The organism is Pseudoalteromonas sp. SG43-5, assembly GCF_014164345.1.
GTDB classification, from domain to species: Bacteria; Pseudomonadota; Gammaproteobacteria; order Enterobacterales; family Alteromonadaceae; genus Pseudoalteromonas; species Pseudoalteromonas distincta.
On record NZ_JACJFA010000006.1, the window covers coordinates 26,606 to 84,276 of the forward strand.

Annotated in this window: 47 protein-coding genes and 21 tRNA genes (1 of these 68 cut by a window edge); 32 read left to right on the plus strand and 36 right to left on the minus strand. The window is 39.2% G+C overall.

Annotation, left to right across the window (positions count from 1 at the left end):
- Positions 1-3: 3 nt before the first annotated feature.
- From H5161_RS08195 to H5161_RS08210, 4 genes are all read right to left on the minus strand, one after another.
- Positions 4-79: transfer RNA gene (locus H5161_RS08195), tRNA-Glu, on the minus strand.
- A 93-nt stretch (positions 80-172) separates the two neighbouring features.
- Positions 173-248: transfer RNA gene (locus H5161_RS08200), tRNA-Glu, on the minus strand.
- Positions 249-392: 144 nt separating this feature from the next.
- A tRNA-Glu gene (locus H5161_RS08205) sits at positions 393-468 on the minus strand.
- Positions 469-505: 37 nt separating this feature from the next.
- Positions 506-581, minus strand: a tRNA-Ala gene (locus tag H5161_RS08210).
- A 1,127-nt stretch (positions 582-1,708) separates the two neighbouring features.
- Here H5161_RS08210 and H5161_RS08215 point away from each other — a divergent pair.
- The 8 genes from H5161_RS08215 (at position 1,709) to H5161_RS08250 (ending at position 4,700) form a co-directional block, all read left to right on the plus strand.
- Positions 1,709-1,784: transfer RNA gene (locus tag H5161_RS08215), tRNA-Val, on the plus strand.
- Between the two features lie 152 nt (positions 1,785-1,936).
- Positions 1,937-2,012 (plus strand) — tRNA-Val (locus H5161_RS08220).
- A gap of 50 nt (positions 2,013-2,062) precedes the next feature.
- A tRNA-Val gene (locus H5161_RS08225) sits at positions 2,063-2,138 on the plus strand.
- Positions 2,139-2,291: 153 nt separating this feature from the next.
- Positions 2,292-2,367 (plus strand) — tRNA-Val (locus H5161_RS08230).
- 48 nt (positions 2,368-2,415) lie between these two features.
- Positions 2,416-2,491 (plus strand) — tRNA-Val (locus H5161_RS08235).
- 32 nt (positions 2,492-2,523) lie between these two features.
- A tRNA-Val gene (locus H5161_RS08240) sits at positions 2,524-2,599 on the plus strand.
- Positions 2,600-2,660: 61 nt separating this feature from the next.
- Positions 2,661-2,736 (plus strand) — tRNA-Val (locus H5161_RS08245).
- A 317-nt stretch (positions 2,737-3,053) separates the two neighbouring features.
- Positions 3,054-4,700 carry a tetratricopeptide repeat-containing response regulator gene (locus tag H5161_RS08250; protein WP_033020645.1) on the plus strand — a complete coding sequence of 549 codons (1,647 nt, stop codon included), beginning with the start codon at positions 3,054-3,056 and terminating at the stop codon, positions 4,698-4,700.
- 4 nt (positions 4,701-4,704) lie between these two features.
- Here H5161_RS08250 and msrB read toward each other — a convergent pair whose 3' ends face one another.
- The 10 genes from msrB to H5161_RS08300 all read right to left on the minus strand — a co-directional run bounded on the left by msrB (position 4,705) and on the right by H5161_RS08300 (position 16,762).
- Positions 4,705-5,145 carry a peptide-methionine (R)-S-oxide reductase MsrB gene (gene msrB / locus H5161_RS08255; protein ID WP_002958586.1) on the minus strand — a complete coding sequence of 147 codons (441 nt, stop codon included), beginning with the start codon at positions 5,143-5,145 and terminating at the stop codon, positions 4,705-4,707.
- Between the two features lie 147 nt (positions 5,146-5,292).
- A complete protein-coding gene (locus H5161_RS08260; protein WP_024605440.1) occupies positions 5,293-5,733 on the minus strand; it encodes a hypothetical protein in 441 nt (146 codons plus the stop codon).
- A gap of 2 nt (positions 5,734-5,735) precedes the next feature.
- Positions 5,736-6,254 carry a DUF2919 domain-containing protein gene (locus H5161_RS08265; RefSeq protein WP_182712209.1) on the minus strand — a complete coding sequence of 173 codons (519 nt, stop codon included), beginning with the start codon at positions 6,252-6,254 and terminating at the stop codon, positions 5,736-5,738.
- Positions 6,255-6,264: 10 nt separating this feature from the next.
- Positions 6,265-8,283, minus strand: coding sequence for an NAD-dependent DNA ligase LigA (gene ligA, locus H5161_RS08270; protein WP_182769080.1), 2,019 nt, complete (start codon positions 8,281-8,283; stop codon positions 6,265-6,267).
- Positions 8,284-8,363: 80 nt separating this feature from the next.
- Positions 8,364-9,131, minus strand: coding sequence for a cell division protein ZipA (gene zipA / locus H5161_RS08275; protein ID WP_024596342.1), 768 nt, complete (start codon positions 9,129-9,131; stop codon positions 8,364-8,366).
- A 74-nt stretch (positions 9,132-9,205) separates the two neighbouring features.
- Positions 9,206-12,607 (minus strand): chromosome segregation SMC family protein, encoded by a 3,402-nt coding sequence (locus tag H5161_RS08280; protein ID WP_182769081.1) that lies wholly within the window; start codon positions 12,605-12,607, stop codon positions 9,206-9,208.
- A 67-nt stretch (positions 12,608-12,674) separates the two neighbouring features.
- Complete coding sequence (locus H5161_RS08285) at positions 12,675-13,406, minus strand: RNA methyltransferase (RefSeq protein WP_182724598.1); 732 nt, start codon at positions 13,404-13,406, stop codon at positions 12,675-12,677.
- Between the two features lie 76 nt (positions 13,407-13,482).
- Positions 13,483-15,519: an FUSC family protein gene (locus H5161_RS08290; RefSeq protein ID WP_182692630.1), complete on the minus strand. Its 2,037-nt coding sequence runs from the start codon at positions 15,517-15,519 to the stop codon at positions 13,483-13,485.
- 10 nt (positions 15,520-15,529) lie between these two features.
- Positions 15,530-16,390, minus strand: coding sequence for an HlyD family secretion protein (locus H5161_RS08295; RefSeq protein WP_138489375.1), 861 nt, complete (start codon positions 16,388-16,390; stop codon positions 15,530-15,532).
- A gap of 168 nt (positions 16,391-16,558) precedes the next feature.
- On the minus strand, positions 16,559-16,762 hold the full coding sequence (locus H5161_RS08300) for a DUF1656 domain-containing protein (RefSeq protein WP_024605434.1): 204 nt from the start codon (positions 16,760-16,762) through the stop codon (positions 16,559-16,561).
- A 392-nt stretch (positions 16,763-17,154) separates the two neighbouring features.
- Here H5161_RS08300 and H5161_RS08305 point away from each other — a divergent pair, with 392 nt between their 5' ends.
- The 3 genes from H5161_RS08305 to H5161_RS08315 are packed head-to-tail and all read left to right on the plus strand — an operon-like array spanning position 17,155 to position 19,681.
- Positions 17,155-18,264, plus strand: coding sequence for a YjgN family protein (locus tag H5161_RS08305; protein WP_002958576.1), 1,110 nt, complete (start codon positions 17,155-17,157; stop codon positions 18,262-18,264).
- 9 nt (positions 18,265-18,273) lie between these two features.
- Positions 18,274-19,296, plus strand: a complete 1,023-nt coding sequence (locus tag H5161_RS08310; protein WP_182695307.1) for a M48 family metallopeptidase — start codon at positions 18,274-18,276, stop codon at positions 19,294-19,296.
- Complete coding sequence (locus H5161_RS08315) at positions 19,283-19,681, plus strand: DoxX-like family protein (RefSeq protein ID WP_182748455.1); 399 nt, start codon at positions 19,283-19,285, stop codon at positions 19,679-19,681. Before H5161_RS08310 ends, H5161_RS08315 begins: the two co-directional genes overlap by 14 nt.
- A gap of 54 nt (positions 19,682-19,735) precedes the next feature.
- On the opposite strand, the gene speB is transcribed toward H5161_RS08315, so the two are convergent.
- The 6 genes from speB to H5161_RS08345 form a co-directional block, all read right to left on the minus strand.
- Positions 19,736-20,659, minus strand: coding sequence for an agmatinase (gene speB / locus H5161_RS08320; protein ID WP_024597470.1), 924 nt, complete (start codon positions 20,657-20,659; stop codon positions 19,736-19,738).
- 3 nt (positions 20,660-20,662) lie between these two features.
- Positions 20,663-22,576, minus strand: coding sequence for a biosynthetic arginine decarboxylase (gene speA / locus H5161_RS08325; protein WP_182724593.1), 1,914 nt, complete (start codon positions 22,574-22,576; stop codon positions 20,663-20,665).
- Between the two features lie 548 nt (positions 22,577-23,124).
- Positions 23,125-23,457, minus strand: a complete 333-nt coding sequence (locus H5161_RS08330) for a YnfA family protein (protein WP_002958571.1) — start codon at positions 23,455-23,457, stop codon at positions 23,125-23,127.
- 77 nt (positions 23,458-23,534) lie between these two features.
- Positions 23,535-24,404 (minus strand): MYG1 family protein, encoded by an 870-nt coding sequence (locus H5161_RS08335; protein ID WP_154903389.1) that lies wholly within the window; start codon positions 24,402-24,404, stop codon positions 23,535-23,537.
- A 232-nt stretch (positions 24,405-24,636) separates the two neighbouring features.
- A complete protein-coding gene (locus tag H5161_RS08340; RefSeq protein WP_002958569.1) occupies positions 24,637-25,098 on the minus strand; it encodes a GNAT family N-acetyltransferase in 462 nt (153 codons plus the stop codon).
- Between the two features lie 207 nt (positions 25,099-25,305).
- Complete coding sequence (locus H5161_RS08345) at positions 25,306-27,558, minus strand: EAL domain-containing protein (RefSeq protein ID WP_182769082.1); 2,253 nt, start codon at positions 27,556-27,558, stop codon at positions 25,306-25,308.
- Between the two features lie 310 nt (positions 27,559-27,868).
- On the opposite strand from H5161_RS08345, the gene cysZ reads away from it, so the two are divergent.
- Entirely contained in the window at positions 27,869-28,579 is a 711-nt protein-coding gene (cysZ, locus tag H5161_RS08350) for a sulfate transporter CysZ (protein WP_182671383.1), read from the plus strand.
- Positions 28,580-28,652: 73 nt separating this feature from the next.
- On the opposite strand, the gene H5161_RS08355 is transcribed toward cysZ, so the two are convergent.
- From H5161_RS08355 to hemA, 14 genes are all read right to left on the minus strand, one after another.
- Positions 28,653-29,174: a hypothetical protein gene (locus H5161_RS08355; protein WP_024605426.1), complete on the minus strand. Its 522-nt coding sequence runs from the start codon at positions 29,172-29,174 to the stop codon at positions 28,653-28,655.
- 1 nt (position 29,175) lies between these two features.
- Complete coding sequence (locus tag H5161_RS08360; protein ID WP_182769083.1) at positions 29,176-32,484, minus strand: PKD domain-containing protein; 3,309 nt, start codon at positions 32,482-32,484, stop codon at positions 29,176-29,178.
- 16 nt (positions 32,485-32,500) lie between these two features.
- On the minus strand, positions 32,501-33,586 hold the full coding sequence (gene rlmM, locus H5161_RS08365) for a 23S rRNA (cytidine(2498)-2'-O)-methyltransferase RlmM (RefSeq protein WP_182769084.1): 1,086 nt from the start codon (positions 33,584-33,586) through the stop codon (positions 32,501-32,503).
- A gap of 17 nt (positions 33,587-33,603) precedes the next feature.
- Positions 33,604-33,972, minus strand: coding sequence for a DUF423 domain-containing protein (locus H5161_RS08370; protein WP_024595287.1), 369 nt, complete (start codon positions 33,970-33,972; stop codon positions 33,604-33,606).
- 19 nt (positions 33,973-33,991) lie between these two features.
- Positions 33,992-34,627: an alpha/beta family hydrolase gene (locus H5161_RS08375; protein ID WP_182769085.1), complete on the minus strand. Its 636-nt coding sequence runs from the start codon at positions 34,625-34,627 to the stop codon at positions 33,992-33,994.
- A 2-nt stretch (positions 34,628-34,629) separates the two neighbouring features.
- Positions 34,630-35,532, minus strand: coding sequence for a transcriptional regulator GcvA (locus H5161_RS08380; RefSeq protein WP_002958561.1), 903 nt, complete (start codon positions 35,530-35,532; stop codon positions 34,630-34,632).
- Positions 35,533-35,653: 121 nt separating this feature from the next.
- A complete protein-coding gene (gene kdsA, locus H5161_RS08385; RefSeq protein WP_002958560.1) occupies positions 35,654-36,508 on the minus strand; it encodes a 3-deoxy-8-phosphooctulonate synthase in 855 nt (284 codons plus the stop codon).
- A 9-nt stretch (positions 36,509-36,517) separates the two neighbouring features.
- On the minus strand, positions 36,518-37,771 hold the full coding sequence (locus H5161_RS08390) for a DUF819 domain-containing protein (RefSeq protein ID WP_154903384.1): 1,254 nt from the start codon (positions 37,769-37,771) through the stop codon (positions 36,518-36,520).
- A 14-nt stretch (positions 37,772-37,785) separates the two neighbouring features.
- Positions 37,786-38,613, minus strand: a complete 828-nt coding sequence (locus tag H5161_RS08395) for a tetratricopeptide repeat protein (RefSeq protein ID WP_002958558.1) — start codon at positions 38,611-38,613, stop codon at positions 37,786-37,788.
- Between the two features lie 149 nt (positions 38,614-38,762).
- Complete coding sequence (locus H5161_RS08400; RefSeq protein ID WP_024605422.1) at positions 38,763-39,137, minus strand: SirB2 family protein; 375 nt, start codon at positions 39,135-39,137, stop codon at positions 38,763-38,765.
- Positions 39,138-39,166: 29 nt separating this feature from the next.
- A complete protein-coding gene (locus H5161_RS08405; protein ID WP_024595292.1) occupies positions 39,167-40,711 on the minus strand; it encodes a response regulator in 1,545 nt (514 codons plus the stop codon).
- Positions 40,712-40,765: 54 nt separating this feature from the next.
- Complete coding sequence (gene prmC, locus H5161_RS08410; protein ID WP_154903383.1) at positions 40,766-41,605, minus strand: peptide chain release factor N(5)-glutamine methyltransferase; 840 nt, start codon at positions 41,603-41,605, stop codon at positions 40,766-40,768.
- Positions 41,606-41,607: 2 nt separating this feature from the next.
- A complete protein-coding gene (gene prfA, locus H5161_RS08415; protein WP_002958554.1) occupies positions 41,608-42,693 on the minus strand; it encodes a peptide chain release factor 1 in 1,086 nt (361 codons plus the stop codon).
- A gap of 7 nt (positions 42,694-42,700) precedes the next feature.
- Positions 42,701-43,957, minus strand: a complete 1,257-nt coding sequence (hemA, locus tag H5161_RS08420) for a glutamyl-tRNA reductase (RefSeq protein ID WP_182769086.1) — start codon at positions 43,955-43,957, stop codon at positions 42,701-42,703.
- Positions 43,958-44,040: 83 nt separating this feature from the next.
- On the opposite strand from hemA, the gene lolB reads away from it, so the two are divergent.
- The 16 genes from lolB to H5161_RS08500 all read left to right on the plus strand — a co-directional run bounded on the left by lolB (position 44,041) and on the right by H5161_RS08500 (position 50,722).
- Complete coding sequence (gene lolB / locus H5161_RS08425) at positions 44,041-44,628, plus strand: lipoprotein insertase outer membrane protein LolB (RefSeq protein ID WP_182769087.1); 588 nt, start codon at positions 44,041-44,043, stop codon at positions 44,626-44,628.
- A gap of 2 nt (positions 44,629-44,630) precedes the next feature.
- Entirely contained in the window at positions 44,631-45,488 is an 858-nt protein-coding gene (gene ispE, locus H5161_RS08430) for a 4-(cytidine 5'-diphospho)-2-C-methyl-D-erythritol kinase (RefSeq protein ID WP_154903382.1), read from the plus strand.
- A gap of 88 nt (positions 45,489-45,576) precedes the next feature.
- Positions 45,577-46,524, plus strand: a complete 948-nt coding sequence (locus H5161_RS08435) for a ribose-phosphate pyrophosphokinase (RefSeq protein ID WP_002958550.1) — start codon at positions 45,577-45,579, stop codon at positions 46,522-46,524.
- Between the two features lie 149 nt (positions 46,525-46,673).
- Complete coding sequence (locus H5161_RS08440; protein ID WP_002958549.1) at positions 46,674-47,285, plus strand: 50S ribosomal protein L25/general stress protein Ctc; 612 nt, start codon at positions 46,674-46,676, stop codon at positions 47,283-47,285.
- Between the two features lie 19 nt (positions 47,286-47,304).
- Positions 47,305-47,889, plus strand: a complete 585-nt coding sequence (pth, locus tag H5161_RS08445) for an aminoacyl-tRNA hydrolase (RefSeq protein WP_002958548.1) — start codon at positions 47,305-47,307, stop codon at positions 47,887-47,889.
- A 53-nt stretch (positions 47,890-47,942) separates the two neighbouring features.
- Positions 47,943-49,034: a redox-regulated ATPase YchF gene (gene ychF, locus H5161_RS08450; protein ID WP_002958547.1), complete on the plus strand. Its 1,092-nt coding sequence runs from the start codon at positions 47,943-47,945 to the stop codon at positions 49,032-49,034.
- A 455-nt stretch (positions 49,035-49,489) separates the two neighbouring features.
- Positions 49,490-49,566: transfer RNA gene (locus tag H5161_RS08455), tRNA-Met, on the plus strand.
- Positions 49,567-49,611: 45 nt separating this feature from the next.
- A tRNA-Leu gene (locus H5161_RS08460) sits at positions 49,612-49,696 on the plus strand.
- A gap of 39 nt (positions 49,697-49,735) precedes the next feature.
- Positions 49,736-49,810: transfer RNA gene (locus H5161_RS08465), tRNA-Gln, on the plus strand.
- Positions 49,811-49,815: 5 nt separating this feature from the next.
- A tRNA-Met gene (locus H5161_RS08470) sits at positions 49,816-49,892 on the plus strand.
- Positions 49,893-49,981: 89 nt separating this feature from the next.
- Positions 49,982-50,066, plus strand: a tRNA-Leu gene (locus H5161_RS08475).
- Positions 50,067-50,106: 40 nt separating this feature from the next.
- Positions 50,107-50,181 (plus strand) — tRNA-Gln (locus tag H5161_RS08480).
- Positions 50,182-50,252: 71 nt separating this feature from the next.
- Positions 50,253-50,337, plus strand: a tRNA-Leu gene (locus H5161_RS08485).
- A 39-nt stretch (positions 50,338-50,376) separates the two neighbouring features.
- Positions 50,377-50,451: transfer RNA gene (locus H5161_RS08490), tRNA-Gln, on the plus strand.
- A 71-nt stretch (positions 50,452-50,522) separates the two neighbouring features.
- Positions 50,523-50,607: transfer RNA gene (locus H5161_RS08495), tRNA-Leu, on the plus strand.
- Positions 50,608-50,647: 40 nt separating this feature from the next.
- Positions 50,648-50,722, plus strand: a tRNA-Gln gene (locus tag H5161_RS08500).
- A 41-nt stretch (positions 50,723-50,763) separates the two neighbouring features.
- Here the strand turns inward: H5161_RS08500 and H5161_RS08505 are convergent.
- Both H5161_RS08505 and H5161_RS08510 read right to left on the minus strand, forming a co-directional pair.
- Positions 50,764-52,347 carry a bifunctional diguanylate cyclase/phosphodiesterase gene (locus H5161_RS08505; protein ID WP_002958546.1) on the minus strand — a complete coding sequence of 528 codons (1,584 nt, stop codon included), beginning with the start codon at positions 52,345-52,347 and terminating at the stop codon, positions 50,764-50,766.
- A 154-nt stretch (positions 52,348-52,501) separates the two neighbouring features.
- Positions 52,502-53,683 (minus strand): FAD-dependent monooxygenase, encoded by a 1,182-nt coding sequence (locus H5161_RS08510; RefSeq protein WP_182712218.1) that lies wholly within the window; start codon positions 53,681-53,683, stop codon positions 52,502-52,504.
- Between the two features lie 244 nt (positions 53,684-53,927).
- Between H5161_RS08510 and miaB the strand changes: the two genes are divergently transcribed.
- The 4 genes in view from miaB to corC are tightly spaced (at most 50 nt apart) and all read left to right on the plus strand, a layout consistent with a single transcriptional unit that may run on beyond the window.
- Entirely contained in the window at positions 53,928-55,376 is a 1,449-nt protein-coding gene (gene miaB / locus H5161_RS08515; RefSeq protein ID WP_002958544.1) for a tRNA (N6-isopentenyl adenosine(37)-C2)-methylthiotransferase MiaB, read from the plus strand.
- Between the two features lie 50 nt (positions 55,377-55,426).
- Entirely contained in the window at positions 55,427-56,485 is a 1,059-nt protein-coding gene (locus tag H5161_RS08520; protein WP_002958543.1) for a PhoH family protein, read from the plus strand.
- A gap of 4 nt (positions 56,486-56,489) precedes the next feature.
- Complete coding sequence (gene ybeY / locus H5161_RS08525; RefSeq protein ID WP_182671337.1) at positions 56,490-56,948, plus strand: rRNA maturation RNase YbeY; 459 nt, start codon at positions 56,490-56,492, stop codon at positions 56,946-56,948.
- Positions 56,949-56,970: 22 nt separating this feature from the next.
- A protein-coding gene (gene corC / locus H5161_RS08530) for a CNNM family magnesium/cobalt transport protein CorC (RefSeq protein ID WP_002958541.1) crosses the window boundary here: on the plus strand, positions 56,971-57,671 show its 5' portion. Its footprint extends 184 nt past the window's final position; only the first 701 of its 885 coding nucleotides appear in the window; its start codon is at positions 56,971-56,973; the stop codon falls past the right edge of the window.

Here is a 57,671-nt window from a genome sequence, read left to right on the forward strand (position 1 = left end):
AAGTGGCGTCCCCAAGGGGATTCGAACCCCTGTTACCGCCGTGAAAGGGCGGTGTCCTAGGCCTCTAGACGATGGGGACACATAAATGTGTCACTAGGACAACTGAATTTTTAGACTCGTTTCAGACGAGCTTTCTTAATAACACTACACTTCCCTATTAAAAATAAGTAAGTGGCGTCCCCAAGGGGATTCGAACCCCTGTTACCGCCGTGAAAGGGCGGTGTCCTAGGCCTCTAGACGATGGGGACACATAAATGTGTCACTAGGACAGTTGATAAGTTTAACTCACATCATGAGCTTTAAGGTAATTGCGTTTAATACAAGTAAAGACTCGAGCTTTAATTGTGACGCTATTTTCTCGGTAAAACCGCCTTTAACTAATAAAAGTTAAGTGGCGTCCCCAAGGGGATTCGAACCCCTGTTACCGCCGTGAAAGGGCGGTGTCCTAGGCCTCTAGACGATGGGGACACAGAAAACTGCTACCCTAGGACAAAACACTAATTTTTGGTGGAGCCATGCGGGATCGAACCGCAGACCTCTTCACTGCCAGCGAAGCGCTCTCCCAGCTGAGCTATGGCCCCAACTTAATCAATACCCACCGTGATAAACACATCGTGTATCGCTTAGTGCGGGGCGCATTCTATGCACCACCCAAAATAAAGTCAACAGTTTTTTACCTAGCTTTATTTAAATGGTTTAATTTTCAACAAACTGGCTATCAAGCGTGCTAAAAAATACAATTTGAATAAGATTCAAGCCCTACTGCTTATAATAACATCACTATATTGCAGCGAATACTCAATAGCCCCCACTCCCCCATTTAATGAAACAAAATTGCATCAAAGCAAAGGTATACATTTATATGCAAATTAAACTTATCTATAAACTACCAATTAAGGCCCCGCCAATCGCCTTAATCTTTTAAAAGTTACAATTGCTTATAATAACCAAAACTTAAATGTGGGTTTGAGAGTACCCGCAGCCTTTACTTGCTTAATAACCAGCGTAACTCGTACTAAAAAATTCGATTATTGTTTGAAGAGCATTTTTAAAAGAGCACTGTTGCTTCGTAATTCTATGTATAAAACTTCAAGGCGCGCTGATCTTTGGTGGGTGAAGCGGAAGCTTTGCTCGGCTTTTACTTGGCCCACTAGGTTACAAACCTCGCGCCGCGATTTAATCGTCCCTAGATTGAACAAATTTGAATCCACAAAGGTCAACACGCCCTAGTTATATGTGATCTATTTAGTCTTAACCCGAAGCTAGTAGCGAGGAATACGTATTTACGAGATGGCTAGGTTGGCTTAATAAAAATAAAGTAAGTACAAAAATAGAGTTTAGAATGCTGAAATAGCATTTATTTTGGGAAGTTTAGATTAAATTCATTTTTAAAGGACCGCTCTATTCACTAAATAACTCGCCCTAATATTAATCGATCTTGCTCATAATCATAAAAACGACTCCAGTAAAAAAACAATGAGTATCGTAAAACTAAATTTAAGGTTAATAAAATACAATTCCCTACTCACTTTTAGGTGCTTAATTGAACTGCAATATCAAATTTGATGATAAAATAGACTTCAACCATATCCTATTGTTTATAAAACCTTCATTCAGCACATTTTTATCATTCAAGTGTTGACACATTTCCAACTCTATCTATAATAGCGCCCCACAACAACGCAGCAATGCAATGTTGTTTAGATGTGGGTGATTAGCTCAGTTGGGAGAGCATCGCCCTTACAAGGCGAGGGTCACTGGTTCAAGTCCAGTATCACCCACCACTTTTTAGTTAAAGTGTTCACATCTAAATTCTATATGGGTCATAAGCTCAGTTAGAAAATAGAGAGCATTACCGCTACTAACAAGTAACGGCAAAGTTCACTGGTTAAAGTACAGTACTATTTATTTAATAGTAGCGTTTTAAATTATATGTGGGTGATTAGCTCAGTTGGGAGAGCATCGCCCTTACAAGGCGAGGGTCACTGGTTCAAGTCCAGTATCACCCACCACATATAAAACCTATTATTATATTAATAGTCGTGTTTTAAAATTGTAATATGGGTCGTTAGCTCAGTTGGGAGAGCATCGCCCTTACAAGGCGAGGGTCACTGGTTCAAGTCCAGTACGACCCACCATTTTTTAAATGGTGCATATTACAAAAAAATCTAAATGGGTCGTTAGCTCAGTTAGAAAAAAGAGAGCATCACCGCTATTTACAAGTAACGGCGAGGTTCACTGGTTAAAGTCCAGTACTATTTATTTTAATAGTAGCGTTTTAATTTATATGTGGGTGATTAGCTCAGTTGGGAGAGCATCGCCCTTACAAGGCGAGGGTCACTGGTTCAAGTCCAGTATCACCCACCACATATAAACCTATTATTATATCAATAGTCGCGTTTTAAAATTTAGTATGGGTCGTTAGCTCAGTTGGGAGAGCATCGCCCTTACAAGGCGAGGGTCACTGGTTCAAGTCCAGTACGACCCACCATTCCTAGAATGGTGCATATTAAAATGTAATTTGGGTGATTAGCTCAGTTGGGAGAGCATCGCCCTTACAAGGCGAGGGTCACTGGTTCAAGTCCAGTATCACCCACCAAATAACATCAAGCGGTTAATTGATAATAAAGAATTAAATGACAGGCATACCTATTATATGTGGGTGATTAGCTCAGTTGGGAGAGCATCGCCCTTACAAGGCGAGGGTCACTGGTTCAAGTCCAGTATCACCCACCACATATAAATACCATTAAACAACTTCTCTAGTAATAACTTTTTCCCATATTAAATACGTTTACCTCCTCTTTTTACCTTAAATACATTTCATATTTTTATTAAAATCTAAATTACCATATCAAAGCACTCATCAAATATAACGTTTCCATTTTACTTATTTAGTTTTTAATTATGCTATTCGGCTCAGTACTTTCGAAGTTAGATAAACGTATTAGACAAAGTTAAGTACCTAATAAATACAGCTATCATTTAAATTCCCTTGTAAGGAGTTAAACTGTTGATTATAGTCTGTGTTAAATACAATTACGCTTAAGCCAATGCCAACTAAGATCTATTCAAAAGCCAAAATACTTATAGTAGAGGAGCAGCCACTTGCTCAAAGCTATATGAAACAATCGTTAGAAAGGCTTGGCTTTCGGCAGTTGCGCTTTGCTGATCATGCAAACTCTGCAAAAGAGCAGTGTTTAAGTGAAGAATTTGATCTAATAGTTTGCTCATTCAACTTAAACAAACACCAAGATGGCTACCAGCTTTATGAAGAGCTACGTGTAAAGCAGCTCATAAAAAGTTCGACTGGCTTTATTTTTATCTCAGCAGAAACAAGTGGCTCACTCGTTCATAGTGTTCTTGAGCTGCAGCCAGATGACTTTTTAGTTAAGCCTTTTACAGTACAAGAGCTTAAAACACGCATTGAACGAATCTTAAAGCGTAAACACGACTTACAAACAGTGTATTCATTAATTGATGATGGTAACGATTCAAAAGCTATTAAATTTATTGATACCGCTCTGGATAAAAAAAATAATAATTACAGTCCTATCCTACTTCGCTTAAAAGGCGATGCCCTACTTCGCTTAAAGCGTGCTCAAGATGCAAAAGACTTTTTTAAGTCTGTTCTCGATATTCAAAAATTTGCTTGGGCAAAAGTAGGTTTAGTAGAGGCACTTATAGCGAATAACGAACATATTTTGGCGCAGCGAATGCTCAAGACAATGTTAGAGCGCCAAGAAACTCGTTTAGTAGCCCTTGATTTGTTGGGCAGATTAGAAATAAAGCTAAATCAGTTTGAACTAGCACAAAGCTTTTTAAGTCAAGCAGCAGACATTGCACCGCGAAACATCACACGCCAAAAATCATTAAGTAATGTGTCGCTAATTAATCACGACTACGAAAAAAGCTATTTAACTCAAAAAGATATAGCCACCTTTGCAAAGCACTCAATACACGACCACCCCGATGTTTATTTGAATGCAGCACGTGCTGGTATCGACTTTGCGTTAACGACTGATCAAACTGATCAAATTCAACGAATTTCTAGACAAACAAATCAGTACATTAATGATTTAAAAAAACAGTTTCCTAATAATGCAAATCAAGCTCAAATTGATGTACTTAATGCACGACTTCATTACTTAAAAGACGAGCATCAAAAAGCGAAAAAGCTAATTGAGCAGCTTGATGACGACGATACTCATATCCGATCGGTTGATGGAGCACTTGATAAAGCAAAAGCATTTCATGAACTGGGGTTTCATCAGAAGGCGCAAACCTTATTCACACAAATAATTAGCCACTGTGAAAGACACCCTGCAGTTAGCGACACAACTTACTTGCGTTATATTCAGCAGCAACAAAGTGAGCGACGCGATATTAAAATGGGTCCAAAAGAGCTTAATAACCATGCCGTTAATCAATTTAATAAAGGGCAGTTAAATACTGCGCTGGAAGCTTTTACACAAGCGTTTAGAGTCATGCCTCGCAATCAGAGTATTGCACTTAATTTATTACAGTGCCTATTTGATTCAACCAAGCAATCTGGCAGCTCATTTAATATGGATCTTGCTAGAAGATGCTACGCCCTTCTTGATAAAACTAAATTACAAGCAGATCAGACGCAGCGTTTAGATAAGATTTTACATATAGCAAAAGAAATGAATTTAGATATTCAAAGCGCTAGTAAATAAAATATTAGAGCTTTTTCATTGCTGCGGCATTAACGCAATAACGTAAACCTGTTGGTAATGGGCCATCTGGAAAAATATGGCCTAAGTGCGAATCGCACACATTACAAACCACCTCTATGCGCTCCATACCATGACTTGTATCGTTTACATAACCAATCGCTTCAATTGTCGCAGGTTGCGTAAATGACGGCCAACCAGTGCCACTATCAAACTTTTCATCGGCATCAAACAATAGGTTATCACAGCAAATACACACATACTTGCCAGGTTCGAGTAATGTACAACTACCCGAGCTATCTGGGCGCTCTGTTCCTTTCTTACGTGTTACGTAATATTCATCTTCTGATAGTTGCATCCGCCACTGCTCGTCAGTTTTGACTACTTTTTTACTTGGGGTAGGATTGCCGTTGGTGGCAAAGTTAATAACATCATTCCACTTCAACATAATAGCCTCATTGAATAGTTGATTAACCGTACTTAATAAATTTATAAGAAGTACGGTCAATTATTACGTTATTTAATACACTAGAGATCAGCTAAAGAGTGTTGACCGTTTAAAACTAAAACTCGTTCAATTTTAAAGGTAATCTCCTCAGCTAAAGGTAATATTTTGTTTTTCTGAGTCGGTAAGTATTCGTTTAATAAAACTATCTAGCTCTGCTTTTTTTACAGGTAAACTAACACTCATTTGGCGCTCGTTATTACTGTAAATAATTAGCTCATCATCCTTTGTTGTTATGCGTTCAATACTCTCAATAACTAACCAATTTGGACCATGCTTTTTATCAAAAAATCCCATCAAACTAAAAAGTAGTAAATGTTGGGCATCTCGCTGAATAAAATCCTCTAGCCTATTTCTTGATTTAAATAAGGGCGTTAGCCTATAAACGCTTGAGCAAAAAACAAATACCCACAACCCAAATAGCGCTTTAAACCACATAGACTCTAAAAGCTCAGTGCTAATCATTAAAATAACAAGCACTAAGCCTATTAACGATATAGCTATCGCTATTTTTTTATTTACAGCGTCCACAACTAATCCCTTTTAAGTCGCTTTTTTTCTTCTGATGCTTTTTCTGTCGGCTCAGGCCAATCATTAAAAAAAACGGTTAAATAACGGCTTTTCACCAAATACCACAATACCCATAAAACAATCATCATTTGTACTGCTAAAAATGATGAAAATCGATAATGGCTATGCGCTGCCTGAATACTTAACCATGTTAAATCAACAACAGCACATAAAATAAGAGGCCAGCGCATATGCCGCCATATTTTTGCTAACTTATCGCTCGCACTGTGTGAATCTCGTGGTCTGCGTAAACAAAATAAAATAGTCGGTATTATTGCAATACTTCCAATTGCTATTGCGATAAAAAAATCATTTTTATTTTTAAAAAATAACGACATTAAATCCAGTTCAGGCCTGCGGCTTAAAGCCGCAATCACCCAAATAAAATAGCCACGTAAAAGCACCAGCAAACTTAAATGAAATGCTATAGGTGTACGGTAACTTCCGTACTTATCCCAGTATTCTGGCCCATATCGGCTCATTGTCGCTTTCCTAGCCATTATGCTTTTTAAGCAGCTCAATTAATTCATCTTCCGTGAGTATGTCGATACCTAAATCTTGCGCTTTAGTTAGTTTTGAACCTGCTTTTTCACCTGCGACTAACGCATCAGTTTTCGCTGATACGCTACCAGATACTTTAGCACCTAATTGCTGCAAGCGAGCTTTAGCATCATTGCGGTTAAGTGTATTAAGCGTGCCGGTAAGTACATATGTAAGTCCTGCGAGTGGTTGCTCTTGCTCAGAAGGCGCACTCAACGCTGGCCAGTTTACGCCTTGCTCTATAAGCGCATTAACAACTGCTAAATTATGCTCTTCATCAAAAAAGCCACGAACATGCGTTGCAACTATTTCGCCTACATCACTTACCTGCGTTAAACTATCAATGCTGGCATTTATTATATTTTCAAGGGTAAGGAAGTGATTAGCTAAATTTTGTGCTGTTGCCTCACCTGCTTCGCGAATACCTAATGAATATAAAAACTTAGCAAGCGTAGTGCCTTTCGCCTCTTCAAGGGCTGTTACTAAATTTTTCGCTGACTTAGGTCCCATTCGTTCAAGTGACTCAAAATGTCCTTGTTTTAAAACAAACAAATCAGCGGGTGTTTTTATAAGCTCTCTGTCTACCAGCTGATCAACAATTTTATCGCCAAGGCCGTCTATATCCAGCGCTTTGCGTGACGCAAAGTGTTTAATTGCTTGTTTGCGTTGTGCAGGACATACAAGCCCACCCGTACAACGAGCGACAGCTTCGCCTTCAACCTTTTCAACATGAGAGTCACAAATAGGACAAGTTACTGGAAATTCGATATCGCTGGCATCATCAGGGCGGCGCTCAAGTACAACTTGCGTTATTTGTGGGATTACATCTCCTGCGCGGCGAATAATAACTGTATCGCCTACTTTTACGCCTAAACGTGCAACTTCATCACTGTTATGAAGCGTTGCATTTGATACGGTAACGCCACCCACAAAAACAGGCTTCAAACGTGCAACAGGTGTAATGGCGCCAGTACGACCGACTTGAAAATCAACATCAAGTAGTTGGGTTATTTCCTCTTGCGCCGGAAACTTATACGCAATAGCCCAACGAGGAGCACGTGCCACAAAGCCTAAACGCTCTTGTAAGGCCTTTTGGTTTATTTTTATTACTACGCCATCAATTTCATATTTAAGCTCACCACGGCGCGTTAAAATATCGCTGTAGTAATCGAGCGCGGCTTTTGGACCTTCAACTAATTTTGTTTCTGGGCACAAAGGTAGCCCCCAATCAGTCAGCTTTTCTAATTGCTGATAGTGATCCTCAGGAATGCTGCCATCAGCAACAAGCCCGGTGCTGTACGCATAAAACATGAGTGGGCGTTTAGCGGTAATTTTAGAGTCGAGTTGACGCAAACTCCCCGCGGCTGCATTACGCGGGTTAACAAATACTTTTTCACCGCGTTTTTGCGCTTCAGTATTTAATTTATCAAAGCCAGCGCTGTCCATAAATACTTCGCCGCGCACTTCAAGCTCTTTTGGGTAATCACCACGTAACTTAAGCGGTACATTACGAATGGTTTTAACATTTTGAGTAATGTTTTCACCGGTAAAGCCATCACCCCGCGTAGCCGCTTGTACAAGCACACCATCACGATAAATAATTGATACGGCTAATCCATCAAGTTTTGGCTCACAACAAAAAGTAAGCTCATCAGTACTCATTAAGCGCTCTTTTATACGACGATTAAACGCAGTGAATTCTTCTTCACTAAACGCGTTATCAAGCGATAACATGGGTACTTGGTGCGCTACTTGCTCAAATTTACTCAGTGCGGCACCGCCTACTTTTTGTGTCGGAGAGTCGGCGGTTAAAAATTCAGGGTGCTGCATCTCTAGTGCGCTTAATTCGCGTAATAACCTATCGTATTCAGAATCAGGAATACTGGGGGTGTCGAGCACATAATAGTTATAGTTGTGTTGCTCTAATGTAGTACGAAGATGATTAATTTGCTCACTAATGCTGCTAGACATTTAAACCTCAATAAACATAAAAAAAGCCACTTTGACGATTCACCGTCCAGTGGCTTATAAAAATATAATGTATGCGTTATTTACGCTGAAAAAGAACGAACCTGTTCAACATATTGCCTGATGCGCTCTACTGTCATTTCATTTCGCTCAGCATCTAAAATTTGTGCACCAAATTCATCCGCTAACTTTTTAGCTGCGCTGTGCAACATATTAAATGCCGCTAGACCATCGCCGTCGCACGGTAACGTCATAAATAAGCTTACCCCAGCGGTACTAAATTGTTCCATATTATCAATATCAAACGTACCTGGGTTATACATATTTACTAATCTAAATAAAACAGGGCCTTGGCCAGCCGGATCTAAGTGGCGATTAAAAAAACCTTCCTCTGAATATTTAAAACCTAAAGTATTAACTGCTGGTAATAATTTACTGCCCTGCATACTAAGCTCTTCTGGCATTTGAATATGCACAATAACAAAGTCAGACATTTGAGCAGGCGCTTCTTCAGCACTTTGATCTTTTGTTTCAAGATCATCAACTATCTCTAGGTCGTCTTCAATCGGTGTTTCTGGCACGCTTGTATCAATTTGCGGCTCATTTGCATCAAAGTTAAGCTCGCCAAATTGTGGCTCATCACGTTCGTCTTGCATTGGCTCTTTTGGCTCAGCCTCAGTACGAAACGGTTTAGATGAAGCTGGTGCGCTTTGTTGTAATGGCTCAACCCGTTCATTATCCGATACTTCTGGGCGGTCTTTTTTTCTAACTGACCACAATCCATGTATTAATAAACCACCAATGACAATTACACTGATAACGATTAAAACCCATCTTAATTGTTCGGCCATCCCCTCACCTTTTATTATTTGATATGCCTAAAACCTGTATATTAATGAAAAACTAATACACTTGTTATAAAAATTTATGCGTGTGCAAGTTGCACAGCTTGCTCTATATCTACAGCAACCATACGCGATACGCCAGGTTCTGCCATAGTAACACCTGTTAATCTACCTGCCATTTCCATCGCAATTTTATTATGACTAATATAAATAAACTGCACTGATTGTGACATTTCTTCAACCAAACGGCAAAAACGCACAACGTTGGCATCATCTAGTGGTGCATCTACTTCGTCCAGCATACAGAAAGGAGCTGGATTGAGCCTGAATATAGAAAACACTAATGATAATGCGGTCAGCGCTTTTTCTCCACCACTTAACAAATGAATTGTTGAATTTTTCTTACCCGGTGGTCGTGCCATTATACTAACACCACTTTCGAGTAAATCGTCACTGGTTAATTCTAAATACGCGCTCCCACCACCAAAAACTTTAGGAAATAGCTCAGCAAAGTCTTCGTTAACTTGATCGAACGTCGCTTTAAAGCGTGTTTTGGTCTCACTATCAATTTTACGAATTGCACCTTCAAGGGTACTTAACGCTTTTGTTAAATCATCTAATTGATTATCAAGATAATCACTACGTGCCTTGGCTAAATCAAACTCTTCTATTGCCGCTAAGTTTACTGCACCTAATTTATCTAACTGATTAGTAAATCCGGTTAACTGATTTTGTGCTGCACTGAAATTTAATGAATCTGGTAATTCATCAAGTATTGCTTTTAAGCTTTGTTTCAACTCTTCTAATGGCTCAAGCGCAACTTGCGCTTTTATTACTAAGCTTTGCTCTTCAATTGTTAGCTTTTGATGCTGCTCTTGCAAGCCAACCAGCTCCCCTTGTGAATTTTTAAGGCTTATTTGCTTAGTATTTAAACTTGCTTTGGCCTGAGCTAATTCTTTTTGTAGCAATACTAATGCCTGCTCACCTTTTTGATGCTGTGCTAAGAGCTGCGTAATTTTATCGCTAAGTTCTTGCTCTGGTATCAGCAGCTCTTCTATTTCACTAAGTAGTTCTTGCGCACCTTCTGATGCACTAACGTGCTCTTGCTCTGCATGGCTCAATTTGGTTTGGCTTAACTGCCATTCACTGCGTGCCTTTTGCTCTGAGAGCGTTGCCTTATGTGCTTGTGTTTTATATTGCTCAAGCATGCTTAATGCTTCGCTATAACTTTTATCACTTTGTGAGCGCAAGCTATTTGCAGCGTCTACTCCATCCGCTAAGTTGAGTTGCTGCTCATTTAACACTTCAAATTGCGCTACTTGCTCATCAAGCACGGTATTTAATTGTAAAAGCGCAGTAGTTAATTGCTGTTTTTGTTGCTGTAGCTTTTCTAGTTGTAACTTAAAGTGCGCTACTTGCTGTTTGAGCATATCGCTGCGCGTACTGGCTACTGCTATATTTTGCGCAAGCTCATGTATGGCTTCTTTTAGCTCGCTTTGTTCGTTAATTAATTTTATTTGCTCAGCTGTATGTTCGTCACGAGTGTGTGTTACTTGTTGTAACTCGTCCTCGGCATTGATTAACTGCTGCGCTTTATCTTGCAATTGCTTATGCTTTAAAAGTAATGAGTTTTCTGCATTACATTCGGCACTTACATGCCAGTTACGACCATATAAAGCACCGTTTTTATCCATAATGGCTGTATAAAAACTATCTTTTAGTATTTCTAAATCACCGCTTTCACTATAAGCAATACGTGCTAAATGCTCTGGATAAACACCGCTTGTTATATATGTAGCTAAGCTATTTGTTGGCATGCTTTTATCACTATTTGGCCACACACTGTTATCAGCTTGCTGCTCACTTACATTTAAATGCTCTAAAGATTTAAGTGCTTGCTCTATTAGAAGCTCAAAGCCTTCTTTAACACTTAGCTGATTAAACAAACCATTAGTACGTTCACTTTTCTCATCAAGCCCTAATGTACTTTTAAGCCCCGTTATACTGGCTTTTAACTCGTTTATTGTTTGAGTGAGTGTCGAATATTGTTTTTGTGAGTTATTAACAAGCTCATTTTGCACTTCAAGCTTAGCAGTGCACTTCGTATGTGCTGTTTGTTTAGCGGCAAGTTCTTGAGTTAAGGTTTGTGTTTGCTGTGTTTGCTGTATTAACTGCTGCTCTACATCACTACTTTGTAGCTCACTAAGCTGAACAGTTAACTGATCAATTTGCTCGTTAACGTGGCTTATTTGCTGCTGAGTTTGTTTAATGTGACTACTATGTAGTTGCACGTTATTATTAAGCTGTTGCTGTTGCTCACACAAAGCTTGCCAATGAGTATGATGGCGCTGCTTAAGTGCTAATAATTCCTCAAGTTCATGCGTTAACCCACTAACTTGCTCTTCACATATTAAGGCATTTTCACTTGCCTCTTGCAGGGCTTCGTTGAGCTGCTCGCACACAATTTGCTGCTGCGATTTTACCTCAGCACTTTGAATTTGGCGTTGCTGTAATTTAATTAAACTTTGTTTAAGCGTTTGGGTTTGCTGCTTTACATTGATTTGTTGTTGCTCAGCGCGAGTAAGCTCGGTGTGTATTACATGTTGCTGATGCTGTGCATCGCTTAGTTTATCTTGCTGGGCTTGTACTTGCCCCTCTAGGCTTGCAAGTACATCGTCATGCCCTGAGTTAGCTGTTTTAAAAAAAGAAATTTGATCATTAAGTTTTTTAATTTGGGCACTTTTTTCAAGTTGCTGCTGATGTAACTTTTGCCATTTTAAAACGGCAATTTGGCCTTTTAGCGTACGTTCTTGTGCTTTTAATTCGCGGTATTTTTTTGCATCAACCGACTGCACAGCCAATTTATCGAGCTGACTTTGCAGCTCTTTACGCACATCTAACAAACGTTCAAGATTTTCGCGAGTGCTCTTTATACGAGTTTGAGTTTCGCGGCGGCGCTCTTTGTATTTAGAAACGCCAGCGGCTTCTTCTAAAAATACGCGCAGCTCTTGTGGTTTACTTTCTATTAAGCGCGAGATCATCCCTTGCTCAATAATTGCGTAACTACGTGGACCAAGACCGGTGCCTAAAAATATATCGGTAATATCACGCTTACGGCATTTACTGCCATTTAAAAAATACAGTGACTGTCCGTCGCGCGTTACTAAACGCTTAATAGCAATTTGGTTTCGATCGGCAAATGTGTTTGAAGGACTTCCTTTATCGTTATCAAAAACAAGCTCTACAGAGGCTTGTGATATGGCTTTTCGATTAGTTGAGCCATTAAAAATAACGTCGGTCATGGCGTCGCCACGCAGGTTTTTAGCAGAGCTTTCACCTAGCACCCATCGTACTGCATCAATAACGTTAGATTTGCCACAGCCATTGGGGCCAACAACACACGTCATTTGATCAGGAAATGGAATTTTAGTGGGCTCTACAAACGATTTAAAGCCCGCTAATTTAATAGTGCTTAAGCGCATCTTATTGTTATTACCGATTATTATTGTTATTGATTACAAACAATTTAACTCATTAACAGTTAAATTGTTAAGCTTGTCGTTTAAAATTATCTAAAATAATACCGGTCGCCATTGCAACATTAAGCGATTCTGCACCACCAAAAGCGGGGATGGTGATTTTATTAGTTACTAACTTTGCACATGTCTCGCGTATTCCATGCGACTCACTGCCCATTAGTAAAACGCCTGAGCCCGTAAATTGGGTTTTATGCACGCTTTGCCCATCTAAAAAAGCACCGTAAACAGGTAAATTTAAAGACTGTAGGTAATCAGGTAAATCTACTTGGCTTACCGATACCCTTACAAATGAGCCCATCGTGGCGCTAATTGTTTTTGGGTTGTAAGCGTCTGCGCTGTCGGTGCTAGTTACTATATGTTTAATACCGTACCAGTCTGCCACTCTTATTATTGTGCCTAAATTACCAGGGTCTGATACGCCATCAAGTGCGAGTATTAAGCCACTTGCTTGTGGTAAAGCTGCCTTTGGCATATCAACAATAGCAATGGCTGCATTATTGCTAACTAGCGTGCTGGCTTTGGTGAGGACTTCTTCATCAGCTTCAATAAAATTAGCGTGCTGATACTTACCTTGGTACGCATTTATAAATTCGTTTGTAGCAAAAATATTAACCACATTTAATGGGCTGTTTAATAACTCAAGTACGTTTTTCTCACCCTGTACAAGGTATTGATTATATTGCTTTCGGTACTTTTTTTGGCCAAGTTGGCGAATAAGTTTGAGTTGGTTTTTTGAAATCATAACAGCCCCATAAAATTATCCAGCAAGTATAACAGATTTCGTTATAACATCTGAACTCGAAAAGCAGCGAATGGGGCTAATTTATCTTACTCGCACTTCTTTCAAAGGTCAGATTAATGCGAATAAACATGCCTTTTATTGCCTCTAATTGATTTGAATCGTCCACCGTCTGAGCCAATTCCCCATAAAGATTATCTGACGCTTGCTTAAACTTATTATTAAATTTGCCCTTGGTTGCCAACATAAATGCATCGGCTAATGTACGCTGCCACTCATTTAAATACTTTAGCTTTGTATTACCAGCCAAATTTTCACAAATTGAGTTTAATCGAACCGACGCATGCCCTAAATTTAGAGCGGTTAGTGCAAGATCAGTAATTACGCGTGAGTGTGAACCTTGATCGTAATTAGTTAGGCGAATTAACCTATCGGCCATGCGGCGGTTATACCAAATACTTGGGGTTGGATGGTTATTTATTTCGAGTAAATCTTTATAAGTGGCCTTAAAAACACGATGAACAAGTAATTGTACACTCGGGCCTGTGAATAACTGAAAAATCCAAAATAAAATACTCACCCCCGCAAAAATTGCCATTGCAGAGCTAAGTGTGTAATCGATTGAAAACGCAAGGCTCATATCGGTACTGGGTCTTACCAAAATCGTAAATGGGATACAAAACCCCAAGCCATATGGCAATGTTTGTTGATCAGCTAGCAGCAGTAAACCCAGAAAATAAGGCCCTGCTAATACAAGTAGCAATATTTCTAATTGCCCACCACTTTGTGATAATAAATTGAGTGCGTAAAAAATAGTTACAATAGCAGCAACCACCACGCCTACCAATAAACGCTTTATTACCACCTGTAAAATAGCTAACGGTATTCTCGCCAACATTATCGAAAATATGACCGGTAAAATCATAATTAATAATGCAGCAGAAGAGCCTGTATTAATCCAAATAAATGCGCCGATAGAAAACACCAAAGCAGTTCTAAATCCAACAATTATGCCAGCTAATGGGTCGCGATATGTAAGCATACTGGGTGCATTTAATAATGTTTTATCACGCTCTTCTAACGCTCTGTATGCGCGTAGTAAAATTGTTAAGTCGGCTGCTACTTCTAAGCTCACATTGAGCATGTGAGATTCAAATGGCGAATCACACACCGTATTTGCTCTATAGTCGGTTAGCTCTTTACGCAGCGTTTTAACTTGTTCAGCGCAGTAATCAAAATCGTCAGACTCTTTAATTTGCGCAAATACGTGCTTAAGTTTACTTATTAATTTATCTAAAGTAGGTGTAATAAGGTCTTCGTGGTTTCGCTGTAGGCGGCCAATTATTTGAATTAAGGCCAATAAAGAAAGTACTTTTTGCGACAACTGATTTGCAGCACGCGAGCGCCCTGGACCTTTTGGTCCTTCGTACCTTACTGCGCTGGAATCTTCGTTTATCGATCCCAATGTTGCCATAATGCCATCTATTTGCTGGTGACGGTTTTCGTGCGAGCCCTTAGAATCAAGCTCAATAACTAAATAATGTAACGTTTGATTTATAACCGACCGCGCTTGTGTTTGCAGTAAATGTTTAACCTTTACAGGCCAAAATAGATGACTCACAAGCCCAGCACATACAGAGCCTATTATTATTTCGCTTACTCGCGCTTGTGCAATATCAAATATACTCTGGCTGCTCACCATTGCCGGAGTAACCATGACTAAAAGTACAATAATAGCGGCTGTTACACCTGCCATAGCAAACGCATAAACAAAGTTTGCTTGGCGTACCATTGCCGATAACGCAGAGTTTACCCCCAACCATAATGCCAGTGCACCGAGCGCTAAATAAGGGTAAAGAATTAGCTGAGTTAAAAGCAATATGCCAAATAAACCACCCACTATGGTGCCTATTATTTGGCAAATTGCTTTTTCAATAACTAATCCGCTTTGCGGGCGTAATTGCAAAAATATAGCCGAGACTAACGCCCAATAAGGCCTTTCAAGATTAAGCGACATAGCAATAGTCAGCGCCATCACCATGGCTATAACACCCTTAGTCGCAAAAATAATTGCCTGTTTTTTAGGAAAAAACAAATTTTGGAATACTACGCCCACTGTATTCCCCTTAGCGCGTAGCGAGATGTATAGTGGCGGTCATTCCTGCGCTAAGCTGTGTATTTTCGGGCAATGAATCTAACTTAATATCAACAGGAATACGTTGCGATAAACGTACCCAATTAAATGTTTGTTGCACTTGCGGTAAAAGTTGTCCGTTACTTTGTGTATTCGTATTTGCAATGGCTTTACCTACACTCACTACATGCCCTGTTAATTGCTTACCACCACTTAAAAGGGCTATTTTAGCTTTTTGATCAGGATAAATAAGCGGTATTTTACTCTCTTCAAAGTAACCCGTTACATAAAATGAATCTGACTGAACAATAGCAAAGACAGGCGTGCCTTGAGCTACATAGTTGCCTTGGCGTAAATTCAAATTAATTATTTGCCCTGATGCAGGCGCAACAATTTTAGTTCTATCAACATTTAACTGCGCAATTGTTTGCTCTGTCTTGGCTAGGTTATAATTTGCCTCAGCAATTTTAGTATTGATACGTGTTGATTCTAAAGTTTCTTCACTTATTGCCTGTTGAGTGTTTAGCTCAACACGTCTTTCGTATTTATGTTTAGCAAGTTCCCATGTATACAATGCGTTTTCTGTGTTTGCTTTACTTTTATCAAGCGCTGCTTGATAACGCTTTTTATCAACATTAAAAAGTACTTCGCCTTTTTGTACGTTTTGACCATCTTTAATATTTAAAGCAGTTACCCAACCCGACACGTCTGGAGCAACCGTGACAATATCGGCTCGAATACGCCCATCACGCGTCCAAGGAGTATGCATGTAGTCAGTCCATACCCAACGCCCAGCAAAAACCGCAGCTATAACAACCAAGATAGTAAAAGTAATACGCAGATATTTAATCATTCAATTTATCTTCCACTTAGTAATACCAACCCGCAATAATACTTGAGTAATTTGAGGGCTTAAACCTGACGCTAACTGTGTTAAAAATTTCTGATATAGAACAACTAAATAACGAAATTTTTGCCTTGTTATCGACACGGTTTTCTTGCCTCAAAATAGCTCAATTAATTAAACAGATTGGTATAAATAGACGGCGAGTGCCAAGTAACAAACAAATAGTGACACCTCAAACCAAGCCACTTTCCAAATACGGTCATGCCAATCTAGTCGATGCAAAGCAAAACGAGTCAACGCCGTTAAAATAAATGCTATTGGGAAGTAAACAATCAGCGGGCTAAACTCTAACCCCCCTAACACGACTGCTTGGAACATAATAAATATCCTAATGTTATTTAAAGCGGTGATAAAAGCTGTAAAACCTAAATAAATTTACATCCGCACTACTCTTACAATCTATTATTTTGGCATATAAATCAATTAGCTTAATTGTACGTAGGTGTGCTTAATACATAATTAATGCCATTACATTTAAGCAGCACTAAGTATGTATAGTAGCTAAATCGCATATTAATAAGCTAAAGACCCCAGTTACCAGCCAAATAAATAAACCAGCGAGGTTTATTTATAAAAAAGTATTAGAGTATTTAACTCAATATTTAAAACGCCTATTTATAGCTGTTTGCAGAAGGGTTGGATAATTATAAACATTGAATTTTGCACTAAAAATGGGTAAATTAACAAAAAAACAACATGGATATAATTTAATGGAATCAATACACCCTACCCCATCTGAAACAACCCCACCAATAAATGAACCTGCTGAACCAATTTTTAGCGGAAAAGTGCAATTTAGTGGTAAAGGTGGTGAGTTTTTTGGAATTTGGATTGTAAATATATTACTTAGCGTTATTACGCTTGGCATATATTCGGCGTGGGCTAAAGTACGTACGCATCGCTATTTTTACGGCCACACCCGTATAGATGGCCATAGTTTTGACTACCTAGCAACACCAATACAAATTTTAAAAGGTCGGATTTTAGCGGTTGTTGTATTTTTTATTTACACATTCTCAATTAGCTTTATGCCTATTTTAGGCCTATTTATTGCTCTTGGTTTTATCTTTTTAATGCCATGGATTATTAACCAAGGTTTACGTTTTAATCTGCGTATGACCCGCCATCGTAATGTTCGCTTTGCTTTTAAAGGCAGTTATGGCGAAGCCTTTGTTAACTTTATACTTTTACCTATTGCAAGCATATTTACGCTTTATTTATTAATGCCTTACGTTATAAAACGTATTGATAGTTATATCCATAGCAATATTAGTTATGGCGATAAACCACTTACTGTAAATCTTAAAGGCGAAACCTATTACCTAACAGCGCTTATTTGCTTTGTAGTGAGCTCTATCACCATGGTGGTATTTATGGGGATTTTAGGATTATTTGGCCTCAACTTAGTAGATATTGAAAACCAACAAAATTTAGAAAACTCTGCAGCGATGGTTATGCTTCCTATCTTTATGATGATTGCCTATGTGCTAATGATTGCCATTGTTTCTGCTGTATGGCACGCCGCTATTAGAAATCACATTTTTGATAACAGCCATTTTGAAGGCGTTGCTACATTTAAATCAGAGCTAAAACCAATTCCTTTCGCTGTTTTACTATTAACTAATATGTTGGCTATTGTATTTTCTTTAGGGCTTGCATACCCATGGACAAAAGTACGTACATCAAAAATGCTCGCTGATGTAACTAACGTCACTATTTATCCTGGTGCATTAAACCTAATCGATACCGCGCAAGAACAGCAATCATCATTTGCTGAAGAAGCTGCAAACGTATTTGATATTGACCTTTCGCTGACTTAAGAGCTCACCATGCATGTAAAGGGACATTTTTTCCCCATCGCATCGAGTAACTATCAAGTGTGTGTTGCCACTATTAGCGACACACACATTGAGGTTATCAACGATGAACACGTTATCGCTCGCCACGTAATCTCAAGTCTAACATTAAGTTCAGGGATGGCAGGACTTGCCGACGAATTAAACTTTGAAGATGGCAGTCGTTTTATCCCTCAAGATGTAAGTTACAGATGGCCATTTAAAGAAAATAACCATCACATAATGGAGCGCCTTGAAAAAAGTAAATGGGTAATTTTAGCCGCAGTCATATTTACACCACTTTTTATGTGGTTAGTACTTTATAAAGCGGTACCGGCCATTGCTGTTTATAGTGTTGATACCCTGCCACGTAATGTTGTGGAACAGATGGGGGAGCAAAGTTTTACACTAATTAAAAAGATTGCGCTTGACCCAAGTGAGCTGCCCGCAGAGCAGCAAACTAAAGTACAAGCACATTTTACAAGTATGCTTAATGCGTTATCGCTTGATCAATCGGTTTATAGGTTATCGTTTTATAAATCAGACAGCTTTGGTGCTAACGCGTTTGCACTACCCCATGGCCGTATCGTGGTAACCGATGATTTAGCAAATTTACTTGCCGATAAACCCAATGCACTAAAAGCGGTATTGCTACACGAAATGGGCCATGTAGTCCACCAGCATAGCGTACGTATTACAGCACAATCTGCCGCAAGTACGATTGTACTAGCAGTTGTATTTGGTGATTTAGAGGGAGTTGCAGAGGTTGCATTAGGTACGGGTGCATCGTTTGCTCAGCAAGGGTTTTCACGAGATATGGAACGCGAGGCAGATAGCTTTGCACTCACCCAATTAGAATCGCTTGGGTATTCGAGTAATGACTTTGCTGATGCAATAGAAGCGCTGCAAGAAAGCCATACCAGCGAAAACGAACACCTAGAAAAAGTAAATGACTTATTAGAGTACTTATCTAGCCACCCAAGTGCACAAGAGCGTATTGACAATGCTAGGAAATAATCGCGGTTATATTCAACTTGCTCGCTACATAGTGAGTTTAAGTTGGATATATCACGGCTTTTTCCCAAAGCTTTATCACGTAGCACCACTTGAAAAATTAATGACTGGCAGTGCTGGTTTTTCAGCCGAAGTGTCTGATTTAATTACACGTTCGGCGGGTGTTGGCGAAATTATATTTGGCTTGTGTTTATTTGTGTTTTATAAACATAAGCATTTGGTAGCTTTAAATATATTGGCACTTATGGGGCTTTTACTTGCTGTAGTTGTAATGCAGCCACAATTGCTTATTGAAGCATTTAACCCTGTAACTACTAACCTGCCGCTTATTGGGCTAAGCGTTATTTGGTTAAAAGAAATTGAGCAGTTGAATAATCGATACCTCTAAATAAAAAAGGGTATGCAAATGCATACCCTTTTTTGTAGTACAAAATTTATAAAATTAGTACTTATTTTTATGCGTCCACAAATGCAGTAATTCGCTCGCAATGGTTGCTGCAGCAATTGCGGTAAGCTCACTTTGGTCGTACGAAGGTGATACTTCTACCACATCCATACCCACCATGTTTATGCCTTTTAGCGCACGCAGTACTTTAAGTACTTTATCTGACGTTAAACCACCACACACAGGAGTGCCTGTACCAGGCGCAAACGCAGGGTCTAAACAATCTATATCAAACGTTAAGTAAACAGGTAGGTCACCTACTCGCTCAAGTATTTGCGCTGCAATATCATTAGCATGTAAATCGTTGGCTTGCATTGCATCAATCACAGCAAACTCATGTTTACTTTGATCAAAGTCGGTACGAATACCTATTTGTATACTGTGCTCAACATCAATCAGCCCTTCCATTGGTGCATGATAAAACATAGTGCCGTGATCAAAACGCGAGCCATTGCTATAGGTATCGGTGTGCGCATCAAAATGTACTAACGCCATTTTGCCATGTATTTTTGCGTGAGCACGTAATAGCGGAAGCGTTACAAAGTGATCGCCCCCTAAACCTAATAGTGTTTTACCTTGGCGAAGTATTTGATCAGCAGCCATTTCTAGTTGCGCAGTAAAATACTCAGGATCGCCAACAGGGTAAGTAAAGTCCCCTGCGTCTGCCACTTTTAAGCGCTCAAACAGCGGGAAAGTCCACGGGTATTTAGTGTCTTCCCATGCTAAATGAACCGATGCACGACGAATTGCATCAGGGCCTAAGCGCGCACCAGGGCGGCCCGAGGTCGCTAAATCAAATGGTAAGCCTAAAACCACTACGTCTGCATCAATTGCATTAATGTTTTGCACCATAGGACGACGTAAAAACGTCATCCCATTTGAGTACAATGAGTGATCTGCGTGACCAAACAAAGTTGACATTGCTTATAACTCTTCTAAATAAGTGTAGCCATCAAGGCCGCTTTGCAACTCGTCTAAAACGCTTTGCTGTTCGTGTTTTTCAATTTTAGTGCTTACTAACTGCTCGTATGATTGCTGAAAACTTTCAACATCTAAATGTACATAGCGCATCATATCGGCAACAGTGTCACCTTGGTTTATCTCGGTAATACTTGCAACGCCTTGCTCATCCATATTAACAATTGCGCTGTGCGTATCGCCAAACAGGTTATGCATATCACCTAAAATTTCTTGATAAGCGCCCACCAAGAAAAAGCCCATTAAATAAGGTTTATCGGCACTAAATTCTGGTACAGGTAATGTGCTTTCAATACCTTGTCCATCTACGTAATGCTCAAGTGCGCCATCTGAATCACAGGTTATATCAAGTAATACAGCACGTTTTTTTGGTGCTTCAGTTAAGCCACTTAATGGCAATACCGGAAACACTTGATCAATGCCCCATGCATCTGGAAGCGATTGAAATAACGAAAAGTTTACAAAAAACTTATCGGCTAAACGTACGTTTAACTCGTCAATAATAGGACGATGAAAACGGTTTTTGTTATCCATGTGCTTGTTAAGTTCATAACAAATACGAATATTAATTTGTTCAGCCCACGCACGCTGCGCTAAGTCTAATAAACCGAGTGCAAATTGGTTATGCGCTTCAGCTAAATCACCTTGGCTGTCGTGATAAATTTCAATTAATGCACGGTCATCCGTTAAATCAGTTAATTGTACAAACGATGCCCACATGTTTTTTAATAAAAGTGGTGCATCTGCCGCTGGCGCTACTAACTCTTCTGGCGTGTAACTTTCAGTACCAATAACATTAGAAATAAGCACAGCATGATGCGCCGTAAGCGCACGACCCGACTCAGAAATAATAGTCGGCATTGGTTGCTCATATTGCTTACATGTATCGCCAATGGTGTACACAATGTTATTCGCATATTCAGCTAAGCTGTAATTCATAGAGTTATGCGATTGGCTACGCGTGCCGTCGTAATCAACAGCTAAACCACCGCCTACATCAAGACAATCAATTTCTGCGCCTAGTTTACGTAGCTCACAGTAAAAACGCGCAGCTTCGCTTACACCTAAACGTACGTCACGAATGTTCGCCATTTGTGACCCTAAGTGAAAATGCACAAGCTGCAATAAATCAAGCTGGTTTGCGCCTTTTAAACGATTAACTACATGTAAAACTTGCGATGCGGATAAACCAAATTTTGATTTTTCGCCACCACTCGCTTGCCACTTACCTTTACCTTGCGACGCTAAACGTACACGAATACCAATGCGTGGTTTTACGTTAAGCTCTTTTGCTTGGCTAAGGACCATGTCTAGCTCAGAAAGCTTTTCAAGTACGATATACACTTTATGACCTAGCTTTTCGCCAATAAGTGCTAAACGTACGTATTCTTTATCTTTGTAGCCATTACATACAATAACAGCGCTGGTTTTTTCAGCTAATGCTAATACTGTGAGTAGTTCTGGCTTGCTGCCTGCCTCTAAACCAAGTTGCTTTTTTTCTACTTGTGCTTGGCTTGCTACTATTTCTTCAACCACTTCACGTTGTTGGTTTACTTTTATCGGGTAAACTAATAGATAGTCTTTAGGGTAACCATAGTTTTCAATCGCAGTATTAAATGCGCCGCATAAGCTGTGTACACGATGGTGTAAAATTTGCGGAAAACGAACTAAAGCAGGTAAGCTTAAACCTTTATCTTGTAGTTGCTTTGCGATATCTGTTAATGCAATGGTTTGCTCTGGTGCATGAGCCTTGGGCGCAACATACACATCACCTTGATCATTAATACCAAAAAAACCTTGGCTCCAATGACGAACATTGTAGCTCGTACGAGCTTGTTCTAGTGATGTTGTCTCTTTCATTTATCTTTCTCTTTTGTTTAATTAATGCCGGCTCGGCTAGTGCCGCGCATTAAAAGAAAAATAGAGATTCAAGTCCAACAAGTATTTTTGCTCGTAACGAGTGATTTTTGATGGTAAAAAAAATAACCAAACAACTATTGCCCGCTAGCATATATAAAACAGGACTTTGATGATTTTTAAAGATAAGAAAAGTTGTAAAAAATGGCTGTTTTTAAATGACTCATTATAAATTTTATTAGCAAAAATGAGTTAGCTCATTCAATAAAATTCATCTTGAGTTACTTTGTTTATAAAATTTACTTTTGATGGATTAGAGTAAGGTGTTCTCAACACCTCAAATTACTGCTATTTAGCCAACGTGTTGTGACCAAGTATTACCTATGTATTCTGCAAAGTGAATAAAAACTGCACGTCAAAAACGCTTAGCATACATCCACCAGTTTCAATCATTACTTGGCGCATATGTAGCGTTAGGTATTGCCTGTGGTATTGAAAGTGGGAAGTTGCAGTAGTGTATAGGCGAATTCGATTAATTGAGTATAAGCTAGTTATGCACTTTTTGGGGCGAACATAATTATTGCCATACCTAGCAGTGCAACTAGACCACCGATAATATCCCACATAGTAAGCTTTACGCCATCTACAACCCATAACCATAATAGCGCAACGCAAATATATACGCCGCCATAAGCTGCATATACACGTCCGGCAGCAGTAGGGTGTAAAGATAGCAACCATGCAAATAGTGCCAAACTTAAAGCCGCAGGAATTAAAAGTAAAATGCTTTTATCTTGTTTTAGCCAAAGGTAGGGCAAATAGCACCCCACTATTTCAGCTAAGGCTGTAATAATAAAAAGTGCGATTGTTTTTAATTCAAACATAATGCTCCGCGCAAAAATAACAAGCATAACAATCAATACAAATTGTTATGCTTAGTATTCGTTATGAATCTGCGTTTTTATTCGCTAAGCGCCATGGTGGCAAGTTTCATTGTGCTTTCAAACGACTTAGTGCCCGCTATAAATAAGCCATTATGGCAAAACACTGCGTCATCAATACCTGTTTCATCTACGAACGCTTGATCAGATAAACCAGACCATGCTTTAGGAAGCGGTTTTCTATCTTCAAACGAGCCAGGCTCAACGGGTACTGTTTGTAATATCCATTGCCCAGAATGTGATGGGTAAACCATGTATAGCGCCTCACTTGATAAAATATGCACTGTTTTTTTCCACGGTGTGTACTTTTCAAGCACGATTACTCTGGCATCGTCTGCATTTTCAATTGCTCTGGCGACAATCTCTTTTGCATTAACACTACCGTGAGCTGAGGCGATAAAACGAATAAGCATGCGAGCTGCAAATTCAACGGCTTCATCAAAACAGGTATCAAAGTTACTTTCTTCTTCCCATGTAGGGTTAAACATTGAAATTGTTTGGCTCAAGCTTATCCCTTTTGATACACCTTCAACATGACCACAATCAATGGCGTCAATAGTTGAAACTAAGCCTGAATCCACTCTATCAGCAACGGCCTGGTTATCATCACACAGTGCTAAGCCGTATTTTTTCCACACTAAACCAAATGATGAAAAAGGAATGCCATTTTCTCGCTCGCCTGCACCACCACGTTGATGATGATCAAAGCGATTAGTTTCAGGATCGTATTCCCCACCTACATCTATTACGTAGTCGGCACTTTCTATAAGTGCTTTATCGCGTGTGCGTACCAATTTAAACGTTGGCAAAACATGTTTAAGTACCGCAATACTAAAAACGTCATCTGCATGAAAATTACCATTGTGGGTTACTACTGTTATTTCGCTCATTTGTTTATTGCTACTTTTAGAAAAGATAAAAATTCTCGCTTTGTAAGTTAGTCACTAATTATCGAGGCAGATTTTATACGAAGACAGGTGTTAAAAACAGTGAAGTATTTTTGCATCACTATAAAAGCTGCTTTTATAGTTACTAGTTTGAGTATGACTTTTATTACAAGATAATAATGAAGGCAGATATTTACGACACATTAAGCTTTAATATGTCGCAGCGTTAATGAACTTATTTACTAAGCCCTAATTCCATAAAAACACTTTGTGGATTATCTACATATGAGCCAAAACTGCTACAGCGTTTAAAGCCTAAATTTTCATATAAATTGATTGATTTTATTTGTTTTGGGCCTGTTTCTAAGCGTATTAACGGGATTTGTTTTTCGCCAGCTTGATGCAATAAAATCTGCATAATACGTCTTGATAGCCCTTTACCACGATGACTTGGTTTTACATATAAACGTCTTATTTCGCCGTAAGGCTGGGTATCAAATTTCTCTACAATCGCACCGCAGGCAATAATACCTTCTTCAGTTTTTAAACCAATAGCGTACACATTAGGTAAGGTTAATTCGTTTAACTCCAGAGACTGTGCGGTAGCCACAGGATATAAAGAATTTATAAGTCGGTCTATATCATCAAATACATTTACCACGTCGGGATCATTCGGGTTCAAATCGACTAACTGCATAAAGCTTCCATTCATTGTTATAAGTTTATTAAGCTTTAAATAATATATTTAAGCGGTCATAGCTTAGCATTGTTTAATTAAAAAATCTTTACTCCTTATTTAGCATATGGGTTATGACATTTCACCAGCTAAAAGAGCAAAAGTGGCCTAGCAAGTGTGTAAATTTTGCTAAATTATTACTAATTAATAAATAGTAGTGTTCAAGTATTATTGCGCATTAGTATTAGCGCTATGCCATTTTGCATAGCCTTCTTTATCCATCGGCCTTGCAATTAAGTAGCCTTGCATGGCGTCAATATTCATTTTTTTAAGTAAGTCATATTGTTCTGTTGTTTCTACGCCCTCAGCAACTACCTCTAAGTTTAAGCTTTTTCCTAGGCTGATAATTGTTTGCGCAATATTAAAGCCAACCGTGCTATCTAAAATTTTATCAATAAAGCTTTTATCTATTTTTAATTCTTTAACAGGAAACGCACTTAAGTACGCTAAGCAGGAGTAACCGGTTCCGAAATCATCAATCGAAAATAAAAAGCCAGCGGCAATGAGTTCTTTCATTTGCCTAATTGTATAATCTATATCGCTTGAGAGCATTGACTCAGTTATTTCTAACTTAATTTGCTGTGCCCGAATATCAAATTTATTGATAGTGCTAAACAGCTCTCCTTTTAAATTTGATGAATTAAACTGGCTTTGACTAATATTAATTGAAACACTAAACGAGTCGTCTATTATGTTATCTGCTTTAAGTTCGTTTATTAAAATACATATATCATGTAAAACAATATTTTGTAGTTTTTGAATAAGCCCGTATTGCTCTGCAATTGGTATAAATTCGTTTGCCGCTATTAACCCTTTTTGAGGATGGTTCCACCTAATGAGTGCTTCAGCACCAATAACATCACCATACGTATTTATCTGAGGCTGAAAATAAGCACAAAACTCATCAGATGCAATCGCTCTGACTATATCGGTTTCTAGTTCAGTTTGTTTTTCAAGCAGTGTTTGTAAGGCTGGATCGTAAAAGCTACTGCTATTCCCCCCTTTATTTTTAGAACGATACATAGCCGTGTCTGCAAATTTTAATATATTGCCTGCCTGCGCATTTACGCTATCAATTAGACAAATACCTATGCTGCAGCTTACTTGAAATGCAAGGTTGCCCACTTCAAATTTATCATGAAAAGCTCTTTGAATCTCTTTGGCTACTATTTTGCACTCGATGCTCGCCTGCTGTGCATTTTCTCCAACGTGTTTTAGTAAAATAATAAACTCATCGCCACCCGCTCTGGCCAACGTATCAGAGCCTTTTATTATTGCGCTTAACCTTTTTGATAATTCCACAAGTGCTTCATCACCCGCACTGTGCCCAAGTGAATCATTAATACGCTTAAAATTATCTAGGTCTAAAAATAATAACGCCCCTATATTTTTATCACGCTTAACACTCTCCACACACATGCTTAATTTGTCGCTAAGCATTCTTCTATTTGGAAGATTCGTTAATGGGTCGTAAAAGGCAAGCTTATGTACTTCTTGTTCGGCCTTTTTCTTTATTGAAATATCTCTGGCCATCCATACTACGTGCCTTTTTGTAGGACTATTGGGGTGGTAATGATCTAATGCAGCAGCCCTGCCTTCAAAAACTATATTGCCCTTTGGTACAGCTAATTCATATTCAAAAATTTGCGTCTCGTTAGTCGAGAGTGTTTTTTTAATAACGTCCATTATCATTTGTGAATCGTCTTGGGAGAGCAGATCCTTAACACTTTGACCAATAAGGTCCTTGCTTGAATCAAGCAGTAACTCATTAGAAGTACCATACACATCGGTATAAATTCCCTCTTCACTTAAAATAAGAATGAGATCGGGCATTACCTTAGTGAAGGCTTTAAACTTTTCATTACTTTGCTGTAAATTCGCGAGAAGCTGTTTTGCTTTGTTAAATTCGTTACTTTTTTCAAGAGCGATACTAGAAAAGTGCACAAAAAAATCGATTAACTCTAAATCTTGCTTTGATGGTGATTTAGGAGTGCTGTGATAGATAGCAAAGGTGCCTAATAAATCGGCTTGAGTTGAAAAAATAGGCGTTGACCAACATGACTTAAGACCAAACTTTAGTGCTAAGTCTTTAAAGTCCTCCCACAGCGGTGAAGTTTCGATATTTTCAACAATAGTGCGCGATTTCGAAAATGCAGTAGTACCACATGAGCCCACTTTTGGCCCTATATAGACTCCATTAAGCAAACTACAGTACTCTGGATGAATATTAGGAGCTGCGCAATGAAAAAGCTGCTGGCCTTTAACTGATAAGATTGAACACCTAGCGGATTCATCATCAATAATCTGCTCGATTGATGAACAAATTTCAGTAAGCACCTCAGTTAAAGGTACCCCTAATGCAATTTTAGATAAAATGCCTTGCTGGTGAGATAATAACTTTTTTAACCTATCCGTACCCATTTTCCTTTACCCGTATTATTTATACACATTGAAACAACAAAAGCTTTAATCAAGCGCTTTTTTCTTACGCAGTAAAGTTCAGTATAGTCATGATTAGTAAGTTTTTTATTTTATTGGCAAAAAATAATCGGGCCTGTCTTAAATAATCATAGTTGCATATTACTGAACACCTATTGTTACTATATAAACAAAACCACAATATTAAAGCTAACACTTTGTTACTTAAAAGTACTGTTCAAAATTTTTAAGCTATTTATACTATAAGTAATGGTAAATATTTTTTGAGGTTACAGTGCAGATCACACAAGGTATGGAATACTTTTTTTCGGGGTTTAAATTAATTAGCCAAAAAGGGCTAAAGCGTTTTGTCCTTATTCCGCTATTGATTAATATTTTGCTGTTTGGTAGCTCGCTGTTTTTTTTAGTTGGCTGGTTAAGTGATAGTTTTAGCTACATAAACAACATGCTCCCCGAGTGGTTAAGCTGGTTAGAGTGGCTAATGTGGCCTATTGCCGTATTAGTTGTTTTGTTTAGCTATAGTATGCTCTTTACAGTTATCACTAATTTTATTGCAGCCCCTTTCAATGCGCTCTTGAGTGAAAAAGTTGAGCTTTACCTAACAGGTCAAAAAATTAACGATGACGGCTTTGCCGAACTAGTTAAAGATATACCTCGCATGCTTGCCCGTGAGTGGACAAAACTATGCTACTACCTTCCTCGCGCAATTGGCTTTTTTATATTGTTATGGGTTTTACCGGTCATTGGTCAAATACTATGGGTGTTATTTACTTGTTGGATGTACGCAGTTCAATACGAAGACTATGCGTTTGATAATCATAAAATTGACTTTAAGCAAATGAAAGACGATTTAAAATCTAAGCAAGGTTTGTCATACGGATTTGGTTTTGCTGTTATGTTGTTAACTGCTATCCCTTTTATAAACTTAATAGTTATGCCAGTCGCAGTGTGCGGTGCAACACGTTTATGGGTAGATAACTATCGTCCAAAATATCGCAGTTAATTAAAAGGTTGCTGACTTTTCAATATTCGAAGGACACCGCATTCTAGATTAAAAAGCACCTAAGGTGCTTTTTTTAATCTATTTTTAAAGCAATAAACTCAAGCGATGCACGCCTTGGTAATGCATCGCTTTGTTTATCTACTTCTTCAAATTTTTTAATCAAAATACTAAAGCGCTGATTATTAATATTAACGGCTGTAACTTCACCAATTTTTATACTGTAGTTTTGCTGCTGATCAAACAGCTTTAGTATTTGACCTTTTACACGCTCTACGTATAAATAAGGTGTTTGGTCTGGCATCTTTAAACGAATGACATTGATTTTACTTAGTTCATGTACCGCGACCCAATTCTGACTCTGCATTAACGTATTATAACGACTAATACCTTCAGGCTGATAAACAACATCTTGGCTTATAACGCATGTATTACAGTCCTTTACTGATTCAATTCGCCAGTCAACAGCTGTATTTTTATAATACAAATTATCATTTTTTAGTAACCACTCACGTGCATTGTTAGTATCGCTACACGCTATTAGTAAGCTAAAAAAACTACTCAAGATAATAAACTTAGTGCTTAGCATTGGCTTCATACTATTGCTCTTTAATTGCTTTTAACTCAGCAATAATTGCACTACTAGGCTGTGCTTCTTTTATATAACTGGGCAGCGTTTCAATATTAGTAGGCGAGCTTTGTAAATTATGCACCTTACTGTTATTTGTATTTGGCACGCCAAATCGATTACCTGCACTTTGCATATAAAACTGTAAATTAAGCATGCTCCACTCATCTACATCACTCAGTATTGATATTGTATTATCTTGGTTAGTATCAAAGCTGGTTAAGCTTTCGGTGTAAATTGCATTACAATTAAAATCAACTGGTAGTGAGCTATTTCTATTTAACCCCTGTATTTCAAGTATGGTGCTTTCATTTAAATCTGCTGAACTACCATTTGAATAATCAATAATAAAATCATCCGTAGAGCCTAAATGACTATTAGTATTTGGTGCAATATCGCAACTAGCATTGCCTGGGTAAAAACGCTCATAGTAACGATCGCCTTCGTTATTACCTATTGTTGATAAACCCGCTAATTGATATAAATAATTCATGGAGCTGAGGTGGTTAGGCTTAAAATTAACCTCCTCATCACCGCCATGGTATAAACCTAAGTTATGACCTAACTCATGAAATATTGTTGATGCTTGATAATTATAAGTTACATTGGTTGCTACTTGCGTATCAAGCGTTAAACCCCAGCCTCCCATAGTTACCATTAAATCATTACCGCTTATCTCAGCAATACCCGACCCACTAATACTACCGTCTTCGTTACCACTACTTGCCATTAATAAATAATGGAAAATGGGCCTGCGAGTTATATCGCTAAATTCCATTTTATAAGCAAATAAATTAGGGCTACTTAAATCGTATTCAAACGGGGTATAGCTGTTAAAAGGGACAAGATTTCCGCCACCTAAATCAAAGTTTTGCGGTGCTGTATTTGTATTTTGATCAAACAAATCACCTACGTCAAAGTGGACTGTATAGCCTTTTTCTGCAAAAACAGTGGCTACTTTTTCAAGTGCGATTCGATGTGGAGTAATACCTACATCAGTGCTGTCCATATAATCAACTTCAATAAATATATCTTTTTGTGAGGTACGCGCCCCCCACTCATAAAGTGGTAAACCCGCGAATGTTGTACCCTGTTGCTCAGCGCAATCAGGAATACCATCCTCATCATCATCTATTGTGCAATTTATATTGTTTGGCCCAGCGGGTGTGTTAAACACAGAATAACTCCAATCAGTACTTTGATTAGTGTCTGTCGCATTAAGCTCGCGCTTTAAGCTGCCTCCTTGCTCGGAGTTGATTTGCTCTGCGTTACCACCTTGCCATTGTGATGGCGTTACTGGTTCTTGTACTGAGTTACCAAATTTTACAAAGTCGATTGTTTGTGTACCTGCACTATTAAGTAATTCTACAAAACCGTTTATGTACCAATAAGGTCTAATTTCATCACTAGCATTACCCACAAGCGCTATTTTAGGGTTGTTAACTGATGCACTGACTAAAAAATCATCTCCAAACTTGCTTTGTAAAATAAGGTACTCACCATTTTCAAGCTCTTTATTGGGCAGTGAAAAAGTTGTCTCTGCACTAGTCGAGCTATTAATCATATTAATACTGCGGGTTTTAAGCGAGTAACTCTGTAAGTTTACAGCAGCCCCTGTGCCGTTATAAATTTCAATCCAAGGTAAGTCGTTACTAAATTGCACAGAAGAAACTTCAGTTATTTTTATATCTTGGCTAGAGGTAGTAAAAGAAGTAGCGGTTTGCGTTTCAATGGCCGTATCATCAAAATTAGTTAAATCAGCTGTAACACGGACAATATATTGGGTATCTTCATTAAAGCTTGCGCTTACATTTACAGTATGAAAATAAGTACTTGTGTCACTAGTAGTACCCGACAAACTTTCAATATTTAAGGCCAAGCAAGTAGTAAAATTATCTGCCGACACTTGTACGCTTCCTGTACAAACACCACTACTAGAATTAACTGCTAAAGTGCTCGTTAGCATAATATCTGAAAATGTAATACTAACAGGGCTATCTACAAGAACTGGGTCATTATTACTTTGGGGTGTTACATTACTAATTGTAGCGGGCGTTGAATCAACCACAGTAATATTCAGGGTAAATTCGGTTGTGTCTTTTGAATCAGACGCAGTTAACGTATAGCTTTGTGAAGTAATACTGTTTGCAGGAGGCGTGTAGCTAAAAAGTAAGGCTTGTGCATCAATAACACTAATTTGTGCACCATTTAAATCATCACCAAAATCAATCTGAACCGTATCGTTATCAGCATCGCTAACTACTAAACTAAATTCTGTGGCTTGATTATATTGCACGCTAATACTTACATCATCTGCAGTTGGTGGATTGTTTGGTGCTAATACTACAACTGTTTTTTGAGCGCTATTTGTAGCGTTATCGTCATCGGTTACAGTAACCACAAATGTAACATTGGTATTTTGTGCAACAGTGGGCGCATTAAAACTAATGCTTGTTTGTGTTTGAGTAAGTTCAACTACAGGACCACTTATTTGCTGCCAAGTTATGCTATTAATACTACCATCGCTGTCTTGTGCATCTGCAACTAAGGTTACACTGTCACCTTTTTCAGCTTCTTCAGGGCCTGTAACAATGACTGTTGGCGCGCTATTTACTTGATTAATTAAAACCGTTTTACTCGCTTGAGCGCTTTTACCTGCATTGTCAGTTACGGTTACGCTAAAACCTAGTGTTGTATTTTCAGATACATTAGGGGCGGTAAAACTAAGGACTCCATCAGTTTGTGAAAACTCAACATTGTCCCCAGCAGACTGAATCCAATTAATATTACTTATAGTGCCATCTGTATCTTGAGCGTTAGCAACTAAACTAACTTGTGTGCTGGCAAGTGCACTACTTGGGCCTGTTATATTAACTGTAGGAGCATTATTTTGAGAGGTGATAGTGCCTGAAAAAACTTGTTGTGCAGTAGCACCTGAGTTGTCAGTAACTGTAACCGAAAAGCTAAAGGTCGTATCGGTTGTTACACTAGGTGCAGTGGCTGTAAGCGTGTTACCGTTAGAGGTAAACGTAAACTCAGGCCCGCTAAGTTGTTGCCATTGATAGCTGGCAATTTGTCCGTCGCTATCACTTGCAAGCGCTGTAATAGTAAATGATTGATTAGAAGTAATAACGTTACTGCTAACCGAAAGCGTAACACTGGGCGCAGCGTTACCAGGGGCCGTAGTTGTATCACTACTTTCGCCTCCCCCGCCACAGCCTGTGATTAAAAGTGATAAAAAAAGTAAATTTAGCCATTTATTAATATTGTTTTTTACCACTTTTAGCCTCTACATATTAACTATACAAATTTTGTGGCACCTTAGTAACGTTTAAATGAACGGTTATTTCCTCACGATCATGATATAGATGTTTAGCTTGCAACTCGTAATTGATACATTGTTTCTCAAGCTCTTTTCTGATCATCGAAAGACATTCATAAACACTATCAAAGCGTTTTTTCATAGGCAGCTTTAAGTTAAATATAAACTCTTTTGCGTATGCATTTACTGCCCAGTCAATCATTAGCGTAGTCACTTTGGTCGGTTTTTCCACCATATCGCACACTAACCAAGTAATATTTCTTTTTTCTGGGCGATATTTAAAACCGTCGGCTCTAAAATGTTTAACTTGCCCAGTTTGCATTAAATCGTCATTCATTGGGCCGTTATCAATCGCACTTACAAACATACCACGGCGTACAAGCTGATAAGTCCAACCACCAGGGCATGCACCTAAATCAACACTGCGCATACCGGCAGCTACGCGTGACTCGCGTTGTTGCTCAGGTATAAATACGTTAAATGCTTCATCGAGTTTTAACGTTGAGCGACTCGGTGCATCGCTTGGCATACGAAGGCGCAAAATACCCATGAAAAATGGAGAATTATTAAAGCTATACGAGTAACCAACATAAGCCGTATTGTTTGTTAAAAACATGACATGCATTACTGGGCGATTTGCTTTTGGCTCACGTAGTACAGTATTTTGTTTTTCGAGGGCTTTTTTAAGCGGTGTTGAGATTTTTTTACAGAACGTTAAAAGCTCTTTGCCTTCGTTTGTGTCTGGCGTTTCAACGCGCAGTTCTGAGCACAATGTAAAATCTTTAGCAGCTTCAACTACTGCGCTCACACGGTCCTCTACTGGCATGTTTTCAAGTAATGTGCCGGCAAACCATTGACGTGCAAACACCATGTTTTTAAAATCAACTTTTTTGATTATTTCATCGCTGTGATGCGCTTCAAAACATTCGTAAACAACATAACCTGTATTTGGTTTTGCTTTTACATACCCTGCAAAACCTTGCTCTGCAGCATGAAACGTTATTTCAGCAGCGGCATCGTTTTCAAAACCACTACGACAAAAAATCACAACACTAGACATATTAACCCTTAAACTCTTTAAAACTTAAATCGTGCAACTTGCACTAAAATAACAATCCAACCAATAATAAAGCACAACCCACCAAGCGGTGTTATAGGCCCAAGCCACTTCATTCCTGTTAGAGCGAGTAAATATAAACTACCACTAAAAAGTAGTGTGCCCATTATAAAAAAGCCACCAGCCCAACTCAGGTTTATGCCCCATTTAATTAAAATAGCCACCGCAATAAGTGCAAGTCCATGTACCATTTGATACTCAGCAGCCGTTTTAAAAACGCCTAATGAATACTCCGATAAGCGGCTTTTTAAACCATGGGCAGCAAATGCACCTAACATCACCGAAAGCATACAAAAAATACTACCGGTCATTAAAAATAATTTAATCATCTAACCCCCTGCTCGAGTCTTAACGTATCTCAATTTGTTGCTTAATAAATTCAACAGCACTTAACGCTGCTGTTTCTCTATTTTGCAGTTCAGTTACGCCACTTTTTTTACGTGGTTTTAATGAGTGATCGCCATCACTCAGCCAAGTAAACAAAGGCTGCTTTGGCATTTTCATAGTAAGAAGTTCTTCACGTGTACCAAATGTATCTCGCTCGCCCTGTAATACTAAAAAAGGGCAAACAATATCAGCAAAATGATCGGTGCGTAATTTTTCTGGCTTACCCGGCGGATGAAATGGATAACCAAATGCTATAACACCTGAAAGGCTTTGCTCTGTGCTACATGCAAGCATTGATGCCATGCGACCGCCCATCGATTTACCGCCTATAAACAACGGTAAATCTGGCTGCGCATTCGTTAGCACTCGTTCATAATAAATAAGTAACTTTGGTGCTCGCTCAGGAGGCCTGCGTTTATTAGTTTTTTTAGCGATTTGCATATATTCAAAATCAAATAAACCAACATCAACACCCTGCTCGCTTATTAATTTTGCCATGTGCTGCATAAAGTCAGAATCGCTACCAGCACCTGCGCCATGTGCAAATATAAACTGTGCTATTGCAGGTTGCTCCGTGCTTTTAAACCATTCAATCATTATTAATACTCATGTTCTTGCTCATGCTCTACTAAGCTCAGCATCCACTCTTTAAACGAAACTATTTTACCAAGCTCTGTTTGCGACTCACGAAGCACTAAGTAATACGCATTTTTACTCTCTAGGCTATGATTAAACGGAATTACCAAACGCCCTGCGTCTATGTCGGGTTTAGCTAATACACTATTGCCGATTGCCACACCTTGTCCATGTACAGCTGCTTGTAACACCATAGAGGAGTGGCTAAATATAGGCCCTTGATTTACCTGGATGTTACGCACGCCTGCGGTTTTCATCCACGTTTTCCAGTTTTTACGTGTAGTGTCGTGTAATAGTGTGTGATGCGCTAAATCACTAGGTTGATCAAGCGGCTTTAATCCGCTTAATAACATAGGACTACAAAGTGGTACTAAATATTCGGTATGAAGCTTGTACGCTTGTACGCCATTCCAATGACCCCTTCCATAATAAATAGCAATATCTACGTCATCAGTGAGTGAGTTTTCATCTTGGTCTTGTGCTTTTATTCGAACATCTATCTCTGGATGTAACTCATTAAACAAACTCAAACGAGGCACTAACCACTGAATAGCAAAACTAGGGGTTAGGCTTACCGTTAGTGAGCCCTTAGCGCCACGAGCTAATAGCTTTTCAGTTGCATCAATAAGCTGAGTAAAAATCTCTTTAATATCTAAAAAATAGCCTTGGCCTTCTTCAGTTAATAATAAAGAGCGGTTTTTACGTAAAAACAACTTCAGCCCTAAATGCTCTTCAAGAGTTTTTATTTGATGACTTACTGCCGCCTGCGTTACATAAAGCTCTTCTGCAGCTTTTGTAAAGCTTAAATGGCGTGCAGCCGCTTCAAAGGCTTTTAATGCGTTTAATGGAGGTACCCGTCTTGACATAATAACCAAGCTTAGAATTAGTTTTTCTTATGCGTGAGATTATATACATCATATAAGTTTGTGTATATTAAAGGCATAATAAAAGCGACCTGAGTCGCTTTTTAATAAAAATCATGCTTAATTATAAATCGCTTGCACTTGTATCAAGTGGAGCAAAACTTTTAATTAAATCATCAACCGCTTTCATTTGCGTTAAGTAGCCTTCTAACTTGCTAAGCGCTAGCGCACATGGGCCATCACATTTAGCTTCGTTAGGATTTGGATGCGCTTCGATAAATAAACCAGCAATACCCAACGCCATACCACTGCGCGCAAGCTCTGCAGCTTGTGCACGACGACCATCAGCAGAGTCAGCTCGTCCACCAGGGCGTTGTAGCGCGTGTGTTGCATCAAAAATAACAGGTGCCATTGCCTTCATGTCATCCATACCCAGCATATCAACCACAAGGTTGTTGTAACCAAAGCTAGAACCACGCTCACAAAGAGCTACGTTGTTATTACCAGCTTCATTAAATTTAGTAATGATATGACGCATTTCATGTGGCGCTAAAAACTGTGGTTTTTTCACATTAATAATTGCACCTGTTTTAGCCATCGCCACAACTAAATCTGTTTGACGCGCCAAAAAAGCAGGTAACTGAATTACATCAACAACTTCTGCAACAGGTGCAGCCTGATGCGGTTCATGTACGTCAGTAATTAGTGGAATTTTAAACGTGTTTTTAATTTCTTCGAATATTTTTAAACCTTCTTCCATACCTGGACCACGGTACGAATTGATTGAAGAGCGATTAGCTTTATCAAATGAGGCCTTAAATACATAAGGAATATTTAGTTTCGTCGTAACTTCTACGTAATGCTCTGCAACACGCATTGCTAAATCGCGAGATTCTAATACGTTAATACCACCAAACAATACAAACGGTTTGTTGTTTGCAAGTTCAATTTCATTAATTTTAATAATTTGGTCTTTCATTTAAATTCCTTAAGGTGCAACTGCTTGCATCATTAATCCACAAATATAAGCCATATAAGTACCCACACCGTAGCCTAGTACAGCTAACAAGACACCAACAGGCGCTAATGACGGATGAAACGCTGATGCTACAACAGGTGCTGACGCTGCGCCGCCCACATTAGCCTGAGAACCCACTGCCATATAAAATAACGGTGCTTTAATCAGTTTAGCCACAATTAACATAATGCTTGCATGCACTAACATCCAAATTGCACCCACTAAAAATAGCCCAGGGTTATTGAAAATAGCGGTTACATTCATGTGTAAGCCAATCGATGCAACCAAAATATATAAAAAGCTAGAAGCTACTTTTGAAGCGCCAAACGCTTCTATTTGCCTCACTTTAGTAAACGATAAGCCTATGCCAATCGTTGTTGATATAACAATTAGCCAAAAGAATTTACTGTTTAAGCTGTATTCTTTTGCCCATTCATAAGTAGTGCCAAAGTACGGCCCCAAAAAGTCAGCGCAAAAGTGTGCTAAGCCAGTTATACCAAATGCAATTGCAATCAGCGTCATGTAATCATTAAGAGTCGGAATGCGTGCATGTTCTGCGTGATATTCTTCCACACGCTTTTTCAAGTCTTCAATTGCGCTTGTATCAGCACCCGTCGCTGCATCAATCTTTTTATGATTTGCTGCCATTAACAATAAAACAGCCATCCAAATATTAGCGACAATTACATCGACTGTAATCATTACAGAAAATATATCACCACCAACTTCAAACATTTCTTTCATTGATGCTTGGTTAGCACCGCCGCCAATCCAGCTACCTGCAACAGTTGTCATACCGCGCCATACGGCATCTGGGCCATGCCCACCAACAATACTTGGGTCAAATGCGCTCACCACTAAAATAGCTAATGGCCCACCAATAACAATGCCTAAAGTACCCACTAAAAACATAATAAGTGCTTTAGGGCCTAAGTTAATAATCGCTTTTAAATCAATACTAATGGTAAGTAGTATTAAACAGGCAGGTAGTAAGTAGCGCGAAGCCACATAATAAACATTAGATTTATTACCATCTACAATACCAAAGGTATTTAATAACGAAGGTAAAAAGTAACACAGCAATAAAGCAGGTACGTATTTATAAAATCGTTTTAAAGCTGGACGCTCACTGTTTGAGGTTTTAAAAATAACCCCCAAAATAATAGCAAGCAAACCAAGCACAACGGCATCATTTGTAATTAATGCGCTTTGAGTTTCAACCATAATTATTCCTATTCTTAATGGTGCGTTTTATTATTATCTTCTAGTTCTTCTATTTGGTGTTGAATAATCTCTATTGCAGGATCGTCCGGACACTCATCTACAAAAAACTGTAAATCATCACGTGCCATTTTAGGGCAACCGAGCTGATTTAATAAGTAACCTCTGTCGCGTCTCTCATACGGGTCGTCGCCTATTAACTCCATTAGCATCTCTACACAGGTTAAAGCATGACCAAATTTATTTTCGCTAATGAAAGACCATTTTTGCTGAGCTAAAAATAACTTATATACTTCGTCATCAAAAATCAGTTCTAGTGGCTCTTGCTCTTGACCATCATCTTCATCTGCGTTTTCAGGGATAATATACCAACTTTGTTGTCCACTGCTTGGCTCAATTATGTAGCCTTCTTCATCACTAATCGCCACATGTACACCAACATCACCTTGGGTAAGACTAAGGTTCGCGTCACAGTTAGCTTGTTGTAAAAAATGACAAAGTATAATTGCCAGTGTTGTAGGTGAACCACTGCGCATAGAAAGCGTATAGCTTAATGTATTTAATTTATATTCAGGCACTTTTAAACCTGATGCACTAAATAGCCAATCACTGTAAAACATATCTAATAATTTTTCGAGGCGATCGTGCTCATCACTCACTTTTAAACACAGCGCTGAAATTTGCTGTTCAAAGTCAGTTAAAGTTTCATAACATGGTGTTAAATCTATCTGAGGGTCCCACTTTGACTCTGCTTTAATACAGCGGTAAATCGCTGGAGGTGTAAATTCATCGTAAGCATCATCAAGATAAGATTCATCGTGTTCGTCAAACCCGAGGGTAGTCATTAATACTGCAACATTTTAGAAAACGAAGGCGTAGTTTACCTAACTTTAAAGCTATATACCAATATAGAGGTGTATTTGAATATTTTCTGAGAGGGAGTTGTATTTGAGCTTTACAAAACAACTATAAAGCTCAAATAGTCAGATATTACTTAAAGCAAAAAAGCTGATTTAGACGTCGCTAAATAACCTATCGCTAAAATAACAGCAGTGTTAACTAAAACGTAAGCAACTTTAGCCGCCATTTTTGTTTGTCGGGCGCTTTTAGCCCCAATACCAATATATATAACCACTAAAACTATTTTTTCTAATAGCCAATATTGTTCAAACGGATTAATTTTAGCCATAAATATAAGCGTAAGTGCAGACACTAATAATAAAGTATCTATACTGTGACTACCAATCATTACCGCTTTATTTTTTGCTAATTTACCACTGCCCATTCGCGAAAAAGCGCGAACATAAAATAATATTACACTTAACATCGCAATTGCCATGTGCGAGTGCTTTACTGCTAAATAATCCATATGCCCCTGTACTTCTGTTTTATAAAAATTTAATCAGGAAAACGGCTAAGAACCGCCTCTAACTCATCAAGCTTTTCGTTAAATACTTCAACCATTTTTGGTTCAAAATGTGTGCCTTTTTCAGCATTAATTTCATCAACCACATTTTGTAATGTCCAAGGCTCTTTATAACACCGTTTATGGCGAAGTGCATCGTATACATCAGCAAGTGCGACTATGCGACCAAATACATTAATTGCGTTTCCGCTTAGACCTTGTGGGTAACCAGACCCATCCCATTTTTCATGATGCTCTTTTGCAATAATTGCACCTGTACTCACAATTTCATGGGGAGAGTCTTTTAAAATAGTATAGCCTTTATCAGTATGGGTTTTCATCACTTCCCATTCTTGAGGTTCTAACTTTGCTGGTTTGTTTAAAATCGCATCAGGAATACCCACTTTACCTACATCATGAAGAGGAGACGCCAACCTTACTAAATCTGCATCATGTTTAGATAAACCATAGCCCTCAGCTAAAATATGACAAATATGTGCTACACGTTTAACATGATTACCTGTCTCGGTTGAGCGCTGCTCTACTGCTTCACTTAACCTATAAACAAGCTCTTGTTGTGTCGCTTCTATTTCAGACTGAAGCTGCACATTTTCAAAGGCAAGTTGCACATTTTGAGAAAATATTTTGATTAAATGACGCTGAGTATCCGTTAAATCCTTTGGGACACCTGATATGAACAGCATTGAGTTATGATTGTACTCACTACTGCAGTACGCAAATAAGTAATTATCTTTATAAATAATACTTTTATCATTAAGCGCCTGATGACACGCACTTAACTGCTCAGCTTGTAATACCTCATCAAGCTCTTTACCTTCACTTTTTTCAAAATCGCCAGTGCCAGAGCAAACTATTAGTTTTTTATTTTTTTCATGTTCTGGGTTTTGTGCAACTAAAGTGGTGGCATACATAGCTTGATCAGCAATACCCAATAAAGATGTTAATTGCTGCATAACGCCTTCAATAAAGTGCTCTATTGAATGCGCAGAAAAAATATCACGAGACGCTATAATTATTTTCTCAAGCCCTTCGCGTGATTGCTCAATCGAAATAATATCCCGATACGAGCGTAGGCTCGACATAATAACAGTAAATAATTTTTGAGCCGTTAGCTCCGTTTTCGATTTGTAATCGTTAATATCATAATTAATAATGACTTGACGTTCAGGTGCCTGGCCAGGTTGGCCTGTTCTTAAAATAATCCGTATATGATTATTTTTAGCTTCTTCACGAATAAACTTAGCAACCTGCAAACCAGCGTCGTCGGTTTCCATTACCACGTCAAGTAGCACAATAGCGGCATCTGGATGCTCTTTTATGAGCTCTTTCGCTTCAGCACCTGAGTAAGCACTAATAAACTCTAAGCGTTTATTTTGAAATTCAAAATCACTCAGTGCTAGTTTTGTAACAGCATGAACTTCAGGTTCATCATCAACGATTAATACTTTCCAGGTACCGTGTTCAATCTCATCGATTGTTTCTTCTGGTTCATCTGAAAATAAAAAATCACCCATCATAGTCGAAATTCCTTCATGGCATTATTTAACGCACTAGTAGGCAATTATTATTCTCTAGGGCCACAGTGCAAGTGTTACACGGTCATTGTTACCAAGGTCTTTCACTGTTTTAATATTAACAAACGCCATTTTTTCAAAAAAATGACGAACAGCTTCACCTTGCTCAAAACCGTGTTCTATTAAAAGATAGCCATTAGATGACAAATAGTCACGTGATTGTGTAATTATTTGTTTAATATCAGACATTCCGCAATCATCAGCCACTAATGCCGATAAAGGCTCAAAGCGCACATCACCCTGATTTAAATGTATATCACTACTTTCTATATAAGGAGGGTTAGTGACAATTAAATTGAATTTTTCGCCATGCAACTCACTAAACCAGTTACTTTGTTTAACATGTACATTATTAATCGCTAATCGCTGCTGGTTACGTGTAGCAAGTGCAACTGCATCGCTTACTCTATCTACTGCCGTAATTTGCCAATTAGGCATTTCACTACCCAGTGCCAACGCTATTGCACCAGTACCAGTGCCTAAATCAAGCACCTTTGCTGTAGCGGGTAGCGCTATTTCAAGTGCTTGCTCGACTAATGTTTCAGTATCTGGTCGAGGTATTAGGGTCGTTGCGTTAACTTCAAGCGATAAGCTCCAAAATTCACGCAGCCCAGTTATATGGGCTACGGGCTCACCTTTTAAACGTCTTTGGATAAATACATTAAACTGCGATTGTTGCTCATCACTAAGCGCATGTTCTGGCCAAGTAAAAAGGTAACTGCGAGGTTTTTGAAGTATATGAAGAAGTAAAACTTGTGCATCTAATTTAGCACTTTCGCTGCTAAGTGCTAATAAGTCAGCACCTGCAGCAATTGCTTGTTCAAGAGTGTGAGCCACAATTACTCGTCGCCCATGGCCGCAAGTAAGTCAGCTTGATGCTCTTGCATTAATGGGTCAATAATCGCACTTAAATCACCGGCTACCACTTCGTTTAAACGATAAAGTGTTAAGTTAATACGGTGATCGGTAATACGACCTTGCGGGTAGTTATAAGTACGAATACGCTCAGAACGATCGCCACTACCTACCAAGTCACGACGTTCAGAGGCTTCTGCCGCATGGCGTTTTTCATCTTCAGCTTGTTGCAGTCGAGCTGCAAGTACTGACATCGCTTTAGCGCGGTTTTTATGCTGCGAACGCTGATCCTGACACTCAACCACAACACCGGTAGGTATATGTGTAAGTCGAATAGCAGAATCAGTTTTATTTACGTGCTGACCACCTGCGCCTGATGCACGAAATGTATCAACTTTTAAATCTGCTGTATTAATTTGTATCGCTTCTGCTTCTGGTACTTCTGCCATAACCGCAACAGTACACGCTGAGGTATGAACACGACCTTGTGATTCAGTCTCTGGTACACGTTGTACGCGATGTACGCCTGATTCAAACTTTAATTGACCGTAAACGCCTTCGCCACTGATATTTGCAATAACTTCTTTGTAACCGCCATGCTCACCTTCATTGGTGCTTACAACTTCTACTTTCCATTTTTTATTTTCTGCGTAGCGGCTGTACATACGAAATAAGTCACCAGCAAAAATAGCCGCTTCATCGCCGCCCGTCCCTGCACGTACTTCAACAAACACGTTGTTGTTATCTCGCGGATCTTTTGGCAACATTAATACTTGAATTTGATCTTCAATCACTAGTATTTGTGCTTTTGCTTCTTTATATTCTTCTTGCGCCATTTCACGCATTTCAGGGTCAGAATCTTTAAGCATTTCTTCTGCACTGGCTAAATCGTCTTGCGTTTCTTTATAGTTTAAAAACGTTTTTACAATCTCTTCAAGCTCAGAATACTCTTTTGAAAGCGCACGAAAACGGTTTTGATCACTAATGACCGACGGGTCGCTTAGCAGCGCTTGTACTTCTTCGTAACGCTCTACTAAGGTTTCTAATTTATTATAAACAGACTCTTTCATTTAACGGTTATTCCTGATCAATACCTAACATTTTTTTCAACTGGTTTAGCTGCGCCACTTCACCTTTTTTCGCTGCATCTTGTATTGCACGGGTAGGCGCGTGCATTAAGCGATTGGTTAATTTATTGGCGAGCTCTAATATAATTTTTTCTGCATCTTTACCTGTATTGAGCTGACTAACAGCACGCTCTACAAGTTCAGACTTAATTGTTTGTACATCGTTTCGATAATGGCGGATTAAATCTACCGAATCGAGTGAACGCATCCACATTACAAATTCTTTGGTGCGTTCAGTAATAATTATTTGCGCTTGCTGTGCAGCTTGCTCGCGCGCTGCCATATTCTCGCTTACAATGGTTTGTAAGTCATCAACGGAATATAAATAGGCAGCATCTAGCTCCCCAACTTGGCTTTCTATATCACGCGGAACCGCTATATCTATAAATAGCATAGGTTTGTGACGTCGCTGCTTTAGCGCCTGCTCAACCACCCCTTTACCAATAATAGGCAAAGTGCTGGCTGTAGAACTAATCACTATATCGGCTTTATGCAAACGCTCAGGCAATTGCGCCAAAGCAATCACATCTGCCGACACTTCATCAGCTAAGTTACGAGCTCGCTCAATAGTTCTATTTGCAACAGTGATATTTTGAGGCTCATTTTGGTATAAATGTTTAGCAACCAATTCAATGGTTTCACCTGCGCCAATTAATAACACATTGGTCTTATCAAGCTTGCCATAAATATGCTTTGCCAAGTTAACTGCAGCAAACGCTACCGATACAGCACTTGCGCCAATATCGGTTTCAGTTCTAACTTGTTTCGCTACTGAAAATGTTTTTTGAAACAACCTATCAAACGTAACACCTACTGCATCGTGGTTTTTAGCACTAAAAAACGATTGTTTTATTTGCCCCAAAATTTGCGGTTCGCCCAACACCAAAGAATCCAACCCACACGCCACGCGCATTAAGTGATTAATAGCATCGTTATCTTCGTAGCAATAAGTGTTTTTGCTCAGTTCATGTTCATCCAAACCATGGAAACTGGCAAGCCAGCTCAACAGTGTTTGGGAATTTTGCTGAGCGAGGCTACAATAGATCTCGGTTCGATTGCAGGTAGACACAATAACCGCTTCATTAAAGTCGGCATGGCCACTTAATTGTTGCAACGCCTCTGAAATTTGCTCAGGCGAAAAAGCCACTTTTTCACGTAATTCTACGGATGCGGTTTTGTGATTTATACCTAGTGCTATTATGGTCATATTTGCCAAATATTGCTGAGCCCTACTTCAAAGGCGGTAATTTTACCAAAAATCAGCGGAATATGGAAAGTAAGGAACAACATTTGATTCGACAATATTTGATTTTATTCATGTTTTTTTTGTTTTTAGGTGGCTGTGCTCATCAAATTGATACAAAAACAACACTTTATGATGATTGGAAACCACGTTTAGCTGCTCAAAAAACTTGGCAAGTAGAAGGTAAACTTGCATTTATTAGCCCAGAAGAGCGTCAATCTGCAAACTTAAATTGGCAGCAAACAACAAATTCCAATAATTTAATACTGACTACTTTTATTGGTACTCGTATTTTGTCGCTTAAACAAACAGCTAACGATGCTGAATTAGAGTTTGACGGTGAACAATACTTTAATACTAACGCTGCAGAGCTTTTAAAACGATTAACGGGTTTTACACTACCGGTTGATAATGCCGATAACTGGCTTAAAGGCACTATTGACGATGAAAGTTTAATTGTTGATGAGCTTGGGCGTGCAAAGCAAGTATTATGGTTTGATAATACAGGCAAAAAATGGCAAATAGATTATGGCACTTATGTACAAAACGCAGGTTACTGGTTACCTACTAAACTGACGTTAAAGCACCAACAAATAAAAATTAAAATTCAACTATACGATTGGCAGTTTAAATAAGTATGAATAACAAAACCTCTTTTTCACTTATAGCTCCGGCAAAACTCAATTTATTTTTACATATTAATGCTCGCCGAGAAGATGGTTATCATGAACTTGAAACCTTATTTACTTTTTTAAATTTTGGTGATGAGCTGCATTTTGAGTTAACAACAGATGGGAGTATTTCTGTCGGTGGTGATACTAAAGATATCCCTCTAAATGATAATCTCATCTATAAAGCGGCTTTATTATTACAAACACACTGTAAAACCTCTTTGGGTGTAAAAATAAATTTAATTAAGCGCTTGCCGATGGGGGGCGGTGTTGGAGGAGGTTCATCTGACGCAGCGAGTACTTTATTAGCCCTAAATAAGTTATGGAAATTGGCACTAAATTTAGAAACACTAGCTCAACTAGGGCTCAAGTTAGGGGCAGATGTTCCAGTGTTCATACAAGGTCAAAGCGCCATAGCGCACGGTATTGGTGAAAAACTACACCACGTAACACTTGAACAAAAATGGTACTGCGTTGTACACCCTAACCAACATGTAAGTACCGCAAAAATATTTACACATCCAGATTTAAAACGCGACACACCAAAAATAATAGGCGACTGGAAACACCATACTTTGACCAACGATTGTGAGCCTTTAGTTAAAAAGCTTTGCCCCGAGGTTGAAAAAACCCTCCAGTGGTTGCTAAAATACGCACCGTCGAAGATGACCGGAACAGGTTCATGTTGTTTTGTCGAATTTGCTAGCCAAGTTCAAGCACAAGATGTACTTGAAAATCTCCCCCATACTTGGCAGGGTTTTGTGGCTTCAAGCGCAAATGTCTCACCTGCTCATACGGAGTTAACCGCCATATTCGATCAATGAAGTAACGTACAAGTAATCATAAGTTAACCCGCAGTGAAATTTATCATTGCCCGTTAGTCCAAATATTCAGTGCCTGAGGAACCCTACCGTGCCTGACATGAAGCTCTTCGCTGGTAACGCAACACCTGAGTTAGCTCAAAAAGTTGCAAAACGTTTATATATTGAATTAGGCGATGCTGTTGTTGGCCGTTTTAGCGACGGTGAGATCAGTGTTCAAATAAATGAAAATGTTCGTGGCTCGGACGTTTTTATCTTGCAATCAACCTGTGCCCCTACAAACGATAACCTGATGGAACTTATCGTTATGGTTGATGCTCTACGTCGTGCATCTGCAGGTCGTATTACTGCCGTCATTCCTTATTTTGGTTATGCGCGCCAAGACCGTCGTGTACGTTCTGCTCGTGTTCCAATTACCGCTAAAGTTGTTGCAGATTTCTTATCAAGTGTTGGTGTTGACCGTGTTCTTACGGTTGATTTACACGCTGAACAAATCCAAGGCTTCTTTGATGTACCTGTAGATAACGTATTTGGCAGCCCTGTATTACTTGAAGATATGAAAGAACGCGACTTTGAAGACGTCGTTGTTGTATCTCCAGATATTGGTGGTGTTGTACGTGCTCGTGCAATTGCAAAACTACTAAACGATACCGATTTAGCAATCATTGATAAACGTCGCCCTCAAGCAAATGTTTCTCAAGTAATGCACATTATTGGTGACGTTGAAGGTCGTGATTGTATTATCGTAGATGATATGATTGATACCGGTGGTACATTGTGTAAAGCCGCAGAAGCACTTAAAGAACATGGCGCTAAGCGTGTATTTGCATACGCAACGCACCCTATCCTTTCAGGTAAAGCAGCCGAAAACTTACGTGACTCAATGATTGATGAAGTAATTGTAACTGACTCAATTCCGCTATCTGATGAGCTTAAAGCCCTTGATAAAGTTAAGGTACTTACGCTTGCTGACATGTTAGCAGAGACTATTCGTCGTATTAGTAACGAAGAATCTATCTCAGCGATGTTTGAACACTAAAATTAAACATTCCTGAATATAAAAGCGCCTTTTGGCGCTTTTTTTGTAAGCGATGTTTATTTTATCTGGGCGTGGTGGTATGATAGCGCGCCTTTTGGCTAGGGACCTTGGTCGCAAAGGCCCTACACATTTAAATAACTGGAGACATCATGTCTAACAAAACTTATACGTATAACGCTGAACTTCGCGTAGAAACTGGTACTGGTGCGAGCCGCCGCCTACGTCGCGAAGACAAAGTTCCTGCAATCCTTTACGGAGCTGATAAAGAAGCTTTATCTCTTACTTTTGCTCATAAAGATATGATCAAAGCTCAAGAAGACGAAGGTTTCTACACGCATATCCTTACGCTTAACGTTGATGGCGAAGCTGTTGAAGTAATCTTAAAAGATATCCAACGTCACCCATTCAAGCCTAAGCTTACTCACCTTGATTTCCAACGTGTAGATGCTACTCATAAATTTCAAACTAAAGTTCCTCTACACTTCATCGGTGAAGAGATTGTAACTAAAGCTGGCGCAACTGTTGTTCACCAGTTAACTGAAGTTGAAATTACGTGTCTTCCAAAAGCACTTCCAGAATTCATTGAAGTAGATGTTTCTAAGTTTGTTGTTGGCGATTCAGTTCATATCTCTGACCTAACTTTCCCTAAAGGCGTTAGCTCTGTAGATTTAGCTAAAGGCGAAGGCCATGATCAGTCTATCCTGACTATCAAAGCAAACAAAGCAGCTCCAGTTGAAGACGACGCTGCAGCAGCAGAATAATATTTAAGGTCTCGCAACCTTGAATTCTATTCAAATGCTTGTGGGCCTGGCTAATCCAGGCCCCGAATACGCAAACACACGCCACAATGCAGGTGCTTGGTTCATCGAGCAAATCGCTGCACGCTATAACTGCACTCTAAAACACGATCCTAAATATCACGGCCTTACAGGCAAAGTGATCATTCAAGGCCAAGAATTCAAATTATTGATCCCCACTACTTACATGAATTTAAGTGGTAAAGCGGTCAGTAGTTTAGCTAATTTTTTCAAAATCCCTGTCGAGGACATTTTAGTTGCCCATGACGAATTGGATTTAGACCCAGGCGTTGCCAAATTAAAAAAAGGTGGCGGGCATGGCGGTCATAATGGTTTAAAAGACATTATTGCAAAAATGGCAAATCAAAAAGACTTTATGCGCTTGCGCATTGGTGTAGGTCATCCGGGGCATCGTGAAATGGTAACTGGTTGGGTGCTTGGAAAAGCGGCCAAAGAAGACCAAGAAAAAATGGATGCTGCTGTTGATGAAGCAGTTCGTTGCATGGAAATACTTGCAAAAGATGGTGTGTTAAAAGCACAAAACAGACTACATTCGTTTAAACCCTAGTAACTTGGGTCCAAGTACACCGTTTAAACGAATTCTAAACAAGGTATCTTACTATGGGTTTTAAATGTGGCATCGTTGGCTTGCCTAACGTAGGTAAATCAACGCTTTTCAATGCACTAACTAAAGCGGGTATTGAAGCCGCTAACTTTCCTTTTTGTACCATTGAGCCTAATACAGGTGTGGTACCTGTGCCAGATCCTCGTCTAGACGAACTTGCTAAAATTGTTAATCCTCAACGAGTTCTTACCACTAGTATGGAATTTGTAGACATTGCTGGCTTGGTAAAGGGCGCATCTAAAGGTGAAGGCCTTGGTAACCAGTTTTTAGCTAACATTCGTGAAACCGATGCAATTGGCCACGTAGTTCGCTGTTTTGAAGATGAAAACATCATACACGTAGCAGGCACTATTGACCCTGCTGACGATATTGACGTAATCAACACTGAGTTAGTACTTGCTGATATGGATAGCGCTGAAAAAGCCCTTTTCCGTAACGCAAAAAAAGCAAAAGGTGGTGATAAAGACGCCAAAGAGCAAAATGCCGTACTTGAAAAAGTAAAAGTGCATCTTGATGAAGGCTTAACTTTACGCGCTTTAGCATTAACTAAAGAAGAAAAAGCAGCAATCAGCTCTATCAACTTCTTAACTATTAAACCAACTATGTATATTGCAAACGTTGCTGAAGATGGTTTTGAAAATAATCCATACCTTGACCGTGTACGCGCTATTGCTGCAGCAGAAGATGCGATTGTTGTTCCTGTATGTGCTGCTATCGAATCTGAGCTTTCAGAATTAGATGACGAAGACAAGCTTGAGTTTATGGCTGATCTTGGCTTAGAAGAGCCCGGCCTTAATCTTGTTATTCGTGGTGGTTATGAATTACTACAATTACAAACTTATTTCACTGCGGGTGTTAAAGAAGTGCGTGCATGGACAATCCCTGTAGGTGCAACAGCGCCACAAGCAGCGGGTAAAATCCATACCGACTTCGAGCGTGGCTTTATTCGTGCGCAAACGATTGCTTTTGACGACTTTGTTGCCTTTAAAGGTGAAAGCGGCGCAAAAGAAGCAGGTAAGATGCGTCAAGAAGGTAAAGAGTACATTGTTAAAGACGGCGATGTAATGAACTTCTTGTTCAACGTATAAGTCAAATGAAACCAAGTTAGTATTGGTAATAATTTTAAAGGCTCGTTTTTACGAGCCTTTTTTGTACCTCCAACGTTATAAACTTATAAAATTGGTTTAGCCCCAACCTAAATGCCTACGTTTAATTTAAAAAAACACACTGCGCAGAAGATCAAACCTCAATAATAAGTACCTCTTAAACAAATTAATGTTAAGATTTAACCAGAGCGTAATAATTTGTCGAATAATCAAACAGCTTCAAACTATTGGTTTTTGCTTTTTTTATTTAGCGACAAATTTTGTATGTGAATTGCACTCAAAAAATCATCATTTTTATTAAAATTTAGCCGCTTAGCTTAATTTTCCTGCAAACAAACACAGTTAAGTGTTTTTTTGCAAAAAAGGTGTTGACGAATTTGGGTCATATCAGCATAATACGCCCCGCACTCAGCGATGAAGTGCTAACAAAAAAAGATGGCTAAGTAGCTCAGCTGGTTAGAGCACATCACTCATAATGATGGGGTCACAGGTTCAAATCCCGTCTTAGCCACCATGTTTTTTGTTGCTCAATGAAGAGTTTAAAATAACTACCTTGTGTGCGGGAGTGGCGGAATTGGTAGACGCGCTGGATTTAGGTTCCAGTATCTTAGGATGTGAGAGTTCAAGTCTCTCCTTCCGCACCATAATTCTTGATAAGAATTAAAACTATCAATTGTTATTGTTGGGATATCGCCAAGCGGTAAGGCACCAGGTTTTGATCCTGGCATTCCCAGGTTCAAATCCTGGTATCCCAGCCAACAATGGCTAAGTAGCTCAGCTGGTTAGAGCACATCACTCATAATGATGGGGTCACAGGTTCAAATCCCGTCTTAGCCACCATTTCTCTTTTTAGAAGTGGCTCTGCAAGAGTTAAATTGCACTCAATGAAGAGTCTAAAATAGCTACCTGTGTTTTATAACACAAACGATGCGGGAGTGGCGGAATTGGTAGACGCGCTGGATTTAGGTTCCAGTAACTTCGGTTGTGAGAGTTCAAGTCTCTCTTTCCGCACCATGTTCTTGATACGAACTAAAAATATCAATTAATTCTTTGTTGGGATATCGCCAAGCGGTAAGGCACCAGGTTTTGATCCTGGCATTCCCAGGTTCAAATCCTGGTATCCCAGCCAACTTCTTCTACCAAGGAAAGTTGGATAAAAGAATGACTCTTGCTTAGAGTTTAAATGAGCAAATTAGTGATGCGGGAGTGGCGGAATTGGTAGACGCGCTGGATTTAGGTTCCAGTATCTTAGGATGTGAGAGTTCAAGTCTCTCCTTCCGCACCATGTTCTGATAAGAACTAAAATTATAAAAGAATTCTTTGTTGGGATATCGCCAAGCGGTAAGGCACCAGGTTTTGATCCTGGCATTCCCAGGTTCAAATCCTGGTATCCCAGCCAACTTCTTCTACCAAGGAAAGTTGAATAAAAGAATTACTCTAGCTTAGAGGTTAAATGAGCACATTAGTGATGCGGGAGTGGCGGAATTGGTAGACGCGCTGGATTTAGGTTCCAGTATCTTAGGATGTGAGAGTTCAAGTCTCTCCTTCCGCACCATGTTCTTATTAAGAACTAAAATTAATATCAAATTTATAGTTGGGATATCGCCAAGCGGTAAGGCACCAGGTTTTGATCCTGGCATTCCCAGGTTCAAATCCTGGTATCCCAGCCAATTTGACTTCCTCCTCTAAAACTTCTCAATATTCATTAAATTCAGCTTACTTTTTCTGTACTTAAATATACATTTATAAATTCGTCAATATTTATTGGTTTGCTATATAAATACCCTTGTAAATAATCACAGTTCATACTCAATAGCGCTTGCTCTACTTCTTTGGTTTCTATTCCTTCAGCTACTACATCGCAATTTAATCGGCTCGCCAAAAACAACGTAGATTCTACAATAGCGTAATCAGGCGGATTAATGAGCATGTCTTTGATAAACGATTGATCTATTTTTATCTGGTTTATGGGCAACTCCCTTAATAACGACAGTGACGAAAACCCCGTACCAAAATCATCAACACTAAATTTAAATCCACGCATACTTAACTGCTGCATCATTTTTCTTGCTGCGGGTATGTTTGTCATCATTGCCCCTTCTGTAATTTCAAATATTAGTGAATCACTTAAAGTCGGGTCAGTAGTAAGTAAGCTAATTATAAATTCGTAAAACTCGCTGCTTTCAATATCTTTCGTTGATAAGTTGACATGAATAGTACCGGTAAACCCAAACAGTTTAAGTTTTCTAATATGGTTAACTGCTTCTTGTACAACCCATTTCGATAAAACAAAAATAAGCCCTGTACGCTCAGCTACACTTATAAACTTTTCAGGACTAATAAAGCTACCATCAGCTTGCGGCCATCGGATCAGCGCTTCTAGGCCATGCAATTGAATATCTTTGGAGTTCATTATTGGTTGTAAATAAAGCTCGAACTCACCTTTGTGTAACGCGGCTTTAATTTTGACTGATAAATCAAAAAAGTCCTCAGCTCGTTTACCTATTTCAGATGAGTAATTTACTAAAGGTTGAAATGTCTTTTTTGCTTCATGCAGTGCCAAGTTGGCTTTTTTTAGTAACTGGTCGGGTAATCGGCTATCATCTGGGAAACGGCTTACGCCTATACTTAATTGTATTTTAACCATTTGCTCATGTGTACAAAACGGAGCTTTAACGGCTGAGTTTATAATATTTACACAGTGAGCCATGCTTTCATCAGTATCGGTATTCAGTAAAAACGCAAACTCATCCCCCCCTATTCGATATAACTTAGCAATGCCACATAGTTCTTTGCTTAACTTATTAGCAAAAGCAGCCAGTAGTTGATCACCACATTGATGACCAAACGCATCATTAATTTGTTTAAAATTATTTAAATCAATATAAAATAATGCAAATGAAGAAGGGTAATCGACTTGTTTACTCAAGGATTTAAAAAAGTTATTGCGGTTGGGTAAGGTTGTTAAGTTATCGTGCTCAGTTTGATATTTTTGATACTGCGTTGCTTGCTCTATTTTAAGGATGCTTTTCAAACTCAGTTTGACAACTAAGAAAACAAACCCTGCACCACCAAATAATATTGTGGCAACTGCATTTCTTATTATTGGTGCCGTATCGTAATTTGAAAAGTAATAAAGTATCCACCAATACCCTAAAATAAAACAGACAATAGCGCATAACAGTACACTCCACGCTCTTTGCGATGTTTTTTTACAAACTTTAAAGGTTGTTTTTAAGCTAGCAACTAGCAGTAGCGCACCTAAAATAATTATTACTGAAAAAAAATTATCCACACATAGGCTCTTTAAAATTATTAAATTGCGGTTTAGTGATATAACCCTAGTCAAATTAAAATTTTATTTAATATAACTGGGTCACTATTTGTCCGCTTAAAAACAGACATAAAAAAAGGCTCATAAATGAGCCTTTTTAATCTCTACTTTAAATTTAGCCTAAATCACCGCTAATTGCGTATTTTAAAACCCAGTTTTTTATAGGGCCTGTATTATTAGCCATTTTTAAAAACTGGCTACGTGCCCATTTAAGTGGCGCAACTTGGTTAGAAAAGCCAAAGTAACACGCGTCCATCATGCTCATCATTAATAAATTAGCTTTACGGCGAGCTCGCTCGTATTCTTTAAGCGTTATCGGGCACCCTATACCCCCTGCATTGTCTAAAACTTCAGCAAGTGCCACTACATCCTGAAAACCTAAATTAACGCCCTGCCCTGCAAGGGGGTTTATTGTATGTGCAGCGTCACCGACTAAAACTAAGCGCCCTTGTGAATAGTTGTTAGCATGTTGGCGAGTAAGCGGAAATATTGCATGGGTTTGTACTTCAAAGTCTCCAGCAAGTTCAGGAAATTTATTAAGTATGTGCATTTTTAGCTCAGCTGGGTTTAGCCCTTTAAATGCTTGCAGTGTATTTGCATCGTCGTACCAAATTAAATTAGCGTATGGTGCCTGCATTGGCAAAAATGCGAGTGGCCCACTTGGCGTAAACTGCTGCCATGTTTTAATTTGTTGCGGCGCATCGAGTTTAATTAATACCCCCATGCAATGCTGCTGATACTGCCAGCCGGTAATTCCTATATTAGCTTTAGCACGCAGCTGCGATTGTCCGCCATCGGCTGCAATCACTAAATCAGCGGTATAGGTTTGAGCTCCATACACAAGCGTAATTAAATCATCCGTTTGCTCTATTTTAGTAATAGGTGTGGCTTGCTCAATAACCTCAATCTTATAATGATCAAATTGCTGCCATAAACTTGCTTGAATTAAACTATTTTCAATTAAGTGGCCTAAATGCGTGGTGTTTATATCGGCGCAGTCAAACAATAAATTATCACCACCGCGCTCAAATGCCTCTAATTGTTGATAAGGCGCTATGCGGTTTTGCCTTAAAAGCGGCATTGCTCCTAATTCATCAAGTAAATTTTCTGAAAAACGATTAATAGCCGACACTCTAATATCAACCATATCACTACTAAGAATCTGTGATGGGTCTATTAGGTGTTTTTCGATTATGCGTACGCCAAAGCCCTGTTGAGCAAGCTTTATCGCCATAGCCGCGCCAACCATGCCACCGCCAACTACTATCACATTATTTTTAGTCATGTTTTTCATCATTTTATTATTACTTGAGTCTGTTTTGATTGTATCAAAATTAATTTGTTTTATACCAGAGGATATCCCTAACCGCTGATTAAACTCGCCTCGTATTGATTTGAGATCACAAACATGAAAACTATACTTGGATCTGGACGGGTATCCAGCTAAAATACGCCTCCTTTAAGTGAGCATGCTTGCTCCTTAATCCTGTTTCAAGCACATTTTTGTGCCACTATCGAATTGAACACGAGGCTATATTTCAATGAGCAAAAAGCTGCATATTAAAACCTGGGGTTGTCAGATGAACGAATACGACTCTCAGAAAATGGCTGAACTTTTAGATGCCACCAACGGCTACCAGCTAACTGAAGATGCAACAGATGCCGACGTAATCTTACTTAACACCTGTTCAATTCGTGAAAAAGCACAAGAAAAAGTATTTCACCAATTAGGTCGCTGGAAGTTATTAAAAGACGACAAGCCAGATTTAATCATTGGTGTAGGTGGTTGTGTTGCCTCACAAGAAGGTGACTCTATTCGCCAACGTGCGCCATTTGTAGATGTTATTTTTGGTCCGCAAACGCTACACCGTTTACCAGAAATGATTAAACAAGTGCAAGGCGACAAAGGCTCATCGGTTGTTGATATTTCATTCCCAGAGATTGAAAAATTTGACCGTCTGCCAGAGCCAAAAGCAGATGGCCCATCTGCTTTCGTATCAATTATGGAAGGCTGTTCTAAGTACTGTACTTTTTGTGTTGTACCTTATACTCGCGGTGAAGAAGTTAGTCGCCCAGTAGATGACGTACTACTTGAAGTTGCACAACTTGCAGAGCAAGGCGTACGTGAAGTAAATCTTTTAGGTCAAAACGTAAACGCATACCGCGGTGATACGCACGATGGTGAAATTTGTTACTTTTCTGATTTAATTCGTCTTATTGCAGCTATTGATGGTATTGACCGTATTCGTTACACCACATCGCACCCCGTAGAATTTACCCCAGATATAATCGACGTTTACGCCGATGTGCCAGAGCTTGTAGATCACTTACATTTACCAGTACAAAGTGGTTCAGACCGTATATTAAACCTAATGAAACGTGGCCATACGGCAATTGAATACAAATCGACAATTCGTAAGTTACGTAAAATTCGTCCTAACTTAAGTATGTCGTCAGATTTCATTATTGGTTTCCCAGGCGAAAGCAAAGAAGACTTTGAAGCAACCATGAAGCTTATTAGCGACATAGGTTTTGATATGAGCTTTAGCTTTATTTACAGCGCACGCCCAGGTACGCCAGCGGCAGATTTGCCGGATGACGTAACAGAGCAAGAGAAAAAAGAACGCTTATACTTACTACAAAACCGTATTACACAAATGGCGCAGCAAATTAGTCGTCAAATGTTCGATACAGAGCAACGTATACTTGTTGAAGGTCCTTCTAAGAAGAACCCTATGGAATTACGTGGCCGTACCGAAAATAACCGTGTAGTAAACTTTGTTGGCCCGCACACTGTGATCGGACAGTTTGTTGATGTACGTATTACCGAAGCACTACCTAACTCTTTACGTGGTGACTTAATTCGTACAGAATCAGAAATGAACTTACGACGTGAAGTCGCTCCTTCAGCTATTTTAACTAAAGCTGCAGCTGCAGAGCCAAAACCAGACACTGTTAACGAAATTGGCGTAGCTACTTTCGTTCCTTAGTCACACAATTAGCGCCAGTTAACGCTGGCGCAGTACTATAGGAAGCAATTTTGAGTAATCAGTTAAAAACATTAGAGATTTATTTAGAACCTGCCGATAACAAACGCCTATCTTCTTTATGTGGCCCGTTTGACGAAAACATCAAACAAATTGAACGCCACCTGGCTGTTGAAATAATTCACCGTGACAACTTTTTTAAAGTAACCGGTAAACTACACAACTGCGCCGGCGCTGTAGAAATCTTAAAAAACCTTTATGTTGATACTCAGCCAGTTCGTGGTGTTTTAGGCGAAATAGAACCCGACGCCGTTCATTTAGCTATTACCGAATCAAAAGCCTTAGAGCAAGATGCATCCAGCAGCGCTTATGGCAAAGAAATGGTTATTAAAACCCGCCGTGGTGTAATTAAACCACGTAACGACAACCAAGGTGTTTATGTGGCTAATATTTTAAACCACGACATTACCTTTGGTATTGGCCCTGCAGGTACTGGTAAAACTTACCTTGCAGTTGCAGCTGCCGTCGACGCTCTTGAGCGCCAAGAAATACGCCGTATATTACTAACGCGCCCTGCTGTAGAAGCTGGCGAAAAGCTTGGCTTTTTACCAGGTGATTTAAGTCAAAAAATAGACCCATACCTGCGCCCTCTTTACGATGCTCTTTTTGAAATGTTAGGTTTTGAAAAAGTAGAAAAACTCATCGAAAAAAATATCATCGAAGTCGCACCGCTTGCTTACATGCGCGGACGTACTTTAAACGATGCCTTTATTATTTTAGATGAAAGCCAAAATACCACCGCCGAGCAAATGAAAATGTTTTTAACCCGTATAGGGTTTAACTCAAAAGCGGTGATTACAGGCGATATTACACAGGTCGATTTACCTCGTGGGACACGCTCAGGCCTTCGCCATGCAATTGAAGTGCTTGATGGCGTAAACGAAATTAGCTTTAATTACTTCAAAGCCCACGACGTAGTACGCCACCCTGTTGTAGCACGCATAGTTGAAGCCTACGAGCGTAACGACGAAAGCGAGCGACTTAAGCGCATTGAAAAGCAAAATGCAAAAGACGCACTTGCTGCTCTTCAACAGCCTACTACTAAAGAGTAATACTTTGACAACCGAACTTGATTTACAAATAGCCTGTGAGTTTGACAACCTCCCAAGCGAAGAACAATTTGCACTATGGGCCGACAAAGCCCTTAGCCAATACCGTGACGAGTCCGAACTCAGTATCGTTATTAGCGACGAAGCGCAATCGCAACAACTTAATAACGACTATCGCGGTAAAAATAAACCGACCAACGTACTGTCGTTCGAATTTGAAGCACCACCAGGCATAGATATTCCTTTGGTTGGTGATTTAATTATTTGCCCAGCCATTGTATTAGCTGAAGCAATTGAGCAAGAGAAGTCATTTCATGACCACTTTGCTCACATGGTTATTCACGGATGCTTGCATTTGCTTGGATTTGACCATATAAAGAGTGAAGACGCTTTAGAGATGGAAAGCATCGAAAAGCAAATACTTGCAGAGCTAAACATAGCAGACCCATACCGGGACGATATTTAAATTAACGGAGCAATTAGACGCAATGAGCGACGGTAACTCGCAATCTAGCCAGGGTTCTTCTGGCAAAACGTGGTTGGGCAGAATAGCCCAAATGTTGCAAGGGGAACCCCAGAATAGAGAAGAGCTGGTCGAAGTTATTGCCGATGCGCAAGAACGAGACGTAATCGATCCAGAAACAAAAGAGATGATAGAAGGTGTGCTTGGCGTGTCTGAGCTTAAAGTGCGAGACATAATGGTTCCGCGCTCACAAATGATCACTCTTGAGATCGACAGCCCGCTTGAAGAACTAATTCCAATGATGGTTGACTCAACTCACTCACGTTTTCCAGTGGTGATTGAAGACAAAGATCATGTAGAAGGTTTTTTACTCGCTAAAGATTTATTGCCACTGATCTTAAATAAAGACGAGCATTTACCATCAATACGCGATTATTTACGCCCAGCAATGGTAGTACCTGAAAGCAAACGTGTTGATACATTGCTAAACGAATTCCGTCAGCAACGCTACCATATGGCTGTTGTTATTGACGAATACGGCGGCGTATCGGGCTTAGTAACGATTGAAGATATTCTTGAAATAATTGTTGGCGAAATCGAAGATGAGCACGACGAAGAAGAAGAACATCAAGATATTCGTCAACTTGCTAAACATGTCCACGTAGTGCAAGCACTCACACCTGTAGATGACTTTAACGAGCATTTTAAAACAGGCTACAGCACAGA

Excerpts from the sequence above, each read along its gene's own strand:
- kdsA (WP_002958560.1), bottom strand. The coding sequence starts at position 36,508 with ATGAAAGACCAAATTATTAAAATTAATGAAATTGAACTTGCAAACAAC.
- hemA (WP_182769086.1), bottom strand. The coding sequence starts at position 43,957 with ATGACCATAATAGCACTAGGTATAAATCACAAAACCGCATCCGTAGAA.
- H5161_RS08390 (WP_154903384.1), bottom strand. The coding sequence starts at position 37,771 with ATGGTTGAAACTCAAAGCGCATTAATTACAAATGATGCCGTTGTGCTT.
- ispE (WP_154903382.1), top strand. The coding sequence starts at position 44,631 with ATGAATAACAAAACCTCTTTTTCACTTATAGCTCCGGCAAAACTCAAT.
- H5161_RS08510 (WP_182712218.1), bottom strand. The coding sequence starts at position 53,683 with ATGATGAAAAACATGACTAAAAATAATGTGATAGTAGTTGGCGGTGGC.
- H5161_RS08335 (WP_154903389.1), bottom strand. The coding sequence starts at position 24,404 with ATGAGCGAAATAACAGTAGTAACCCACAATGGTAATTTTCATGCAGAT.
- speA (WP_182724593.1), bottom strand. The coding sequence starts at position 22,576 with ATGAAAGAGACAACATCACTAGAACAAGCTCGTACGAGCTACAATGTT.
- H5161_RS08380 (WP_002958561.1), bottom strand. The coding sequence starts at position 35,532 with ATGTCAAGACGGGTACCTCCATTAAACGCATTAAAAGCCTTTGAAGCG.
- H5161_RS08265 (WP_182712209.1), bottom strand. The coding sequence starts at position 6,254 with ATGAGCCGATATGGGCCAGAATACTGGGATAAGTACGGAAGTTACCGT.
- H5161_RS08285 (WP_182724598.1), bottom strand. The coding sequence starts at position 13,406 with ATGATTTCAAAAAACCAACTCAAACTTATTCGCCAACTTGGCCAAAAA.
- H5161_RS08250 (WP_033020645.1), top strand. The coding sequence starts at position 3,054 with ATGCCAACTAAGATCTATTCAAAAGCCAAAATACTTATAGTAGAGGAG.
- ligA (WP_182769080.1), bottom strand. The coding sequence starts at position 8,283 with ATGTCTAGCAGCATTAGTGAGCAAATTAATCATCTTCGTACTACATTA.
- H5161_RS08300 (WP_024605434.1), bottom strand. The coding sequence starts at position 16,762 with ATGTTCCAAGCAGTCGTGTTAGGGGGGTTAGAGTTTAGCCCGCTGATT.
- H5161_RS08305 (WP_002958576.1), top strand. The coding sequence starts at position 17,155 with ATGGAATCAATACACCCTACCCCATCTGAAACAACCCCACCAATAAAT.
- H5161_RS08345 (WP_182769082.1), bottom strand. The coding sequence starts at position 27,558 with ATGGGTACGGATAGGTTAAAAAAGTTATTATCTCACCAGCAAGGCATT.
- H5161_RS08440 (WP_002958549.1), top strand. The coding sequence starts at position 46,674 with ATGTCTAACAAAACTTATACGTATAACGCTGAACTTCGCGTAGAAACT.
- H5161_RS08340 (WP_002958569.1), bottom strand. The coding sequence starts at position 25,098 with ATGCAGTTAGTCGATTTGAACCCGAATGATCCCGACGTGGTAAATGTA.
- prfA (WP_002958554.1), bottom strand. The coding sequence starts at position 42,693 with ATGAAAGAGTCTGTTTATAATAAATTAGAAACCTTAGTAGAGCGTTAC.
- miaB (WP_002958544.1), top strand. The coding sequence starts at position 53,928 with ATGAGCAAAAAGCTGCATATTAAAACCTGGGGTTGTCAGATGAACGAA.
- H5161_RS08375 (WP_182769085.1), bottom strand. The coding sequence starts at position 34,627 with ATGATTGAATGGTTTAAAAGCACGGAGCAACCTGCAATAGCACAGTTT.
- H5161_RS08355 (WP_024605426.1), bottom strand. The coding sequence starts at position 29,174 with ATGAAGCCAATGCTAAGCACTAAGTTTATTATCTTGAGTAGTTTTTTT.
- ychF (WP_002958547.1), top strand. The coding sequence starts at position 47,943 with ATGGGTTTTAAATGTGGCATCGTTGGCTTGCCTAACGTAGGTAAATCA.
- H5161_RS08310 (WP_182695307.1), top strand. The coding sequence starts at position 18,274 with ATGCATGTAAAGGGACATTTTTTCCCCATCGCATCGAGTAACTATCAA.
- speB (WP_024597470.1), bottom strand. The coding sequence starts at position 20,659 with ATGTCAACTTTGTTTGGTCACGCAGATCACTCATTGTACTCAAATGGG.
- H5161_RS08370 (WP_024595287.1), bottom strand. The coding sequence starts at position 33,972 with ATGATTAAATTATTTTTAATGACCGGTAGTATTTTTTGTATGCTTTCG.
- H5161_RS08295 (WP_138489375.1), bottom strand. The coding sequence starts at position 16,390 with ATGATTAAATATCTGCGTATTACTTTTACTATCTTGGTTGTTATAGCT.
- H5161_RS08330 (WP_002958571.1), bottom strand. The coding sequence starts at position 23,457 with ATGTTTGAATTAAAAACAATCGCACTTTTTATTATTACAGCCTTAGCT.
- H5161_RS08400 (WP_024605422.1), bottom strand. The coding sequence starts at position 39,137 with ATGGATTATTTAGCAGTAAAGCACTCGCACATGGCAATTGCGATGTTA.
- H5161_RS08315 (WP_182748455.1), top strand. The coding sequence starts at position 19,283 with ATGCTAGGAAATAATCGCGGTTATATTCAACTTGCTCGCTACATAGTG.
- rlmM (WP_182769084.1), bottom strand. The coding sequence starts at position 33,586 with ATGTCTAGTGTTGTGATTTTTTGTCGTAGTGGTTTTGAAAACGATGCC.
- msrB (WP_002958586.1), bottom strand. The coding sequence starts at position 5,145 with ATGTTGAAGTGGAATGATGTTATTAACTTTGCCACCAACGGCAATCCT.
- cysZ (WP_182671383.1), top strand. The coding sequence starts at position 27,869 with ATGGAATACTTTTTTTCGGGGTTTAAATTAATTAGCCAAAAAGGGCTA.
- zipA (WP_024596342.1), bottom strand. The coding sequence starts at position 9,131 with ATGGCCGAACAATTAAGATGGGTTTTAATCGTTATCAGTGTAATTGTC.
- H5161_RS08395 (WP_002958558.1), bottom strand. The coding sequence starts at position 38,613 with ATGACTACCCTCGGGTTTGACGAACACGATGAATCTTATCTTGATGAT.
- H5161_RS08405 (WP_024595292.1), bottom strand. The coding sequence starts at position 40,711 with ATGATGGGTGATTTTTTATTTTCAGATGAACCAGAAGAAACAATCGAT.
- H5161_RS08280 (WP_182769081.1), bottom strand. The coding sequence starts at position 12,607 with ATGCGCTTAAGCACTATTAAATTAGCGGGCTTTAAATCGTTTGTAGAG.